Consider the following 57,671-nt stretch of genomic DNA (forward strand, 5'->3'; position numbering starts at 1 on the left):
AGTTTGCCGTACCCACGGTACCGTTGGCGCGGTGGTACCCCAGAAATCCTTCGCCCTCAAAAGCCGATACATCCGGTCGCTGCCATTCCAGCCGGCGCTCGCCCAATTCGAATGGTTCTGCGGCGTGGTGGATATTCTGGGTGGTCAGGGTTTCGCCCCTGGCCAGTGTGGTATTGGTCTTACCGACCAATACACCATACATGCGCACATCGGCCCCCATGGCAAGAGGCTCAATCGTAAACTTATGTTTCGCCTTGACCCCACTGACCAACGTAAACCGCTCGCCTTGGAAATCAATTTCCGTACCCGGAAGCAGGTCGCGCAAGGCAACCAGCACATTATCATCGGGATGTATCTGTAAAAAGGACCTATTATTATCCATCTGTTTATTCACTGGGGCTAAGTTCGAAAATTTTATCCATTACAACCCATTTTTCATCCGGATTAGATCCGGGTATCGCTTTCTGGAATTTCCAGGTCAATTGTTCCCACGCCTTTACCGCCGGGTTTGCCGCATCCGCGGCTGCCTTTTCGGCGAATGAAAAATCATCGTCCGCCTCGATGATCATAAACATCCGGTCGGCGAATCGATAAATTTCCATTTGGGTAATGCCGGCATATCTGATGGACTGCTGGATTTCCGGCGCCACATTTCGATGCAATCGCTCATATTCGGCGATCAGCTGATCATCATTTTGCAGATCTAGTGCTAATGCGTATCGTTTCATATAGCCTCCTCCTTACTCGTTATGTTCATGGTCACCAAAGGTGTCCGGATGCTTTCGACCCTGCCGTGGTTAGGCTTCATCCACATGGAGTGTCTTTTTAGTTTCACGGAACAATCCGTAGCCCGCAACGGCCGCGAAACACAGCATCGGTACCAAAAAGGAAATGTTGATATTTCCGAAACGGTCCGAAACCAATCCCTGAAAATACGTTAAAACCGCACCGCCCAGAATAGCCATGATCAGTCCGGAACCGCCTATTTTCCGATCTTCAACGAGCCCTTCGCTCGCCAAGCCATAAATAGTGGGAAACATCAGACTCATACACGCCGAAATCGCGACCAACGCAAAAACACCGGTTTGGCCGCCGGCAAAAGATACGATCAAACACAGCCCTAATGCCACGATTGACAAGGCCATCAATAGCGTCGTCGGCCTGATAAACTTCATCAGACCCGTGGTGATAAAGCGGAATAGCATAAAAAGCACCAATGATAAGATGTAGTAGTTGGATGCCGCCTCTTCATTCACCTGCAGCTCCTGCATGACATAACGGATGGTGTATGACCACACACCGATCTGCGCTCCCACATAGAAAAACTGGGCGACGACACCGAATACATAGTTCCTGTTTCTGCTTAATCGACCAAATGCGGCCCATACGTCGCCGCGGTCGGTATCCGTATCATGTGGCATCCGGACCATTTTAATCAATATCCAAACCACGAGCAGCACCACCGCAAGTCCAACGTAAGCTTGCATGACTGCCGACAGTTCCGCCTGTTGGATTTGTTCTAATGATGAATGGTCCATCTGGAGGCGTTCTTCATCGCCTGCTTGATGAAGCGCCGAGAGGATGACGTATTTGCTCAATATGACACCCGTTATCGAACCGATCGGATTGAACGACTGGGCTAGGTTTAATCGCCGTGTGGCTGTTTCGGCTGGGCCGAGACTTAAAATAAATGGATTGGCCGACGTTTCCAAAATAGAGAGCCCCCCCGCCAGCACAAATAATGCGCCTAAGAAATGGCCATACACCATCGTTTGGCTTGCCGGGTAAAACAATAGCGCGCCGAGGGTGAATAGACCTAGCCCCAGCAATATTCCCGATTTGTAAGAAAACCGCCGGATGTAGAGGGCGGCCGGCAATGCCAATACGAAATACGCACCATAGAAGGCCATTTGTATCAACGACGTCTGCGCGTCCGTCATAGACATGATCTTCTTGAAGGCGGCCAACAACGTATCCGTCATATTATTGGCTAGCCCCCAAAGGAAAAATAAAGAGGTGATCAAAATCACCGAAATCGATGTATACCGCTTTGCCATATGGTGTTCTTTAATCGGTCAGCATATTCTTAAACAACACAAAGTAAACAAACACCCCACAGAATAGCTACTACCATTTTAACGATATATTAAGTTATATTACCGTGTTTTTGTTATTATTGTTAATTATTGTGTTTTTTTGACTGACTTAGCGGCATGAAACCTCAATTATTAAAAGTAAGCACCGGCCCTGCACGGTCTTTCAGCGTCCGGCGAGATACGGTACCCTATGCCAACAACCAGTGGCATTACCACCGGGAGGTGGAGCTCATCCATTTCGAGAAGGGCAGTGGAACGCAATTTATCGGCGACAGCATCCACCATTTCTCTTCGGGCGACGTCATATTGATCGGTTCCAATCTTCCGCATTATTGGAGTTTCGATAGCAACTATTTAGACACAGCTTTAGATACAGGCACCGCCATTCCCGCGGACGTTCGTGTAGCCCATTTCAATGCCGATTTTTGGGGGGCGGATTTTCTCGACCTACCCGAGAATACGAGCGTCAAACAATTGCTCCGTGAGGCCAAGCAAGGCATTTCCGTATACGGTACCGCCCGTGCCAAGGTACAAAAACTACTCGCTGAACTACTGGAAACCGACGGTGCCAAGCGAATCATCCTGCTTATCGAAGCACTCACGACCATTGCCCATACCCACGAACGCCAACCCCTTTCGTCCGTTGGATTCACACCACACTTCCAGCGGGGCGAAAACACCCGCATAAACGACATATACGATTTTGCCCTCCAGCATTTCAGGCAACGGATCACACTGGACGAAATCGCCGAGGTGGCGGGGATGAGCAGCAATGCGTTTTGCCGGTATTTTAAGTCGCGTACCGGCAAAACATTCTCGCAATTCCTTATCGAGCTACGGGTGGGCCATGCGTGCAAACTCCTTATCGAAAACAACCTTAGCGTCAAGGAAATATGTTTTGAAACCGGGTTCCATAACTTCGCCGGCTTCCACAAATATTTCAAGCTTATAACCGGAAAAAGCCCACTGAACTATCGGCGGGCTTACCTAAAATAAGTGGCTAGCCGGTTATTATTCTTCCAGGCTCAACGAAAATGGAAAATCTTCCGCATCGGTTCCCCGGCGCTTGTTGGGTGTATCGGCCATGTCGAAGTCCAATACCGCCCCATCCACGAGATCGCCATGCTTGAGGTAGTTTCTACCATAATCCTTGCCATCGAGCGTCACGGATTGGATATAACGGTTTTCCTTGCTGTTGTCGGGCGCATGGATTTCGATCGTTTTACCGTTGGGTAGTTGCACCGTTACCTCTTTGAAGAGCGGCGCGCCTATCACATACTCGTCGGTAGCCGGCGTAACCGGATAGAAACCCAACGCCGAAAACACATACCAGGCCGAGGTTTGTCCGTTGTCTTCATCACCACAGTAACCATCGGGCGTGGGTAGGTACATCCGATCCATCGTCTCGCGCACCCAGTACTGCGTTTTCCAGGGTGCGCCCGCATAGTTATAGAGGTAGGTCATGTGCTGTATAGGCTGGTTGCCGTGGGCGTATTGCCCCATATTGGCAATCTGCATCTCGCGGATTTCGTGGATCGTGAAACCGTAGTAGCTGTGGTCGAACACCGGCGGCAGGGAGAACACCGAGTCGAGCTTGGTCACGAAGGCGTCGTGCCCACCCATCAGTTGCGCCAGCCCCTCCACATCCTGGAATACCGACCACGAATAGTGCCAACTGTTGCCCTCGGTGAATGCATCGCCCCATTTGAATGGATTGAAGGGTGTTTGGAAGCTTCCATCCTTATTTTTTCCACGCATCAAGCCGGTCTCCTTGTCGAACAGCTTCTTATAATTGAAGCTCCGCTCGCGGTATAGCGCAACCTCATCGGCGGGCCGATCCAGAGCCTTGGCCAATTGGTAAATGGCAAAGTCGTCATAGGCATATTCCAGTGTACGTGCGGCGTTCTCATTGATACCCACATCGTAAGGCACGTACCCGAGGGTGGTGTAATATTCGGCCCCTGCCCGACCCACGGCCGTTAGCGGCCCCGGGTTATTGGCGCCTTTCAGCAGCCCTTCGTATAGTTTTTCGATATCATAGCCGCGCAGCCCCTTGATGTAGGCATCGGCAACCACGGAGGCCGAATTATTACCCACCATCACGCTGCGGTAGCCCGGGCTGGCCCATTCGGGCAACCAGCCGCCTTCCTTGTAGGTGTTGGCCAACCCTTCCTGCATCTGCTGGTTTACCTCGGGGTAGACCAGGTTGAGGAACGGGAACAATGCGCGGAAGGTATCCCAGAACCCCGTGTCGGTGAACATATAACCCGGAAGCACCTGGCCGTTATAGGGGCTGTAGTGGATCACGTTGCCCTCGGCGTCATACTCGTAAAACATCCGTGGGAAGAGGATGGTGCGGTACAGGCACGAATAGAATGTACGTACCTGATCAATGGTACCACCACCCACACGTACCTTGCCCAACTCGGCATTCCATTGGTCGGCCCCCTCCTGCTTGATGGTTTCGAAATCCTTGTTTCCGATTTCACGAAGGTTCAGTTTGGCCTGTTCGTGGCTGATGAAGGACGAAGCCACCTTGGCCTGCACTTGGTCGCCACGATGGGCTATGCGGAAGCCCACGATAGCGCCCACGTGGTCCGCATGTATTTCCAGGCGACCATCTACCAATGCCGAATCAGCGAAGGTGCCTACCTGTGCAAACGGCTGGTCGAACACGATTACAAAGTAATTTTTGAAATTGTCTGGCACACCGCCACTGTTACGCGTGGTATAGCCGATGATGGCGTTCTCTTCGGGGATGACCTTGACATAGGACCCTTTATCGAACGCATCGATGACCACGAAGGCACTATCGGTCGCTGGAAACGTAAAACGGAACCGCGCTGCCCGTTCGGTAGGGGTAATTTCGGTAGTCACGTCGTGGTCGGCGAGGTATACGCTATAATAATGCGGCGTGGCGATTTCCGCTTTGTGCGAAAACCAGCTGGCGCGGTCGTCTTGATCGAACGTCCGTTTGCCGGTGGTTGGCATGATGGAAAACTGGCCGTAGTCATTCATCCATGGCGAGGGCTGATGTGTCTGTTTGAACCCACGGATCTTGTCGGCGGTATACGTATACATCCATCCATCGCCCATTTTCCCGGTTTGGGGCGACCAGAAATTCATTCCCCAGGGCCGTGCGATGGCCGGATAGGTATTGCCGTTCGAAAGCAAGTGCACGGATTGGGTACCCATTAGGGTATTTACATAATCGAGGGGGTTTTCAACGCGGCTCACTTCCTGCGCCGTGGCCACCAGTGTGAACAGGGAGAGTAATAAGGTCAATGGTTTCATTGAAGTACGTGTTTGTTTTTAGGATTTATATCTTTACAACCATGTTATCGTCCGCTAATATGGTAAAAATATCGGGAAACGAAAACGCTAAAAGTGTTTAGCAACCATAAATCATCACCAGGACGATACCAAGCCCCACGGGAAAACGCTGCCGATCTTTGTTGACGGCGTGTTCGCGAATACGGTGCATTTTAGCTAAGTTTGCATCTTAAATCCGAAAGCATAGAAACAGCGTACAATGATGAAACTACTTGAAGGAAAGACCGCACTCGTCACCGGGGCCTCGAAAGGCATCGGCCGCACCATAGCCGAGAAGTTTGCCGAGCAAGGCGCAAACGTGGCATTCACCTACCTCTCTTCCGTAGAAAAGGGCCAGGCACTGGAGCAGGAATTGCAGGCCCATGGTACCAAGGTAAAGGGTTACCGGTCTGATGCTTCCAAATTCGAAGCCGCTGAGCAGCTGGTCAATGATATCGTATCGGAATTCGGGACGCTTGACATCGTGGTGAACAACGCGGGCATCACCAAAGACGGCTTGCTGCTTCGCATGACGGAAGACCAGTGGGACGATGTGCTCGAAGTAAACCTCAAATCGGTATTTAACGTTACCAAAGCTGCATCGCGCATCATGATGAAAAACCGCAAAGGGGTATTCATCAATATGAGTTCGGTGGTTGGCGTACAGGGCAATGCCGGTCAGGCGAACTATGCCGCGTCCAAGGCGGGCATCATCGGCTTCTCCAAGTCGGTAGCCAAGGAACTGGGTTCGCGGAATATCCGTACCAATGTCATCGCACCGGGCTTTATCCGCACGGAGATGACCGATGTGCTGGATCCGAAAGTGGTGGAAGGTTGGGAACAGGGCATCCCGCTGAAACGGGCCGGCGAAACGGAAGACGTAGCCAATGCGTGCCTATTTCTCGCATCGGACCTATCCGCCTACATCAATGGGCAGGTGCTTTCGGTGTGCGGAGGTATGCTTTAAAAGGCGGCGTAATAGCGGACCGCGACATAAGTCACCAGAAGCACCAACAATACCAGCATATATCGCCATAGCGCTTTATGACCGAAGTTCAATGTCCAACCCAAGCCATTGAGTTTCGGCACGACCAGTAACGGGTCTTTGGGGTTTACGTAAAAGAACCCCATTTTCCAATGTTCGGGATTATACCTATTGTCCATAACGACACGGCTTCTACCCAAAGGTATAAAGTTTAAAGCAATGTAACAACGTAATATGCATCAAAAAAACCTCTTTCAGTTTTACAAAATCACGACAACTTGAATTGTCCCCCAATTACCGACATGAATTTAAAAGTCTTCCGATGATTTTTCAGGAAACCTGGAAAACATGGTCTTGCCAATCCCGTCCTTTCTGTATACCCTTAAAACACTACCTTTGCGGGGATGAATAAGGAAATCTTCTCCATAAAGACACGCCAAGCATTTGACGACGTATGCATGGGGATATTTCGTCACCAGGCCATACATTGCGCGGTTTACCGGAAGTACTTGTCGCTCATCCAGGTAGACCCCGAAACCATACAGCGGCCCGAAGCCATCCCCTGCCTACCCATCGACTTCTTCAAAAACCATCGGATCATCACCGGTGCCGAGCCTCCGCAGCAGGTGTTTACCAGTTCGGGTACCACCGGCACCGCGCAGAGCAAGCATTACGTAGTAGACGCCGCGGTTTATGAGTATAGCTTCCGTACCGCGTTCAACCAATTTTACGGAAACCCGGCCGATATGGCTATTTTGGCGCTGCTGCCCTCCTATTCCGAGCGTGAAGGGTCTTCGCTTATTTATATGGTAGACGATCTCATCCGCCAGAGCCAGTACCCGCAGAGTGGATACTTCCTATACAATCACGACGAGTTATACGATTCCCTGCGGGAGCTGAAGGCCACCGCCACGCCCACGCTGCTCATCGGTGTCACCTATGCGTTACTTGATTTTGTCGAAAACCATGTGATTGATTTCCCGGCGCTGCAGGTGATGGAAACCGGCGGCATGAAAGGCAGACGACGGGAAATGATCCGCGAGGAAGTGCACGAGCGACTATGCCAGGGATTCCATGTGGCGGAAATCCATTCGGAATATGGGATGACCGAGCTGTTATCCCAAGCGTATTCCACAGGCGGCGGACGCTTTCGCTGCCCACCATGGATGCAAATTCATATACGGGATACCAATGACCCATTCGATAGGCTACCCATCAACCGCACCGGTGCCATCAATGTGGTCGACTTGGCCAATATCCACTCGTGTACATTCATCGCTACGCAGGATCTGGGGAGGAAGCACAGTGATGGAAGCTTCGAAGTATTGGGCCGCTTCGATCAAAGCGACATCAGGGGGTGTAATTTACTGGTGCAATAACCGGTCAACGCAAGCTGGGGTCACTGAACGTATCGCCCTGCCGGATGTCGCCGGTATCGTACCCCTTTTTAAACCAATAAGCACGCTGCTCGGCCGTGCCGTGCGTAAATGCCTCCGGCACCACATGCCCTTGGCTCTGCTGCTGCAACCGGTCGTCACCCACGGCCTCGGCCGCTTTCATGCCTTCGAGGATATCCGGCAGGTCGAGACGCAGCTCCGAAGACCGATTCGCATGGTGTGCCCACACACCGGCATAGAAATCCGCTTGCAGTTCGGTCATTACGCTTACCTTATTGTATTCCCGCTCGCTCAACTGCGACCGCAATTTGGCGGTTTTATCCATCGTACCCAATAGGTTTTGGATATGGTGCCCCACCTCATGAGCCACCACATAGGCCATGGCAAAATCGCCCGTGGCACCAAACTGATTACGTAACTGGTCGTTGAAACTCAAATCGATATACACTTTTTTGTCGGCCGGGCAATAAAAGGGGCCATAGGCCGAAGCGCCCATCCCACAGCCATCCGTGGGCGTCTGGTCGCGGTAAAACACCATGGTGCTTGGCTGGTATGTACTGCCCGCATTCGCGAAAATAGCCCCCCACACATCCTCCGTGCTGGCGAAAACAACCTCCACCATCTCGGTCAATTCCTTTTCCGCTGCACTGATTTCCACCGGTCCATCCGCCTGCTGCATACCCGTGGTCTGCATTTGCTGCAACAACGCTCCCGGATCGCCCCCCATCAAGAGGCCGATGATTAAAACCACAACGCCCCCTACGCCGCCCAGCGCAAGTTTGCCACCGGATGACATCCCTCGTCTGTCTTCCACATTGGTGCTTCTTCTCTTACCTTTCCATTCCATATATGCATGTACAAAAAAAGCCTCACGATGAGCAAGGCTTGGTTTATGATTAACACATGGCTATTGTCAACCTAAAACGAATAATCGTCTTTTGATCCCGCGTTATCAGCTACCTCTACCCCATTGCCTTCAAAGCCCGGCTCGTACCGCTTCTCGACCACTTCTTGGTGGGATTTGATATATTCGACCACGTCGCTGAGCCCCTCCGCAAATTTCTCGAAGTCTTCCTTGTACAAGAAAATCTTATGCTTGATGAACACACCGTCTTCAAACCGTTTCTTGCTCTCTGTGATGGTAACGTAATAGTCGTTAGACCGGGTTGCCTTTACATCGAAAAAATAAGTGCGCTTACCAGCCCTTACCTTTTTTGAAAAAACCTCTTCACGCTCTTTGTTGTCAAAATCTCCCATTGTTAAGCTTATTTATTTTTTGCATTCTCAGAATCGGGATAAATATAAAGTAATTTAGTCGATTAATACAAGTAATTCACTCGAATAATTTATTCATAACGGCCTCATGGAGCCTGCATTTCATCGCCTTTGCGCCGAGGCGCTGACAGGGCAGGCTTCATCCATACGCTACCGGTCCCTATTTTACCGGAATAAAACGGCCGTTTACCGAGAAAACAGCTGGTGTGGCCTAATGACTATTGCAGAACGTATTTATTCCCTATACCTTTGGTTCCATCAACATCGTAGTTGATAAGGATTTTAAGGAAATAACTTTACAAACAACAAGATAATGAACGAACAACGCCAACCAGCAAAACAGCATCCCAGCACAGGTCGTGTGTGGGCAGGCATCATCATTATCAGTATCGGTGCGATACTGCTCGCTGGACGACTGGGACTCGATTGGCTTTTCCCCGATTGGATATTCAATTGGGATAATATGTGGCCCATGGTATTGGTTGCTATTGGCCTGATCATTGGAGGCAACTCGAACTTCCGTAACCCGGCATCGTATATCTTAATGGGATTGGGAGCGTTCTTTTTGTTGAGGAACATCACCGATTTCGACATCGGCGCGTTTATATGGCCGGCGGTCATCATCGGCATCGGCCTATGGCTGCTCACGGGCAAGCGCAGGGGCGGACCGTATGGGCCGCGACCGGGTAGGCGCCAGCGCTACCGTGCACGGTATGGCGACTATGAATGGGACAAGCGTGTAAAAGATCAACCGGATAGCCCTGCAAATAGCGGGGCTACCGCTTTTGACGAAACCGGAAACTTCGATGAAAACCGCCCATTTGGCGAAACGGATGCCGGTGACGAGCCAAGCGGCCTCACCAACGAAGATTACCTGAAATCGACCGCTGTATTCAGCGATGTCAAAAAGATCGTTATTTCCAAACGATTCCAGGGTGGCGAGATCGTCAATGTGTGCGGGGGCACCGATGTGAACCTCATCCAAGCGGATATCCAACAGCCCATCGTTATCGATGTGTTCCAACTGTTTGCCGGCACCAAGATCATTGTTCCGGCTCATTGGAAAATCCAATCCGAGGTCGTATCGGTATTCGGCGAAGTAGACGATCGGCGTTTCTCGCAAGGAACGCCCCACGACGACCAGAAAGTGGTCTATATCAAAGGAACCTCCCTGTTTGGGGGAATTACCATAAAAAACATCTAACCGGGTGAGTGCCGCAACATACACTTCATCTAAGCAACGTCTCATCAACATCAGCTGCTTCGTCATCTGGATGGCCTATGCGCTTATCCAAACCGCTTTGCTGTGGTGGTTTGATGTCGATTTCAACCTGGCATTGAACGACAGCCTGGTTAGCGCGACGGTCATCACGCTATGCTGTTATGTCATCGCGAGCGCACTAACCCATTACCTCCCGCAGCGAAAGGGCTACTTCTATATCGTGATCTGGGGATTGGTGCTGGCCGCGATCAGTGTATCCGTGGATCGATGGATCCTCCAGTATATCATCCAGAATGAAGGCTACCGCGACCGCATCGACGTCTCCCTGCCCCTGCGCTTTTTCATCAATGCGTTGCTTATCGCCTGGATGGCCATCATCAACATCCTCTGGAACATCCAACAGGAGTATAAGGAAAACGAACAACGGAAGGCCGATGCCGAGCGGTTGGCCCGCGAGGCGGAACTGTATAATCTCCGGCAACAGTTGCAACCCCACTTTCTCTTCAACAGCCTCAATTCCATCATCGCCCTTATCGGGCGGAAACCGGATGAGGCCCGGAACATGACCTTCCAACTGTCCGACTTCCTCCGGGGCACCCTCCGTAAGGACGACCAGCAACTCATCGCCCTCAAAGACGAGTTGGAACACCTCCAGTTGTACCTCGAAATCGAAAAAGTCCGATTTGGCCACCGGCTGGAAACGCAGGTCAATTTCGACGAAGAGTGCCTGGGCATGACGCTCCCTGCCATGATCATGCAGCCCTTGGTCGAAAACGCCATCAAATACGGCCTTTATGACACGACGGAAAAAGTAACCATCAGCGTGGCCTGTACCTGTACCGACCACTTACTGGAAATACAGATAGAAAACCCCTACGACAGCCAAAGCAATAAGCCCCGCCGGGGCACAGGATTCGGGCTCCGTGGCATACAGCGTCGTCTTTTTTTACTGTTCGGGCGCACGGATCTGTTGGAAACTAAAGCAACATCACATATCTTTACCAGCATAATCAAGATTCCACAACGATGATTAAGGCGGTATTGATAGACGACGAACCTTTGGCGCGGAGCATGGTTGCTGAGTACCTTGAGGGGTACCCCCAAGTAACCGTGGTTGCCGAGTGTGGCGACGGATTTGAAGGTGCGAAGGCCATTATGCAGCATCAGCCAGACCTCATCTTCCTCGACATCCAGATGCCTAAAATCAATGGCTTCGAGATGCTGGAAATCATCGACAACCAGCCTGCCGTGATTTTCACCACCGCTTTCGATGAATATGCGATCCAAGCCTTCGAGCGCCACGCAGTCGACTACCTACTCAAACCCATAGCCAAAACGCGGTTCGACCGTGCCATGGCCAAATTCCTCGATACCCCATACTTGGAAGATGGGAAGAAAAACACCCGTAACCTGCTGGATAAAATGCACCAAATGGAGGGTAAGCTGGAGCGAATTGTAGTCAAAACCGGAACAAAAATCAAAATCATCCCTATCGGCTCCATCATTTTCCTTGAGGCCGACGACGATTACGTGAAAATCCATACCGATGAAGGCATTTTCATGAAAAACAAAACGATGGCATCGTTTGAAGAGCAGCTCGACCCAGCGCAGTTTGTGCGTGTACACCGCTCGTTCATCGTCAAAATAGACCATATCGCCCGCTTGGAACCCCACGAGAAAGACAGCTATGTCGCCATATTGGCCAACGGGAATCAAGTAAGCGTCAGCAAAAGTGGTTACACACGCCTCAAACAAAGATTAGGAATGTAAATAGGTTTCACGTAATTTTGCGTCATGTTTGAAACCATAAACAGGATCATCTGCATCATGTTGCTGCTGCCTGTATTCCCTGCCTTTACGCAAGAGAAAAGCCGCGCCGAGCAAATCAACCAGGCGGTTTTCAATAAAATCGAATACCATTTCAACTTGCAGGAGACCGATTCCATTTATGCGCTTGCCGGCCCACGGTTCAAGCAGTCGCTTTCTTTACAGGCGTTTCAGACAGTAATGGCCCAACAATTATACCCTTTGGGCCAGATACAATCGGCCGAATTGGAGCGCTACGAAAAGGGAACAGGCACCTACAAACTTAACTTCCTAAGCACACCGTTGCAGGTGGTGTTGGCATTGGACAGCCTGAACCGGATCGAAACGTTCCTCTTCCAACCCTATGCCGGCAGTCCGGTGCCGGAAAAGACGGAAGTGCCCGCCGCCCGTGGTTCCGCCACGTCTAAACTCGACTTTTATATCGATTCCATTGCCTTGGCCTACAGCCGAAAGGGGCATACCCACGCACTGGCTATCGGCGTGGCCTACGACGGCAAAACCAGCAGCTACTATTACGGCGAAACCGAAAGTGGCAACAAACAATTGCCGGATGAAAACACCTTATTTGAAATCGGCTCGATCAGCAAGACCTTTACGGCCACGTTGCTCGCTTACTTGGCGCAGACCCAACAGCTCAACGTAGAGGATCCGATTACCAATTACCTTCCCGATTCAGTTGCTGCAAACCCCGATCTGCAGCGCATCACGCTGAAACAGCTCGCCAACCATACATCGGGATTACCGCGCATGCCGGCAAATATCGATGCAACCGCTGCGGCCCATCCGCTCGATCCCTATAAAGATTACACCCAAGCGGATTTGTACGGTTTCTTGACATCGTACAAAGCAAGCACGCCGCCCGACTCCATCTATATATACAGTAACCTGGGTTATGGCCTGTTGGGCGACATTCTTTCTACCGTGTATGGCAAGCCGTACAATGAGATGGTACAGGAAATCATCTGCCAACCGCTCGATTTGAAAAACACCACGGAGTTCCCCGATCCGGATTCGCAATATGTGGCCAAAGTATATAACAAAGATGGCCAGGAAACCCCTTTGTGGACATTCGACGCCTTTACGGCCCATGGGTCACTGAAATCATCCGTAAAAGATCTGCTCACCTACGCAAAGGCCCATTTCAAAATGCCCGAAAGCGATCTGGAACATTCCCTGGCCCGTACCCGCCAATTCACGTACTTCAATCCGCCCGATACCGACATTGGCCTGGCATGGCATATGAACCTGATGGGCGACGAACTCATTTATTGGCATAATGGAGGCACATTCGGAAGCAGTAGCTATATGGCCTTTTCGCCAGACAGGAAGATAGCGATCGTGGTCTTATCGAATACCGCCGAACCCGTTGATAGCGTGGGGGTCTCCATTTTGAACGCCATCTTGGCGGCTAAGCCATAGGCGGCAACGGCCTATTGACCGTAGAAAAAAGTTGGCAACCTATGCTTTCCGTAGAATCTCCAACGGCGGCCTTTGGGTGATCCCCCGGCTGTTGGCCAGTCCAATCAGCACGGTCAATAACGCAACGACCAATACCAACAGAAGCATGGCGGCGATATCGGGCGTAAACGGTATCTCGAAACTGAATACGGCCAATGCCCAACTGCCACCGAGTGCCAGCAACACGCCGGTTAATGAGGCTATGGCGCCAAGGAAAAAGTACTCCAGTGTGGTAATGGTCAAAATCTGGTTCCGCGTCGCCCCCATCGTACGCAACAACACACTCTCCTTTATCCGCTGGTATTTACTGATCATTACAGAGGCAATCAATACAACAAAACCGGTCAGGATACCGAAACCGGCCATGAACCGGATCACGAATCCGATCTTATCGAGGATGGCATCCAACACCGACAAGATCAGTCCCAGATCGATGATCGATACATTCGGGAATTGTGTAACGACCGCCTGCTGCATACGGGCGGAGGTCGCTTCGTCCGGCACGCGGGTCATCAGTACATGGAACTGCGGCGCATCATCGATCACTCCCTTCGGGAATATCAGCCGGAAATTGGTCTGCACCCGGTTCCAATCCACCTCCCTTAGGCTACCGATGATGGTGGGTATACGGACACCCTGGACGTTGAACAACAGGGTATCGCCAATGTCTACCCGGATACGGCGGGCATACCCCTCCTCAAGCGATACCCGGGCAGTGTCGCCCGCGGCGGTTTCGCCAACCCATTCGCCATCGGCAATCTTTTCCGAATCGCTGAGTTCCGACCGGTAGGTAGACCGCAGCTCGCCGCCCAGCGCCCGGCGGGATACTTCGATGGTACTGTCGCGCCGGGCATCTTCGGCAGTAATGCCATTGATCGCTTCCAACTGCACCGTCACGATGGGTACTTCATCCAATACAGGCAGCCCTTGCGCAGCGACCAAATCGGCCACTGCCGCTTTCTGCGAGGGCTGGATGTCAAACAGCACCATATTCGGTTGGTTCTCGCTCGATGACAGGGATACACGGGTCATCAACATTCCTTGGACGGCGAACAGGGTGGCAATAAATGCGGTACCCAGCCCGATGGCGATGATCAAGATGACCGTTTGGTTGTTTGGGCGGAACAGGTTGGACAGGCCCTGTCGCCAAAGATATCCCCATGACGACGGAAAAAAACGCCTAACCAGCCACACCAGTAGGCGTGCGGCGGCATATAGCACCAGAAACGATACGACAACCCCCATGGTAAATGCCAGGGTCTGCCAAACGCCATCCAATTGTAAATAAGCATAGCCGAATACAAATAGCCCGATAAGGCCGTATATCAACCAACTCCAGCGGTCCCGCACCGGCCCCGGTGCATCCAGCGACAGCCTCAGCGTGTTCAACGGAGCGATATTGCGGATACCGATAAGCGGCAACAATGCAAATAATGCCGATATGCACACGCCCAACCCGATCCCTTGGGCAATGGCCCACCACGAGATATCGCTGCTGATGGCTACCGGAACGAGGTCGCGGAGTACCCAGGGTAACAGCTGTTGTACCAACGTACCCAACAATGCACCGATGACCGAACCGAGCAAGCCCACGCCCAACACCTGTATGAGGAATATCAAAAAGGCCTGACGCGAACTCGCCCCCAAGCAGCGCAGTATCGCAATGCTGTTGAGCTTTTCTTTGATATAGATATGTATGGCGCTCGATACCCCGATGCATCCCAGCAGCAGCGCCACGAAGCCTACCAACGATAGGAATTTATTCAAATCGGCGAATGATCTTCCGGTGTCCCGCTTGCGCGAGGCAATGGTATCGTACCCCATCCGCTGTATTTCCAGCAGCGAATCAAGCCCTTCGGCGAGCGCATCGGCATCGGTCCCTTCCTCCAGCCGGAAATAGTAGTTGTAATTGATACGGCTGCCCTTCTGGTTCAACCCCGTGGCCGCCAGGTACTCCATGGGAATAAAGACTGCCGGTGCTACGGTAGTGGAGAGTCCGCTCTGCCCCGGTGCCTGCTCCAGGCGGCCGGCAATTTCAAACATCACGGCCCCCACTTTTATGGAGTCGCCCACCTCGGCGCCGAACTGGAGCATCAATGTTTTATCAACCAGCGCCTGCCGATGTGCCCTGAACGAGGTCCCGGCCTCTTCGGGTACGGTCTCCAGTTTCCCATAATACGGAAACGCACCATCCAGTGCGCGTACTTCGACGAGGCGGGTACCGCCATTATGGGCAAATAGTACCATCGACGCGAAACGCTGTTCCGCTGAAAAATCGGTGCTCACCTGCCGTACCGTATCCACGATCGCTTGCCCCCCGTCAGACAGCTCGCGGTTGCTGTGGATGACCAAGTCGGCCCCTACCAGACTGGCTGCCTGCCTGTCGATATCCTTGGCGAGGTTATCCCCAAACGAAAAGATGGCCACCAAAGCGGCGATGCCGATGATGATGGATGATATAAAAAGAAACAGCCGCGACCGGTTCCGCCGGCTGTCGCGCCACGCCATTCGGAGAATCCAGCCGAAGGCAATCTTTTGGCGATGGGGAGTCCTCATAGGGTATGGTCTACTGCTGCATCCGATATCACCCGCCCCCCTTTCATGCGGATAATCCGCTGGGTCTTTGACGCCAGTTCCAAATCGTGGGTGACCAATACCAGCGTTGTACCCGCATCATGGTTGAGGTCGAACAATAGCTTCTCAACGTTTTCGCTCGTTTCGGCATCGAGGTTACCGGTCGGCTCGTCGGCAAAAAGGATCCGCGGTGCATTCGAAAAAGCACGCGCGATAGAAACCCGTTGTTGTTCGCCGCCCGATAGCTGCAGCGGATAATGGTGGCCGCGGTCGGCCAGTCCCACCTTGTCCAATAATTCGAGTGCCACCCGCCGACTGTTGGGCGCTCCGCGGAGTTCGAGGGGCACCATTACATTCTCCAATGCCGTCAAGGTAGGCAGCAATTGGAAATTCTGGAATACGAAGCCGACATACTGGTTGCGCACCCTGGCCCGTTCGTCTTCACTAAGCATATCCAACAGCACACCGTTCAACACGATACTTCCTGTACTAGCACGGTCTAGCCCGGCACAAAGGCCCAGCAGGGTGGTTTTACCGCTGCCGGACGGCCCCACAATGGCCACGGTGGATGCCGTTTCCACTTCAAAATCGATCTGTTGCAGCACGGCGAGCGGCTTACCCGCACTGGGATAGGTCTTACCGACGCCTTCCACGCTTAATATCGTAGCCATTTATCCTTTTCTCCAATCCATATTTCCGTAAACTTAGCTAAAGTTGCCCCCGTATACAAGAAGCCATGTGCCAAATAGACCAAAAATGCGTAGTTTTGACGGTTGCCCGGCCCCGTTGTTACACTGCAGACCCGTTTTACGCATGAAAATGCGGGACCGGTTACTGTAAAAAAAATATGACAGCCCCGGCCGATCACCATTTTTATTCCAATATTGCATCCGTTATATTGCACCATGAAGTTCCATACGATAATCACCACGCCACAACTTTTCGCGTTTCTGTTACTTGTTTGCGTAAAGACCACTTGGGCACAGAAGAAGCCGTTAAACCACGACGTGTACGATGGTTGGGAAGCCATCAGTTCGTCTGTCATCTCCGATGACGGGCGCTTTATCTATTATATCGTCAACCCCCAGGCGGGCGACGGCCGGCTAGTGGTCACGAGTCCGCACAGCCAGCCTGTCGGCCGTATTGAGCGGGCCGCCGACGCGCGTTTCTCTGCCGATGGCAAATACATCATAGCCCATATCAAACCGCTTTATGAAGAGACGAGGCAGGCCAAGATAAAAAAGAAAAAAGCAGAGGAAATGCCCAAAGACTCGTTGGCCATATTTACCCTGGAAACTGCCGCATTGCAAAAGATACCTTTTGTAAAGTCGTATAAAATGCCCGAGCAACCGGGCGAATACATCGCCTACCTCACCGAGCGCCTCCTGGCACCGAAAGACAGCACAGCGGCCGACAGTGCGGTGGCAAAGAAGGCAAGCAGCAAGAAATCCCAACCGGCATTGCACATCAGGCACCTGCCCAGTGGTGCGGATACAACCATCGACCGCGTGGAAGACTACGCATTCAGTTTCGATGGGAAGGTACTCACCTATGTCGTAAAAGCCGAGGAAAAGGACAGCATCGGTGCCGATGCGGGTTTATATTATTACGATTTCGCCACACGCCAACCCCGGCACATCAGTAGCGGAAAAGGCACCTATAAAAACATCACCTTTGATGACGCCTCCGTACAACTGGCCTTTACGGCGGATAAAAGCCCCGAAAAGTCACTTCAGAAAGCGTTTGACCTTTATTACTATGCACCCGGCCAAGACAGCGCCATCATGATCGCCACCCGTAACACCAACGGTATGCCGCAAGGATGGTATGTGAGCGGAGAAGGAGACGTCCGGTTCAGTAAAAACGGTGAGAAGCTTTTCTTTGGCATTGCCCCCATCCCCCGCGTAAAAGACACCACGCTGGTCGAATTCGAACACGCCAACGTGGATATCTGGCACTGGAAAGATGATTACCTGCAGACACAGCAGTTGGTAAACCTCCGCCGGGAACAGGACCGGAGCTATCTGGCCGTCACATACCCCAAACAGGGGCGCAAAGTGATTCCTTTGGCCGACGAACAGCTTCCATACACGCGGCTTACCGATGGCGCCGACAACACCTATGTATTGGCCACCACCGATGTGGGCCGCCGCATAGAGACGCAGTGGCGAACGGGCGCATTCCTGGACATTTATGTGGTCTCTACCATAGACGGTAGCCGGAAGAAAGTCGCCGGGGAAATCCGCGGCCATATCGCCATGTCGCCCGGAGGGAATTATGTCGTTTGGTTCGACCGGACCGATGGCAATTGGTACAGCCATGACATCCTCGCTGATCAGACCGTACAACTAAACGCAGACCTACCCGTAAGCTTTGCGGATGAAGACAATGACGTACCCGATGACCCGGACGATTACGGCATCGCCGGCTGGAGCGAAGGCGAGGGGGAAATCTTCATCAACGACAAATACGATATCTGGGCCTTCCATCCGGATGGATCCGAACGGCGCATCGTAACGAACGGCGCAGGACGGAGCAGCGAAATCACCTTCCGGTATAAAGCTGTGGAAGAAGACCGCATGGCCAGGTATCGGCAACGGCGCGCCACGGACGTAATCGATACCAAACGACCGCTCATTTTATCGGCCTTCAACCACATCACCAAAGAAACCGGCTGGTTCCGGACCAACGGCGACAAAAGCCGGGACCCCAAGGAAATGGTCGTTGGCCCTTACCGTTATCGACAGGTAGCGCGTGCAGCGGATGCCGACACCTATATCTATACCAAAGAGAATTACGCTTCATCGCCAGATGTCTACGTATCCACAGATTTCGTGACGGAGACCAAACTGAGCAGCATCAACCCCCAACAGCAGCAGTACAATTGGGGTACCGCCGAGCTGGTACGGTGGACGACGCCCAATGGCCACGACGCCGAAGGGATCCTTTACAAACCTGAAGATTTCAATCCGGCAAAAAAATATCCCGTCATCGCCTATTTCTACGAGGAATTATCCGACGGGCTATACAGCTATGTGCCGCCCACGCCTACGCCATCGCGACTAAACATCAGCTTTTTCGTAAGCAATGGCTATGTCGTGTTTGCGCCCGACATCCATTATGAAATCGGACATCCCGGCCGGTCCGCCGAAGAATATGTAAACTCCGGCATGGAAGCGTTGAAAGAACAACCATGGGTAGACGGCAGCAAGATGGGTATCCAAGGCCAAAGTTGGGGTGGGTACCAAGTGGCGCACCTGATTACACGGACCGATATGTATGCCGCAGCCTGGGCGGGCGCTCCCGTGGTAAACATGACCTCCGCCTACGGCGGCATCCGCTGGCAAAGTGGGATGAACCGGCAATTCCAGTATGAGCGGACCCAAAGCCGCATCGGGGCCACACTCTGGGAGAAACCCGAATTATATATCGAAAACTCCCCCTTGTTCCACCTACCCAATGTGACGACGCCGGTTGTCATCATGCATAACGACGAGGATGGCGCCGTGCCCTGGTACCAAGGCATCGAAATGTTCACAGCGCTCCGCCGGCTGCAAAAGCCCGTTTGGCTGTTGAACTACAACGGCGAAGCGCACAATCTCGTCCACCGCCAGAACCGGAAAGACATCCAACGGCGAGAACTGGAGTTTTTTGACCATTTCTTGAAAGGCAAACCCGCCGCACCATGGATTGACCATGGGGTACCGGCCACGCTCAAAGGTATTGACTGGGGGTTTGGCACAGAACCCTAGGATCGGCACGCTCCGTCTAGCCTTCTGGCTTGCCGCATTACACCAACTTTTCGAAAAACACAGACGAAACACCGCAAACAAGTATTAATTTTCATTTATTTTCCATTTTAATTGAAGATTAATCAAAAAAATCAATGAAATATCATTTTTTTTATCGAATATTGAGCCGAAAATAAAGAAACAACGCAACATACAGGTAAAACTAATAGAAATTAAATGTCAGGCTTAAGATTCAAAGCGGTGGAGACCGCAGTATCGCGATTAAACAGGGTTGATACCCACGAAACGACCAAACCTTCCCTGTTTTTCGGAAAAAACGTGTTCACAACGGCAAAAATGAAGGAATACCTTCCCAAGAATGCCTACGAAGAACTGGTAGATACCGTTGACACGGGAAAACCCATTACCCTCGACCTTGCTGAGCACATCTCGCAAGCCATGAAAAGCTGGGCAATCAGTAACGGCGTAACCCACTACACCCACTGGTTCCAGCCTCTCACGGGTGCCACCGCCGAGAAACACGATGCATTCTTCGAGCCGCTGCCGGATGGTTCGGCCATCGACAAGTTCACCGCTAGCGCATTGGTACAACAAGAACCCGATGCGTCCAGCTTCCCTAGCGGCGGTATTCGAAACACGTTTGAAGCACGGGGCTACACCGGGTGGGACCCCTCATCCCCGGCCTTTATTTATGAAACCGGCGGCAGCAAAACGCTTTGCATCCCCACTATCTTTGTTTCGTACACAGGCGAGGCATTGGACTACAAGGCGCCCTTACTGAAGGCCATCAACGCCCTCGACAAAGCAGCCGTAGACGTCGCCAATTTCTTCGATAAATCCATCACCAAGGTAACCGCTTCCCTGGGTATCGAGCAGGAATATTTCCTGGTGGACCTGGCTTTGTTCAATGCCAGGCCCGACCTGCAGCTTACCGGCCGCACCTTATTCGGCCACATGTCGGCTAAGGGCCAACAATTGGAAGATCATTATTTCGGCGCCATCCCCGAACGGGTACTGGCCTTCATGGTCGACATCGAACAGGAGGCCCTCAAACTGGGCATCCCATTGAAGACACGCCATAACGAAGTGGCACCCTCCCAATTTGAGTGTGCACCGATGTTTGAGGAAATCAACTTGGCCATAGACCACAACCAACTATTGCTAAACCTAATGGAGCAGGTTGCGCTACGCCACAAGTTCAAGGTGCTCATCCACGAGAAGCCCTATGCAGACATCAACGGCTCTGGCAAGCACAACAACTGGTCGATGATCACCAACACCGGTGTGAATTTACTTTCTCCGGGAAAAACGCCGAAGAACAATTTGATGTTCCTGACATTTTTCACCAATGTTATCAAAGCGGTGCACGACCATGCCGACCTGATGCGCGCATCGATTGCCAGTGCCGGCAATGACCACCGCTTGGGCGCCAATGAAGCTCCGCCAGCCATCATTTCCATTTTCCTGGGGAGCCAGCTCAACGCCGTACTTGACGAGGTGGAGACGGCAAGGGTAGCCAAAAAGGTAAAAAACGAAGCATTGCTATGGCACGGCATTCCGAAAATACCGCAACTGACGCTCGACAACACGGACCGTAACCGGACGTCACCGTTTGCATTCACCGGCAACAAATTCGAATTCCGGGCTGTGGGATCGGCGTCGAACAGCGCCAGTCCGATGACCGTACTCAGCGCCATTGTGGCCAACCAACTCATCGATTTCAAGGCCGAGGTAGACAAGCAGATCAAAAAAGGCACGAAAAAAGACCTCGCGCTGCTCAATGTGGTCCGCAAATACATCAAAGAATCGAAAGCCATTCGATTTGAAGGCAACGGCTATAGCCAAGAATGGGAAGAGGAAGCCCACAAGCGTGGACTCTCGAACATTAAAACTACGCCGAAAGCGCTGGACGTGTACATCAACGAAAAGTCCATAGCGATGTTCGAAAAGCTGGCTATATTCAGTCACCGCGAAAGTGAAGCCCGCCATGATATCCTGCTGGAAAATTACTTCAAGAAGATCCAGATCGAGGCCCGGGTCATCGGCGAAATAGTAACCAGCATCATCGCACCGGCGGCATTCACCTACCAAAACACCCTCATAACAAATATAAAGGGCCTAAAGGACCTAGGATTGGCGGGCGATGCCTACGGATCCCAGGCCAACTTGGTGGAACGCATCTCGAACCACATCAACACCATTTTGGTCGATGCCGAAGCGATGCGGCAGGAACGTAAAAAGGCAAACGTACTCGAAGACACCCGCGAGAAAGCGATTGCATACGACGAAAAGGTGAAACCATATTTCGATAAAATCCGTTACCACCTCAACAAGCTGGAGCAGATCGTGGATGACCGCCAGTGGCCGTTACCCAAACTGCGTGAACTCCTGTTCGTTAGGTAAGTCCGCGCCCTACCGACGGTCCTTAAACGCAAACCGCACCAAGCACAATCTCCCTGCCGGGGGTGCGCTTGGTGCTTTTTCATTTACAAGCGGGCGCAGGGAGCTTTTTATCAAAAAATTTGCACAAACCGACCGCTCGGCCTATATTTGCATCCGTTGCGTGTAAACACGCACAAATCAACCCCTCTTCAAACAGGGTCTTGGTTTATAAAGAAGTGGCGAGAGACTGGCTCGATGACCCACTGGCAACCATCCGCAATCGGTGGATAAGGTGCCAATTCCTGTCCCGATCGATATGGATCGGGAGCATATAAATGATAAGACGATGAATACGCATCCAGAAACCAATATCCTTATCCGACAGACCGGCATACCCGTTGAAGGTATCACCCGGCATGCGGTTGCCATGCTGTCCCGAATGCGTCGCGGGACAACGCGGTGCACTGGCCGTTGTTGATCCCGATACCCGCACTGCCGTCGGTTGTGGTCTGTGGCAATACGGACAAGCAGCCGGGCAGGGCATAGCCGATTGCGCATAACACGTTGATCTATCATAAAAATTAAGTATATTAAATAATCGAATCATGGCTAATGAAAATCTGAAATTTGAAACACTGCAAGTCCACGCCGGGCAAGAAGCCGACCCCACCACAGGCTCGCGCGCAGTACCGATCTATCAAACCACCTCGTTCGTTTTCAACAGTGCGGAACACGGTGCAAACCTTTTTGCGCTCAAGGAATTCGGCAACATCTATACCCGGATCATGAACCCTACAACGGATGTCTTCGAGAAGCGGATGGCGGCGCTTGAGGGTGGTGTAGCCGGGCTGGCGGTCGCTTCGGGGCAGTCTGCGCAATTCATCGCATTGACCAACATCTTGGAAAGTGGCGACAATTTCGTTACCGGATCGAGTCTGTATGGCGGTACGTACAACCAGTTCAAGGTATCGTTCAAGCGGCTCGGCATTGAGGCGAGGTTCGCGAAAAACGAAACCCCCGAAAATATCGAAGCAGCTATCGACGACAAGACGAAGGCCATCTATGTGGAAACCATCGGTAACCCTAGCTTCAGCATCCCCGATTTCGACCGCATCGCAGCGATCGCCAAAAAATACGACCTCCCCCTCATCGTCGACAACACCTTCGGATGCGGCGGCTACCTGTTCAAGCCATTGGAACACGGAGCACACGTCGTGGTCGCTGCCGCGACCAAATGGATTGGCGGCCATGGTAACAGCATCGCCGGCATCATCATAGACGGTGGCAATTACAATTGGGGCAATGGTAAATTCAAGCAGTTCAGTGAACCGTCGGAAGGTTACCACGGACTCGTATTCAGCGATGTTTTCGGCGTGAATAGCCCGCTGGGCAATATCCAGTTTGCCATCAGGGCGCGGGTAGAAGGGCTGCGCGATTTCGGACCGGCCCTCTCGCCATTCAATTCGTTCCTGTTACTGCAAGGGCTGGAAACGCTTTCGCTCCGCGTGCAGCGCCACGTAGACAACACACTGGAGGTGGCCAAGTGGCTTGAGCAGCACCCGCAGGTGGAAAAGGTGAAATACCCCGGGTTGAAAAGTGACCCCAACCATGCCAGCGCACAGAAATACCTCAAAAATGGTTTCGGTGCCGTGCTGTCTTTTACGATCAAGGGGGGTGCCGAGAAAGCGGACGCATTCATCGATAATTTGAAACTGATCAGCCACTTGGCAAACGTGGGCGACACCAAAACCCTCGTTATACACCCGGCGGCAACCACACACCAGCAACTGTCCGCACAAGAGCAGAAAGAAGCCGGTGTTTTCCCGGGCGAACTACGGTTAGCCGTCGGCATCGAACATATCGACGACATCAAGGGCGATCTGCAACAAGCATTTGAGCAAGTGAAATAAAGGTTGTTTCGCCGGACGATCCGTCCGGCGAATTTTTTCCAACCCAACATTAACAAAACCATATCAACAGCAACAGCAAGCATGGATAACAAACTGACCTTGGGCATTTTCGGATTCGGCGTGGTAGGCCAAGGACTCTATGACATCATCCGCACCAAGCACCTCAACCTGGCCGTAAAGAAATTCGTCATCAAACACCCCGAAAAGGAGCGCAGCCTGCCGGCTGAACTTTTCACCACCGATGCGAACGCGGTATTGGACGATCCGGACATCAATACGGTCGTCGAACTGATAGACGATGCCGATGCGGCCTTTGATATCGTGGCCCGTGCGCTACGCGCAGGCAAGAACGTGGTATCGGCCAATAAAAAAATGATTGCTACCCATCTCAAGGAGCTGGTAGACATCCAACACCAGCATGGCACGAGCCTGCTGTATGAAGGTGCCGTATGCGGAAGCATCCCCATTATCCGGAACCTGGAGGAGTATTACGACAACGAACTGCTGCACGCTGTTTCGGGTATTTTCAATGGCTCCTCAAACTACATCCTTTCCAAGATATTCAATGAAAACCTTGCGTACGACACCGCCCTGCGGCAAGCGCAGGATCTCGGGTTCGCCGAAACGGACCCTACACTGGATGTGGGCGGGTTCGACCCGAAGTTCAAGCTGGCTATCGTCGCGTCGCACGCCTATGGGCTCTATATCTCGCCAGATGCCATCCTCAATATCGGTATCGACAAGCTCCGTGCCCCCGACATCCGCTTCGCGAACGAGAAGAACCGCCGGTTGAAACTCGTCCCGACCGCGCGGGAAATCAACGATAAGGCGGTTATCATGTACGTGCTACCCAAATTGGTCACGCCCGACAATATCCTGTACAATGTAGAAAACGAATACAACGGCGTATTGGTTAAAGCGGCCTTTGCCGACGAGCAATTTTTCTATGGGAAAGGTGCCGGTGGCCACCCCACCGGGTCGGCCGTGCTTTCAGACATCGCCGCCTTGCGCTATGGGTATCGGTATGAATACAAAAAGCACATCGATGCCGGCGGGTTACGGTATAGCACCGATTGGGAAATTCAGGTGTATCTCCGTTATACCGACGAGCAGGTGGTGGAAAAACTGGGGTTCACTTCCATCAGCGAGCGTTATTATGCCGAAGATTTCAAATACGTCATCGGCAAGGTAAACTTACGCCATATCCTCGAAAACAAGGCGGAGGTAGACCGCGATGGCGTATTCATCGCAGAAATCGGATAATGCAAGATCATATGCCGGGGATTCATCATCCGTTTGTAACAAAACAGGCGGGGGCCAAACATCTGGTGCCTTTTGCGCATTATAATGAGTATATTGTACAAATTGTAGTACGTTAAAACTATATTGCATGATGCATAGTACCCATGCCTTGTTTATCGTATGGTTTGGCGTTCCGGCTGTTGTGCAGCAGAGCGACACAACCGCTGTGGAGAGTCCTTGGGAGGCATATGGTTATATTGCCCTGGCGGCTGTTGTTTTGGCCGTTATCGTCATCGTTCTCATCAGGAAACAGTACCGTAAGTTCAACGAATAAGCTTACGGTTCCCTTTTCAATCCGAATTTCTCGATTTTGCTATACAGGTGACTCCGCTGGATGTCGATTTCATCGGCCGTCTTGGACACATTCCACCCATTCTTCTCCAGCTTATACTTGATGAATTCCATTTCCGTATGGTCCTTGAAATCCTGGAACGACGGAAAATCGTCATAATTGGCAACGGGACCTACCGTACTGGGGTGCTCCCGATCCACCCGGGTGGGTTCACTGTTTTCCATGACCGTCGTTGCTGCGCTTGGGTTGGCAAATGCACGTACATCTTTATCGGTAATCGCTTTGTCGCTTAAGATGATCAACCGCTCCACCATGTTGCGCAGCTCACGGATATTGCCTGTCCATGGCAACCCCTTCAGTGCCTCCATCGCCTCGTCGGTGATTTTCTTTACGGGCATATTATACTCCCCGCAGACTTCATCGCAAAACTGTTTCGCGAGCACAGGGATATCCGCTTTCCGTTCTACCAATGGCGGCACATGGATAATGATCACACTCAGGCGGTGGTAGAGGTCCATCCGGAAATTACCAGCGTCGATTTCTTTGAGCAAATCTTTATTCGTGGCCGCAATAACACGCACATTCACACTGATTTCCTTTTCACCGCCTACGCGCGTCACCTTGTTTTCCTGCAGTGCCCGAAGCACCTTCGCTTGGGCCGACAGGCTCATATCACCGATTTCGTCCAGAAACAGTGTGCCGTTATCGGCCTGCTCGAATTTACCGATGCGTTGCTTGATGGCCGATGTAAACGACCCCTTTTCGTGTCCGAACAGCTCGCTCTCGATCAGTTCGGAAGGTATGGCCGCGCAGTTCACTTCAATCAGGGGGGCTTCGGCACGGGCCGACTTCTCGTGGAGCCATCTGGCCACCAGTTCTTTGCCACTCCCATTGGCGCCGGTAATCAGCACACGGGCGTCGGTAGGTGCCACCCGTTCAATGGTTTCCTTGATGCGTAGGATAGCTTCAGAGTCACCCAATATATCGCGTGTTTTGCTGACTTTCCGCTTCAGCACCTTGGTCTCCGTAACCAATGTACCGCGTTCGAGCGCATTGCGTACCGTAATCAGCAACCGGTTCAGGTCGGGCGGTTTGGAAATGAAATCGTAAGCGCCTTTTTTACTCGCTTCGACGGCTGTTTCGATGGTGCCATGCCCCGATATCATGATAAATGGCAAATCCGGCTTGATAACCAGCGCTTCGGTAAGTACCTCCATCCCATCCATCTTGCTCATTTTGATGTCGCAGAGCACCAGATCGATGTCTTCTTTCTTGATTATCGCCAGTCCATCGGTACCATTATCGGTATCAATGACCTTATAGTCTTCGTATTCAAGGATTTCGCGCAACGTGCTACGGATGGCCCGTTCGTCGTCGATGATTAATATTTTGGTCATTTATTAAGATTTGAGAAGTCAGATATGAGACACCACCCCTATCTTTTACGACTCGTACATTATTGTTCACAAAAAAAGCAAACCCTATAAGCCGGATTCTGTATCCCTCGCCGGAGGCAAGGGTTTCTATCATTTATCTGGGCCCACCATCGCTGACGGGCTCAAGCAGTCTACCCGTTGCGGTTCTCCGGCGCTCGCCTCTCGGCGCGACGGATTTGGAGACGAGCAGCCCCCTGGTGTCCGCAACCTATTTGACCTTTCAACCCCCGGGGTTTACCGCGATGCATGTCACCATGCAAAGCCGTGGGCTCTTACCCCACGTTTTCACCCTTATCACGCCGTTGGCGTGACGGTATATTTTCTGTGGCACTTTCCGTATCACGCCCCACCTCGGGCGGGGCGCAACCCTTCCCGTTAGGAAGCGGGGTGCCCTGCGTTGTCCGGACTTTCCTCTCTTCCACCGTGGCGGAAGAGCGATAGAACAGGTTTGCCACGTGCAAAGGTACGTAATAAAACCGTATCTTTGTCTACCATGACGACATCGCAAACAGTAAAGCCTTACAAAGATACCGACGCCGATAAGAAGCAACAGGTTGCCGACATGTTCAACAACATTTCGGGCACCTACGACTTCCTCAACCATTTCATGTCGTTGGGCATCGACATTGTCTGGCGGAAGAAAGCCATCCGGGCGCTGAAGGCAAGCAAACCGCAACGCCTGCTCGACGTGGCTACCGGTACGGGCGATTTTGCGTTGGAAGCCATCAAGATCCTGCAACCCCGGAAAGTCATCGGTGTCGACATTTCATCGGGGATGCTGGACATTGCCCGCGAAAAAATCACCAAGAAAGGCCTCGAGGACCGTTTTGAGGTTGCCCTGGCCGATTCGGAGCACCTACCCTTCGCGGATGGCTCGTTCGATGCCGTAACGGTGGCCTTCGGCGTACGAAATTTCGAAAACCTCGAGCAGGGCCTCGCCAACATCCATCGGGTACTCAAGCCTGGCGGAAAGGCCGCTGTCCTCGAATTTTCCAAGCCAAAGGGGTTTCCGGTGAAACAGCTTTATCATTTTTATTTCAACCACGTCACCCCCTTGATTGGCAAAGCATTTTCCAAAGATTATCGGGCATATAGCTACCTCCCCGAGTCCGTCGCCCAATTTCCTGATGGAAAGCAGTTTACCGATATCCTCCGACACGTAGGCTTCAGCGAAGCACAATCGCGGCCCCAGACATTCGGTATTTGCACCATTTACATCGCGACTAAATGAAGCGGTGGCAACCATACCTCACTTGCTGTCTAATAGCCCTTTTGGCGGCAGTCGCCTCAGTACATGCACAGCAAAGGTACCAACGGTGGGGCGGCGGCGTGGATGACGAAACCCTCCATTTCGGCTTCAGTTTCCATTATATCAATGCCGATTATAAATTTGACTTGAAGGAAAATTGGCAAGATTTGGGGTATACCCATGTTACATCGCCCTTCTCCCATAATGTTGGGCTGGGATTGCTGGCTGACGCGAAACTAACGGAGAACATCAATCTGCGGCTCCAACCGAATTTGCGGTTCATGAACATCTACTTGAACATCAACGACGAAGCACACAAAGTGCAACGGTCCGACATCGGTATCCCGTTGCTATTGAAATTCAAATCGGACCGGAAAGGGAATATGCGGGGTTACCTCATCGGTGGCGGTGAACTGGCGTTCAACGTCTCTTCCGCAAAACGTTACGATCGCAACGTAGATATCATGACCAACCGCAGTTATCTTGCTTATACCGCTGGCATCGGCTTCGATATCTATTTCGACTATTTCAAAATGTCACCTGAAATCCGGTGGGTCCAGAGCGTAGGCAATATGCTGGATGATGGCGACGGCAACACGTTCAACCACAACTCCCCGATACAACGCCTATATATGCGGAGCTTCCAGGTGAGTTTGTATTTTGAGTGAGGTTGTGAAAGGTGTCTATTGTCTAGCGTCTAATATCTTAACAGCTAATGTCTAAAAAAATAGTATTCATCACAGGGGCAAGCGCGGGTATCGGCGAAGCTTGCGCGCGGGTATTCGCCCGCGAAGGGTACGATTTGTTATTGGCGGCACGCCGCATCGATCGCCTGGAAGTGTTATCAGCCCAGCTTGTCGCCGAGTTTGGCGTGCGTACGCATTTGCTGGCGCTCGATGTACGGGACGCCGGCGAGGTATTTGGCATGTTCAACAACCTACCCGCCAACTGGCAGCAGGTGGATGTACTGGTAAATAACGCTGGCCTGAGCCAGGGTCTCGACCCAATACAGGCGGGCGATATTGGCGATTGGGACCGCATGATCGATACCAACATCAAGGGGTTGTTATATGTTACCCGCGCGGTGGCCCCCGGTATGGTAGCACGGAAACAAGGGCATATCATCAATATCGGCTCCATTGCCGCCAAGGAGGTCTATCCCAACGGCAATGTCTATTGTGCCACGAAACACGCGGTCGACGCACTTACCAAGGGGATGCGGATCGACCTGCTCGACAAACACATCAAGGTCACGGCCATCCACCCGGGCATGGTGGAAACCGAGTTTTCGGAGGTGCGTTTCAAGGGCGACACGGCACGTGCCGCCGCCGTGTATGACCGTATCGAGCCCCTATCGGCCGAAGACGTCGCCGAGACCGTATGGTTTGCCGCCTCCCGCCCAAAGCATGTCAATGTCAACGACGTGGTCATCATGCCCACTATGCAAGCCAACGCCACCACAGCGATCCGGGAGTAACGATTTTTAATTAACCCGCTTATTTCTTTGTTGGAATGGCAGATACTTGTATTTTCGCATTTTCCTAATTGCACCATCATGAGAAAAATCCGTATTAATTTGCTCGCCCTTATGACCACTGTAACCACAACAGCCATCGCTGCGCCCACCATCCACTTCGAGGTGTCGTTCAAGGAGCCACAAGCTCACTATGCAGAGATAAAAATGGAAATATCCGACCTCCGCAAAGACCATATCGATGTGAAAATGCCGGTTTGGACACCTGGTTCTTACCTGGTGCGCGAATATGCAAGGCACGTAGAAAGCGTGGAAGCATGCGATGCCGATGGCGAATACCTTGCCGTCGAAAAAATCGACAAAAACACCTGGCGCATCCAATCGGACCAGGCAAAGAAAGTGACGTTCAGCTACCGTATCTATGGTTTCGAGGTATCGGTACGCACCAACTTTATTGACGATAGCCACGCCTTCCTATCCCCCGCGGCCACCTTCATGTATGTCGATGGGATGATCGGCCATCCTGCGGATATCACCATTATCCCCCACGCCAACTGGTCTAGGATATCCACTGGCTTGGAAGCCGTTGCGGGCAAACCAAATAGGTTCCACGCGGCCGATTTTGACATTTTGTTCGACTCACCGATTGAAGTAGGCAATCAGGACGTATTTACGTTCGAGGCTGCGGGCGTACACCACGAAATCGCGATGGTGGGTGGCGGCAACTACGATAAAGAGCGGCTAAAGGCCGATTGCGCCACCATTGTTGAAGAGGCAACTGCCATATTCGGCATAAACCCCAACAAACGGTATGTATTCATCGTACACAATTACCAGTCCGGCGGTGGCGGTTTGGAACACCTCAATTCCACGGTGCTGGGTGCGACCAGGAATGGCTACCAAAGCGAGCGTTCGTATGTAGGGTTCCTTGGCCTCGTTGCGCACGAATACTTCCACCTATGGAATGTGAAGCGGCTGCGGCCCCGTGAGTTGGGCCCTTTTGATTACGACAAAGAAAATTACACGTCCGCCCTCTGGATCATGGAAGGTTTTACAGCCTATTACGACAACCTACTGCTCAGGCGGTGCGACTTCTTGGATGAAACCAACTACCTACAGACGCTTGCCAACGACGTAAATGCCGTGGAGAATCGCCCGGGGAACGATGTGCAGTCCGTGGCACTGGCCAGCTTCGACGCATGGATCAAGTATTACCGGCCTGATGAGAACTCGGCCAACACGAGCGTTTCCTACTACAACAAGGGCGCCTTGATGGCCCTGTTGCTCGACCTCAAGATACTGGCCGCCACGCAGGGTGAAAAACGGCTGGATGATATACTGAAAGCAGCCTATGAAAAATTCTATATGAAAGAAAAACGCGGCTTCGAAGAAGGCGAGTTCCAAGCGTTGATCGAACAGCTTGCCGGCACCTCAGTGGCCGATATCTTTGATGCGGCGCGCGCGGTAGGTCCATTGGATTATAACAGCTACCTGAGCGCAGTGGGCTACGAGCTGGTCGATTACAACAAAGGGCTCGCATTGCCGGATATCGGTTTCAGCACCACGGCAGACGAAGGCCGCATGATGGTTACCGGTGTAGCCCGAGGTACCGGCGCCTGGAATGGGGGCATTAATGTACGGGATGAAATCCTCGCCATCAACGGTGAACGGATGGATGCTGGGGGCCGCGAACTGAACCGACTGATGCAAACGGCCGCTGTCGGCGATCAACTCGATGTGCTCATTGCCCGAGACGGTAAGATCAGGGAATTGACCGTTACGCTGACTGAAAGCACCAAAGGGGCCTTCCGTATCGTACCAATGCCCAACGCCTCTCCGGAACAAAAAGAATTGGGACAGATCTGGCTTTCGTTAAATTAAAACACAAACCGTATCGACAAGCCGATACCGTCGAACCTTACACCCGACTCGGGCGTAAGTTCCATGGTCGGCTTCCAGTCTAGTGATAGGTTGATGGGGGCTTCGGGTATCTTGTAATCGGCACCCACTACGCCGTCGAAGCTCCATGCCAATCCGCTCGAATCGGTATCTTTATACCGATAGTGGCCCAGACCGCCACCAAAACCATAATACCAACGCAAGCCTTCCACATCGACGAAATTAATCGGCTGATGGATTTCGTAGAGACCCAGCAGCTTAAAAATGGCAAAACTTCTATTGCCTTGGAAATTCATGATCCCGTCGATGGCATGGCTTTCATTGAGGAAGTGCTTGTACGTGATGCCATTCGCGACACCGAAGCGCCCCCCGATTGCGCGCATGTAGCTATCCGATTCCTGGGCGAACGCCCCATGACTACCGATCCCTAAAAAAATAACCGCTATGAATAAGGCTAATCGTTTTGTTTCCATGCCGCTATCTGCGCAAAACAGATGCCAATGTAACGCCCATGGAAGGGGATGCCGGCTATTTTTTTGAAAACTATGATTTCGTTGAAATTCTTATTAACTTTAGATGCGCCGATACGATATCGCGGCAAGATTAGACACCAGTTAGATAGATGGTTATGGAGACTCCCACCCGTATTTTCGATATATTGGCTTATTACAAAACCCATTATGCCAAACCTGTCATGGTGGCCGGGAAAGCAGGTGGTGCATGGACCAACTATTCGACCGATGAGGTACTGTCGATTGTCGATAGCCTCAGCCGAGGATTGCTGGCCATGGGCATCGGCAAGGGCGACAAAATCGCGCTGATGTCGCACAACCGCCCCGAGTGGAACTTTTGTGACTTTGCCATCAACCAATTGGGGGCAGCGGTGGTCCCTTTATATCCCACCCTTTCCCAACAGGACCTTTCGTTCATCATCAATGATGCCGAGGTGAAGCTCATTTTTCTCAGTGACACCGAGCTCCACGGCAAAATCGCCGCGGCATTGGCCGACAACGACCTCGACATCCCTATTTATACGTTCGACCCGGTGGCGGGCAAACCTTCGTGGCAAACGTTGGTGGACGAGGGCCGGAAGCTGGATACCGATTTGGCGCCGCACCGCGACGCCGTGGGTGAAGATGATCTCCTCACCTTGATTTATACATCCGGCACTACCGGGAAACCGAAGGGTGTTTGCCTTTCACATAAAAACGTGCTGACCAATGTGCATGATTGCTTCGACCTCCTACCGGATTATTTCAGGAAGGCACTCAGCTTCCTGCCGTTGTGCCACATCTTCGAACGTATGGTCGTGTACCTTTACTTCGCCAAGGGCGTAGAAGTGCACTATGCGGAGAGCCTGGACACCATCGTTGCAGACATCAACGAGGTAAAGCCCCATGGGTTCACGACGGTGCCACGGGTACTGGAGAAGGTATATGACAAAATCGTATCGAAGGGCAAAGAACTGAAGGGGATTAAAAAGCATATCTTTTTCTGGGCACTCAACTTGGGGCTGAACAACAAGGAACCCGGCAAAAACAGCGCTTGGTTTGATTTCCAACTGGGCATGGCGCGTAAATTGGTATTCAGGAAATGGCAGGAAGCCCTCGGCGGCGATATCAAACTGATTGTTTCGGGGGGCGCTGCGCTCCAGCCCCGCCTCGCACGGGTATTCTGGGCGGCAGATATGCCGGTAATGGAAGGATATGGCCTCACCGAGACCTCTCCGGTCATCGCAGTGAACACCCTGGAAAAAGGCGGGGTCAAATTCGGCACGGTAGGGAAGGTACTGGAGCACGTAGACGTGAAGATTGCCAGCGACGGAGAGATATTGTGCAAGGGTCCCAGCATATTCAGCAGCTATTATAAAAACGACACCGCCACGGCCGAGGTCATCGATGCCGACGGCTACCTGCATACCGGCGACATCGGTGAGTTGGACGAAGAGGGCTTCCTGCGGGTGACAGACCGCAAAAAGGAGATGTTTAAAACCGCCGGAGGTAAATATGTGGCACCGCAAGTGCTGGAAAACAAGTTCATGGAATCAACGCTGATTGCACAGGTAATGGTTATCGGCGAAAACCGACGGTTCCCGGCAGCCCTCATCGTTCCCGCCTTCGATGTGTTGGAGAAATGGTGCAACATCAAGGGTGTCCCCTTCGGTTCAAAAGAGGAGGCTGTAAAGAACCCCGCCGTGATTGAAAAATACCAGCGGGAAATCGACCGGCTGAACCAAGGTTTCGGCCAATGGGAAAAGGTGAAGAAATTCGTCTTGCTCGCCAACCCTTGGACCATCGATGCCGGCGAGCTCACACCGAAGCTCAGCTTGAAGCGCAAAGCGATACTGCAGCGCCATGAAGAAGCCATTAACGGCATCTACGAAGAAAACTAATTCGCGGTTCAATCGTTTCTTAATCTGGACGTACAGCTGATGATATGAAATTTTTCCGCGCCCAATTCTACAAGGACATCTTCCGCCTCCTTAAAGACACCGCCATTGAATTTTCCAACGACAACGGAATGAAGATGAGCGCATCGCTTGCCTATTACACCATCTTTTCCATCGCACCATTGCTGCTCATCGTCATCTGGACCGTCGGCTTTTTTTACGGTGAATTACTGGCTGGGCCACAGGATGCACAAGCCGAAGTTTTCGACGAGTTCACGAACATCTTCGGTCCGGAAACAGTAGCCCAGATACAACAGATCATCACCAATATCAGCGTCTCGAACAAGTCGGGGCTGGGTATCGCCATCGGCCTCGGTACGCTGGTGGTCGGTTCAACCACCATTTTCGTCGAAATACAGGATTCGTTGAATCGGATTTGGGGCGTACGCCCGAAGCCTAAGAAGGGCTGGTTGAAGATGCTGATCGACCGTGCCCTATCCCTTTCGATGGTCCTAGGGCTCGGTTTCCTGCTGATCGTATCACTGATTGCAAACGGGATCGTGATGGCACTCAGCACACAGATTACCAATTATTTGCCCGATATATCGGTACTCGTCGTCAAATGGGTCAACGTTGGGCTCACGCTTGTCGTGATTACCGCACTTTTTGCCTTTATCTTCCGTTTCCTTCCCGACGCACGGATGCGGTTCAGGGATGTGGCCGGCGGGGCACTCTTTACGGCGGCCCTATTCATGCTGGGGCGGTATCTCATTGCCCTGTATATGCAGTTCAGTGCCCCCGCCTCTATTTACGGTGCCGCAGGCGCGATTATCGTGCTGCTATTATGGGTCTATTATTCCGCAGCCATCCTCTATTTCGGGGCAGAATTCACAAAAGTATATGCCTTGCAATACGGCAAAGGCGTGTGGCCCTCTTCGTATGCGGTAAAGGTAGTTACGACCGAAAAAGAGGTGGAAGACGAGCCCCTCCTCATAACCGATCATCAAAACAAGGAAAGCTGAGCAGATGCCAGTTTCACCCGATCGAAATTGCTTGCGGAGATACCGAGGAGCCGTATGGGCATTGGATCTTCGCTCACGACTGCCTGCAGCAACTGGCTGGCCCGTTTAAACACATCGTCGAACCCATCGGTATAGTAAGTCAGGGAGTGGCTCCGGGTAATGAGCCGGAAATCGGCAAACCTCACTTTCAACGTAATGGTACGCGCTTTCAGGCTGCGGCTTTGCAGGCGCCCCGTGAGTTTTCCGGCGATTTTGCCCAATTCCTCTTCCATGGTATCCAATCGACCGAGGTCGGTGGAAAACGTGTCCTCCACCGCAAGCGATTTCAGCTCGCGGTTGGGTTGCACCGCACGGTCATCGATGCCGCGCACAATGCGGTAATAGAAGTGACCGCTCTTTCCAAACAATCGTACCAGATCCGCTTCGGTCATCCGCTTGAGGTCCGCCCCGGTGAATAGCTGCAATTGCCGCATCTTGGCTGCAGTTACCTTACCCACCCCGAAAAACTTTTCTACAGGTAACTGCTCCATAAACCGCTCCACCCGCGAAGGGCCGATGAACGTCAGGCCATCCGGCTTGTCCATATCGGAGGCGATTTTAGCAACAAACTTATTGATGGACACCCCTGCGGAAGCAGTAAGCTGGAGCTCGTTGCGGATCGCATCTTTGATGCTCCGGGCAATATCCATGGCAAAGCCTATCCCCTGTTTATCGGTGGTCACATCGAGATATGCTTCATCCAGCGATAGCGGTTCAATCAGGTCGGTATGCCGCCTGAATATCTGCCGTATCTGCGCCGAAACAACTTTATACACATCAAAACGGGGGGACACAAACAGGGCATGGGGGCACAATTTAACCGCTCGGCTGCAGGGCATGGCAGAATGTATGCCATAGCTACGTGCTTCGTAACTCGCCGTGGCAACCACACCGCGGCCCGTTGGGGGGCCGCCCACCACCAGGGGCTTACCGCGATAGGCAGGACAATCGCGTTGTTCTACCGAGGCATAAAACGCATCCATATCGATATGGATGATTTTCCGCATCACCTATTCCCTCTCCGCATCAGTTGACACTATAGCGGTATACTGCACGCCCGATATTACCATTCACATCGACGCCTTCCACCACGACGCGGTAATTACCCTTGCCATCAGCGTTGTAATATTCCAGTTGCGCCCGGCCATCTTCTCCCGTCTTGACGTCGGGGTTCCAGTAAACGGTTGTGCGGATGTCGTTCACCGCCCGCCGCTCCGGGGTGTCATACTTGGGTGTATAAAACTTGCGTTCCTCCACGTAACCAAGGGGGGTGAGGTCAATGATGTTGCTCTTCGGCAATAGGCTTTCGATTTGGCTGAGCGACATGCGCGGGGCTTTTTCCACTTTTTTGGTATAGATGGACACCACGCCGTTATTTTGGTACATGCGGCTTACGGTGCCCAGTTCATCGCGGAGGAAAATCTCGATACCCTCCACATCCGTCGGCATGATACCGTTCAGTGCAGGCACGTCCATGGCCATGCCGTTCACAAAAAACTGCACCGGAATACGGCCACCGGCGTTGTAGTCTCGGGTGATGTAAAAGAGCTGGCTCTGTGCATCGTAGGTAATGCCGGTGAGGGCCGTTTGCAGACACATGATCAGGTTGTTACACCCCTTTAGCCGATCGGCGCTAATTTGGTGGTCGGCCATGCCCAGCCCCGAAATGGCCGGATAGTCTTTATGTGAAAAACTCGGCCGCGCGGATGCCGTTACCTCCACTTCTTCCAGCAGGATGGACGTACGGTACTCGTTACGGCTGTTATCGAGGTAGCCTGCAAACTGTTGGTCGATGTTCAGCACATTGTTGGCCCGGTAGGCAGAGGTGTCAATCTCCGGAAATTGGGTAGGATCTACATTGATGACCATGTTGCGGTAATTGTCATTCCCGCGCGCATTGATCGTTACCCGTGAGGAGTCCGTAAATTGTAGATCTTTGAACACGAATCGGCCGCGCTCATCGGTATACACATCTGTTTTGAAACTCCTATCGGGAATGGACAGCAGCAGTCCGCCATTGACTACGGGTTTTCCATTATTGAGCCGCAAAATACCCGATATTTCTATACCCTGTTCGGGGAAAAAGTGGACCGGCGGGTATTTATCAGCCAGCAAATCGGTGTAGGAAAACCGTCGGTACCCCTGTGTGAGCAACAGGGCATCCAGCGCATCCCGCTTTTCCGCATCGGGCTCGGTGAAATAATAGTTGGGGGCCTCTACATATCCTTTGAGGTCGGATGTGAGCAACAGGTTGCTTAAGATCGTTGTTGCACGGCTTTCCTCGAAGGGCACCTTTGTTTCGTCGACCACCGACACCGAATAACTTCCCACGGTGGGCGTGCCGTTATTGCCTACTGCCAACCCCAGGTTAACGAGTTCCTTGGCGGCGTACGCTGTTTTATTGGTATTCACGGCGATATCCAGTGGTTTGATGTTCTCCACAAAGACCAGCCGTTCGCTAAGCGGCTTACCCGCCGAATTGAATAGGGTAAGCTGGGCGATACCTGTGGGGAAGCGGTCTTTCGGCAGATTCACTGTAATGGTCTCATTACGCAGCACCGCTTGTGCCGCATAACAGAGGATACCGTTGGCTTGCGCAATCAGGTAGTAGGCGTTGCCAGTATGGGCGCTATGGTACCGATCGTTGGCTACGATGCCCAGTTGCAATTGCGCGGTGTCCGACTTCAGCACGGTCACGTTGACCCCTTGGTCGATTACCGCCGGCAGCGGATACTCACGGCTTTCCCCGTTTTCAAATGTCATCTTTGCCGTATAATTGTTTCCGGCTTCCGGGGCCATCGTGAAATAACCCATCCCAAAGTGGCTATCGGTTATCACGGCTACCTCCTTGCCGCTCTGGTCAACGATACTTCCGGTTACCGACAAGCCACGTCCGTTGCTTCCAACCGCTTTAAAGGCCACTTTTTTCGCCAGGCCGGCAATGAAATCGCCTCCCTCCGGAAAAAACTGTACATCCGCATCCCACAGCGCGCTACGCAGCGGAATACGGCCCAGCATGGGTTCGCCATTGCCTTCCGCATCCAACGACACATGGAGGTTGCCCGCGCGTAGCAGTTCCCGGTCTTTACCATTGATGTTGATCATCACATTACCCACCGCGTCGGTCTGCCCTTTCCCGTCGTCTATCGGTTCCCAACCGGCTACTGCCGCCCAGGTCAACTTACGGTCTGCCAAGGGCTTCCCCGCCCGATCCTTGAACTGGATAACCGCTTGGGCACGTGCACTTTTCCCCTTGCTCACATCGTTGAACGTAACCGTATAATGCAGGTTGTTGTTCAGCACATCGCCTATGGGAACGATCTTATTGAAGAAATACGCCGGATCAAAATTGACCATCCATTTGGTGTATGCCCTGAAGCGGTAATTCCCTTGGGTATACCATTCCTGGTCGAGTACCAAATGGCCGTCGCCCACACGGTCTCCCAGCGGAATCCGCAGGGTTTGCATCAACGAATCCTTTCCATTCAGTACATCCACATACGCCACTTTGCTCAGTTCGTAGTTATACATATTACTGGTCAGGTAGACCTTGAACCACATCGTATCGCCAACGGCGTAATAGGGCTTATCAAAATGCATATGTACCTTCTCGATGGGATAAGCCTCGAGCAATTTCTGCGTTTTCTCAACCAGGGTATTGACGCTTATGGTATCTTGTTGGGCCTGGAGCTGGATGGATTGGCAACAGATAAAAAATAGGCAGCATAGTAGCTTCGTAGTACGGTTCATTCCCATCATATTTCGAGTCAATGAGCCGCTAAGATATCTTTTTTCGGGCGTTTTTGCCAAATTTTAACATTCTATTGAGTCTATTTAATTATACGAATGGCCTAAAGCAACGGTGCGAGTAGCCGGCATAGGGAATCGATCCCCCGTTTCCATCGGGGACGTTCGAGCCAGTCGGCCAATGTAACAAGCTTGCTAACCCGTTTATCGTGCTCGAACTGCCGGGTCAGGTCACCGCATAGTACGCTGTCATGGATAATGGCACTTACCTCGAAATTGATATAAAAGCTGCGGATATCGAGATTTACCGTACCGACATACGCAAGCTTGCCATCGATGCATGCGGTCTTCGCGTGTAGGAACCCTTTTTCATAAAGGTATACCGATACGCCGCGTGCCAACAACGGCTTTAGGAACGAGGACGACGCATGTTGCACGAAAAACGAATCCGACCGCGCGGGCAGCATCAGTTCCACCTTCACCCCCGAGGCAGCGGCCAGTTGGAGAGCCGTGCTCAGCTCATCGCTGGGAATGAAATACGGGGTACATAGCTGGACGGATTCTTCTGCCTCGGCAATCCCAATGAGCAACGCCTCCATGTTGAATGGTGCGAACGAACCGGGGTCGCAGAATGCAAAGCTCACCGCTGCCGAGCCGATAGGCGCCATCGGTGCTGTATGGAAGTAACCGTCACGCAAGCTGAACGGAGCCCCTTTTGCCAAGTGCCAATTCACCCAGAATTGGGTTTGCAGCATATTCACCGCCTGTCCGCTGATCCGCACCGCGGTATCTCGCCAATACAAGGGCTGTTGGGCGTCGTTGATATACCTATCACTGATGTTGATGCCACCCACAAAAGCGGTATGGCCATCTATGATGGCTATTTTCCGGTGGTTTCGGTAGTTTCCGTTAGCTAGCGATGTAAAGGTAACGGGCAGGAAGGCTACCAATGACAAGCCGGCTTGGGCCAGGCGCTTGCGTTGCCTATTGAGGCCGGGCGACCCGAAGTCGTCTGCAATGACCCGTACCACCACACCGGCCGACGCCTTTTCGGCGAGCAGGTCGATAAGCTGGTTGCCGATGCGATCCGTTTCGAAAATGTAGTATTCGAGGTGGATATGGTGCTGCGCCGACTGGATTGCCGCGATCAGTGCCGGAAATTTCTGCTCCCCGTTGGTCAATAGCTTTACCTCATTATGTAAGGTCGGGGGCGATACCCGCTGGTTTTTCAGAAAGGTGAATACGCGGCTCAGCTGTCCTATCGACTGTTTTAAAATAACCAGGTTATCGTCCATCAGCGGACTGAGCTGATCCCAAAAGCGGACCAGCCTGTTGTGCTTTTCCCGATCCTGGACCTGGAATACCTTGACTTTACGGAACTTTTGGCCGAAAAGGTAATAGATGATGATCCCCACGATGGGAATGAAAACGATCACCAGAATCCACGCGATGGTTTTCGATGGGTTCCGGTTCTCGATCAGGATGGTTGCGATAACCGCCACATAGATCAGCAGGAGTGGAATCCAATACCATTGATACACGAACGCACCGACGCCGTGCAGTATATCGATGGGGGCCCTTGCCAACGCATGCATCCTCAAACTTAGGTATTTTAGCCGATATCGGCTACTTTTTTCTCGACAGCTGTGATGATCTCATCCATGAAATCCACCCCGTGGAACTCGCTGGCGTGTATCAATCCACCGGGGCTAAACACATTGATTTCCATCAATTTGCTACCCACAATATCCAATCCCACAAAAAACATCCCGTCGTCGCGCAGCAACGGACCGACCGTTTCCACGATAGCCCGCATCTCATGGTTCATGGAAGCACGTTTTGCCTTTGCCCCTTGGTGGATGTTGCTCCTGATTTCCCCGGCTTTTTGCACCCGTTGTATCGCCGCCACCTTGTTACCGATCGCAATCGGCTCGCCATCCATCAAAAACAGGCGTGTATCACCTTTTTTTGCAGCCGGCAGGTATTCCTGCGCAATGGCGAATCCATCGCGGCATATGGCTTCGACAATCTGTTTAAGGTTTTTATTATCCTTTTTGTCGACAAGGAATACATTTTTCCCGCCCGATCCTTTGAGGGGTTTTAGGATAATCCGGTGGCGTTGGTCGCGGTAAAATGCTTCAACATCAGCCATGTTACGGGTGATGACCGACAGGGGCCGTACCGATTCGGGAAAATACTGCAGGTACATCTTATTGGATGCTTTGATGAGGCCCGCGGGGTCATTCAGTACCAAGACTCCCTGCTGGCTGGCCATCTGCCCGAACAGCACACCGGCATCCTGTGCCCAGGGACGGTTTTCCATATCGGCCGCCGGGTCATTTCGCAACCAGAGCACGTCCCAGTTTTTGACACTTTTCAGTTTCTTCTCCGCGGCAACCACCGCTTCCAAAAATGTACTCAGCGAACGGAATTCCCGATCAGGTACCTGCCGGCAGTGCGCGCCGATCTTGCCGTTGGCCATGTATACCAGATCCCCGACCCCGGCATAATAAACCGTATGCCCCCGCTTATGGGCCTCGTAAGCCAACGCCGTAGTGGTGTACCCGGCCACTTCTTTGCGCACCTGATTGACAATGAATGTAATGGTCATTTTCTTTTGTTATTTGCTTTTCCGCCTGTTTGCTATTTGCTTGTTTGCTGATTTGCCTCCTGCATACTTATCTGAAGTTCGGTGTAGTGCAAAAGGCAGACAGCAAAGCGCATTAATTTATCATCTTGAACACCGTACCGTCCTTTTTTATTTCATCGATTTTATCGATATACGGCTTCTCCAAAAACTTAGGCCGAAGCGGTGATGGTTTCAGCAATTTCCGATGCATCAGTTCATCGATAATGGGCAGGTAGTCCTGCCTGATTTTCCCAACGAGCAACCGACCGATATCCTTTCCCTGTTTGACGTATTCGATTACATTCAGCAAACCTTTGAGGTATACCGCATCTTTGGTAAGCCCGCCACCGCGATACACCCGCATCGTGATGTGGAAAGCGAGCTCGTGCTTGAATCCATATTTTTCGGTGAGCATGTCAAAGGTGTCGGCAAACGAATTCCCAGCCAGCATATGATGTACGGCAACGACCCTCGCTGCCAGGATACGCATACGCTGGTTGGTGAGGCCACCGGTGATGTACTCACTAAGTACCGCCAGGCCCTCCTGTAGCTGTTCATAACCGGGCACGCCGACATAAAAAAGCCGGAATGGCTGTGCTTTGCCGTTATAATAGGTGGCCACATGCGTGCCCACCTCATGCTGGAGCAGGGAGAACGCACGCATCTTCGATATGCGGTAACGGCTGCTGATGTTGAGTGTACCGCGCGACACCATGACGCCTTCCACATCATCGCGCACCCGAACCGCCGTGGATACCGGATCGTACTGCTGCTTCAGGTAACTGAGTTCAACCTTGGCCAAATCCGCAAATGCCTGTGCATCGATCATCTCGCGTTCCTCCACCGGCTGTTGCGACTGTTCAGAAGCCACCAGGATAGCCCGCGCGGTTTCTAACAGCTCTTCCTCAATATTGCCAAAAAGCTGCTGGCTGCTGTAGACGAAATCGGGCTTATCCCGGTCGCTCAACATGTTGAGCATACGGTCTACCTCCTTCCGCTTATCGCGGAAAAGATAGGCGATGGTGGGATCGGCGATATCTTCTATCGGAAGGTTATACAGCTTCCGCTTAATCAATTCGGGATCGATGGGCATCGGCCGGTAGTGGAACACCGGGTTGCTATGGTATTTACTTTTGGCGAAGCCCTGCCAAGCGTCCTGTGTATTGATGGGCGTTACCAATAGCAGGAAGTCAAACAGGTTACTGTATTCGGCCAAGCGTTCATCAATATCCCATATGCCTTCATGCAATTCAGTGGTGCCCAGCATTTCGAAGTGCGCAGCGCTGTACGAGGTCTTCATACGCACAAACTCAAAGAAGCTCTTCCGCAACGCCCTCCCGAAGCTTTCGCGTAGCGCACGGAGAAATAACGGGTACGGCGCACCGGTCTGTTCATTGATATATACCGGGGTAATAGCCAGTCCGATAACGATGATTTCACGTTTACGCGCCTCTTCTGCCTCGAAAAGTTGGCCGTAGTATGGCGGTGCCGGCAGCTTTTTGCCTTTTGCCAGCTCAACGTCTACGCGCGGCAACTGCGGGAGGCGCATCTCCCCTAACTCCGACTGGAGCTTTTCGGCCACCGCCAGGGCACTCTTTTGGCCCAGGTGGATGGTGAATGTGGGCGAATCGTTCCGCTCGGAGAGCCACACTTCCAGTAGCATGAACCCACCGAACTGGTCTGCCATCATACCGGCTATTTCACGTACAATCGGGCGGATGCGGCATTCGGCCGTATCGGGCGCTACCAGGTACGCCGACTCGGTTTTCCCCAATGTAGATGTAAATGCATCCTCGCCGTGGGGCGGCACACGGTATACCAACAGGTAGGGCAACGGCCGGTCCATGCGAAGTTCGCCCCCACAGGGCAGCGCCATATGTAAGGGTCTGTTTTTTTTTAGCTTGGCGCGGATACGGCCGAGTTGTTTGTTGGTGTCAGTGGCCATGCGGGTAAATGGGTTTAACGATGTCATCGAGTTTATCCAGGAGGAAGGGCACACATCCGGCAACCATGGACCTCAACTGGCGGAGGTGCCCGATATCCACCCGGCCCGTCCATTCGTCCATGAATGTTTTCTTGAATTCCAGCGACAGTACACAACCATACTCACCGTAGTTGCGGTTGATCCATTCGGAGAAACCGCCGCCCTTGAACTTCACATTCTCCCGGACGTCGGCAAATAGCTTATCGATTTGGTGATGGGCCAAAAACCGGGTGAACTGCCGTCCCAACCACTGCCACCGTTCATGGTTATGTGCCGTTCCGACATTCACTTCCGGATTCTCGCCGATGGCCGCTTCGGAGGATGGGTCGTGGCGCCGGTGATTATAGCTGTGAATATCCAGCACCACAAACTGGCCGAAGCGGTCGATGGTTCGTTGGATCAACTGTGCCACATCAGCGTAAAACCGATCATACCCCACCAACAGTTGGTTTACCATCATTTCCGGCAATTCCGGCTTCCATACGGTAAGCCCCCAAGCGTCATCCGGCTCCCGATATACCGCCTCTTCGCGCCTTCGGTTCAAATCGGTCTGGAACCGCGACGTTTGCACGAGAATGCGATTGGCAGGCACGTTGGCTAAGTACGCTGTATACGGGTCTTCCTCGCGGAAACGTTCATGCTCCTGCAAATGCATGTAGTCGAGCAACGGCGCGGCGACAAGATGTCCATCGTGGATAGCGGCCGCGATGATCGGGGTCCGTGCTTTATGTACCTGATATACCAATTCCATGTCGAAAGCAATAACAGCAGGATATGTGGAAATGTTTGCTACGGCAGCTCACCTCGCTTTTGGCATGCATTCTGAAATTCGTTGCATAGGCGGCTCCTGCAACGGAAATGAGATGGGCAGTCGCTCCATAAGCGATAAGCACGTACTAGGACAACAAAAATAATCGAACATGAACACATCCATCAGATTAAACGTCAAAACACTAATAGCCATCGTTTTAATGGTATGGTTACTTTTTGCAATTTTCAGCTGTTCCACGGGATCGTCTAAGACAACAGACCGTGAGAACGATGCAATCGCCCTCCCCGTGCAACGCATGGATACCACAACCGCGGTGACGGTAAAAGATTACCTGGGCACCATCGAAGGTAAGGTCAATGTAGAAATACGTCCACAGGTTGAGGGCATTCTGGAAGAAATATATGTCGACGAGGGCGCTTTCGTAACCGAGGGCCAAAAACTTTTCAAAATCAATGCGCAACCCTACCAAGAGGAACTGAACAATGCCTTGGCCAACGAGAACGTGGAGAAGGCCAAGCTCGAAAATGCCGAACTGGAGGTTGAACGGTTAAAACCGCTGGTCGAGAACGATGTGATATCCGAAGTCCGGTTGCGTACGGCAAAGTCAGACTATGATGTGGCCAAGGCTTCGCTCGACCAAGCGTCTGCTGCCGTGGCCAGTGCCCGCATCAACCTTGAGTTCACGACCATCAAAGCACCCGTGAGCGGGTATATCGGCCGTATCCCCAAACGGGTGGGCAACCTGGTGAGTAAGAGCGACCCGCTAACCGAGTTATCGGACATCAGCGAAGTGTATGTCTATTTCGCGATGAGCGAGTCTGACTTCCTTTATTTCCGCAAGAAATACGGCAAACAGGACTCCATCCAAACGCCGACCGACACCCCCCAACTCATCCCGAACGTTTCGTTGGTGATGGCCGATGGGTCGGTGTACTCCGAACAAGGTGTGGTCGATGCCATCAACGGGCAGGTGAACCGCACAACGGGATCTATCAGCTTGCGGGCCACTTTCCCGAACCCAAACGATGTGCTCCGCTCGGGCAACACGGGTACCCTTAAGATGGAAGAGCGCCAACCCGGCGTGCTCACGGTACCGCAGGTGGCAACCACCGACCTGCAGGATAAAGTATTTGTATATACACTTTCGCCCGATAACACCGTGAAACGGCAGGCTATTGAGGTGGCTGGCAAAAGCGGGAACAATTACATCGTGAAGAGCGGGATCAGTGCCGATGACCGCATCATCCTCTCGGGGGTCGACAAACTGTCGGACGGCATGGCCATCGAACCGCTGAACGTACCCGCCGCGGCGGCTGAATAGATCCGTTATCATTATTTATTGACTTTATAGTACCGTCTCGCGGGCGCATTTCGCGCTTGCTTGCCACGTACTATCCATAGAACGACGTATGCTCAAGACATTCATCAATAGGCCGGTATTGGCTACCGTAATCTCCACCCTGCTTGTTATCCTGGGGTTGGTATCCATGTGGCAGCTGCCCATCACCCGGTTTCCCGAAATCGCACCACCGAGCGTGACGGTTTCGACCTCCTATCCCGGGGCTAATGCCGAGACCGTGGCCGGGGCTGTACTTCTTCCCATTGAGGAAGCCATCAATGGGGTGGCCAATATGACGTATCTCCGGTCTTCGGCCACCAACTCCGGGTCCGGTAAAATCACCGTGTTTTTCAAAACGGGGACGAATCCCGACCAAGCATCGGTCAATGTGCAGACGCGGGTATCCAAAGCCAGCTCACGCATCCCCGCCGAGGTAATCGAGTCGGGCATTACCGTGGAACCCCGCCAAAGCGGCATCATCATGACGATCAACATCTTCAGCGACCACCCCGATACGCTCTATGATGAGACCTTCTTGCAGGCCTATGCACAGATCAACCTCATGCGCGAGCTTGCCCGTGTAGACGGTGTGGGCGAAGTACGGAGGGTGGGTGCGCGCGATTACTCCATCCGTACGTGGCTCAACCCCGAAAAAATGGCCGCCTACGGCCTTGTGCCACAAGATGTGCGCGATGCCATACGTGACCAAAATTTTGAAATCGCCCCCGGTAAATTTGGCGAAACCTCCAACGAGGCCTTTGAAACCATCCTCCGGCACGAAGGCCGGTTCACGCTACCCGAAGAGTTCGAACAGATTGTCATCAAGACCAATCCCGACGGCTCGGTGCTTTACCTGAAGGATATTGCCCGTACCGAGCTCGGGGCCACCAACCTGGGCAGTGACAACAACGTAAACGGGTATCCCGGGCTAACCCTCAATATCCTACAGACCAGCGGCTCCAACGCCCGCGAAATCGATATCCACATCCGCGAAGTATTGGAACGGCTCTCCAAAGACTTCCCCGACCATATTCGGCACGAGATTTCCTACAGCGTGCGCGATCAGATCGATGAATCCATCGACCAAGTGAAACACACCATCTTCGAGGCGGTTATCCTGGTATTCATCATCGTATTCATTTTCCTGCAGAACTTCCGTTCCACACTCATTCCGGCCATCGCCATCCCGGTATCGCTCATCGGCACCTTTTTCTTTCTGCAGCTGTTCGGGTTTTCGATCAACGTATTGACCATGTTCGCGCTGGTGCTGGCCATCGGTATCGTGGTAGATGATGCCATCGTGGTGGTCGAGGCAGTGCACCAGAAGATGCACGCCACGAAATTAAGTCCGCGCAAAGCGACCCATGCCGCCATGGGCGAAATCACGGGAGCCATCATCTCCATCACTCTGGTGATGTCGGCGGTATTCTTTCCCGTGGGTTTCATGCAGGGACCATCGGGCGTATTCTTCCAGCAATTTGCCTACACCCTGGCAACGGCCATCTTGATTTCGGCATTGAATGCGCTGACGCTCACGCCGGCACTGTGCGCCCTGTTGCTGAAAAAGCCGGAGAACGATGCGTTGGAAGCCACGGTCGACAATCACGGCAACGCGTCGGGAAAAAAGGGCCGCAACTTCATCTCACGGCTGTTCGGTGCCTTCAATACAGCGTTCGACACGATGACTAACAAGTACATCGGCGCCATCCGTTTCCTGATGGGCCGTAAAGCACTCGCTTTCGTGGGGCTGGCGCTGGTCACCGCCATCGGTGTGTGGCTGATGAACCGGACGCCCACGAGCTTCATCCCCACCGAAGACGATAGCTTCGTTACCTATTCACTGTCCATGCCCCCTGGAGCATCACTGGCCCGAACCACCGACGCACTGGCAAAGGCCGACAGCATCTTGGAAAAGCGGGAAGCGATTGCCGGCATGACTACCGTTTCGGGATATAACGCCATAGACGCCAGCGCAAGCTCGGCATTCGCCGTGGGCTACATCCAGCTCAAGCCTGCCGGCGAGCGCGGTGAAATCCGGAACATCAACGCCGTCATGGATACCATCCGCAGCGACCTCTCCCAGATTACCGATGCGAAGTTCAGTGTTTTCCCGCGTCCAACGATCCAAGGGTTCGGCGACTTCTCAGGCCTTGAGTTTGTACTGCAAGACCGCATGGGTGGCTCCATGTGGGATTTCGGGGCCGTGGCCGACACGTTTATCGCGGAACTTGGAAAAAGACCCGAAATCGCATCGGCATATACCACTTTCAACGCCAACTTCCCACAGTATGTGCTGGAGGTCGACCCCGTAAAGGCCAAAGCGTTAGGGGTAAGCATCAACGACATGATGCGTACCATCCAAGGGTACTACGGCCGCGTGCGCGTAAGCGACTTCAACCGCTTCGGGCGGCAATATCGTTTGTACATGCAGGCCGACTTCGACTACCGAACGGACCCCGAGTCGTTCAAATCCATCTTCGTGCGCAACAACAACGGTGAGATGGTGCCCGCCAACACCATCATCACCCTGCGGAAGGCGATGGGTCCCGAAGTGGTGAACCGCTACAACCTCTATAATGCCATTGCGGTAAATGCCACCCCCGCCGAGGGCTATAGTACGGGCGAAGCTATGCAGGCCATGGAAGCGACGGCCGCTGAGTACCTGCCCGGTAACTACAGTTACGAATGGACCGGCATGAGCCTGGAAGAGCGGAAATCGGGCAATGAGACATTCCTCATTTTTGCCTTGAGCATTATCTTCGTCTACTTCCTCCTGGCGGCACAGTATGAAAGCTACATCCTACCATTGGCCGTGATGCTGTCCGTGCCGGTGGGGCTTATCGGCGTATACAGTATCGTAAACCTGGTTGGGTTGGAAAACAACATCTACGTGCAGGTCGGATTGATCATGCTGATCGGCCTACTGGCAAAAAATGCTATCCTCATTGTGGAGTTTGCCGTGCAGCAACGCCATGCGGGACTGAGCCTTATCGAGTCGGGCCTGGAGGGGTCGCGCATGCGGCTCCGCCCCATCTTGATGACCTCGCTGGCGTTCATTGCCGGCTTGGTGCCGCTCATGTGGACCGTGGGCCCATCCGCCCAGGGCAATCATTCCATCAGCTTCGGTGCTGCCGGGGGCATGCTCTTCGGCGTCACACTGGGGATTTTCATCATTCCCGTGCTATACGTCGTTTTCAAGCACCTCGACGAAGTTGTTAAAAACAAATTGACCACGAAAGAAGAAGAATGAACCTGACATCTGATCATGAAAAAAGTAAAAAATAAACAGATGAACCAAATAACCCGGCAAACCGCTCTTGTGGCTGTGATTTGTTCCCTGCTGATTGCATCTTGCAAAGTGGGGCGCGACTATGTGCGCCCCGAAACGGGCCTTACCGATACCTTCCGTGGTACGGTCGTCGACGAAAGCGCCCTTGATGATTCGGTGAACATCGCCGACATCCCATGGTCCGACTTTTTTACCGATAGTATACTTACCATGCTCATCGATAGTGCCATTGCAAACAACTTCGATATGCAGGTGGCCTTGAAAAACATCGAGATTGCCAACCAATCGGTACGGCAGTCGCGCGCGGCATTCTTCCCACAGGTCGGTGCCGAACTGGCGGGCACGACCCACCAATGGCGGTCGCGCGATTATTACTCCTCCCCTTCCTCCGGCTGGTATGAGCGCGGAAACAAGGGTACGCCGCCAGAGAACCTCTATGTGTTACAGTCGCAATATTTCTCATCCATCGATATGAGCTGGGAACTGGATATCTGGGGGAAGTTGCGCCGGCAGAAAGAGGGTGCGTATGCGGAATATCTACAAACGTTCGAAGCCCGGAAAGCCATCCAAACCGGCTTGGTGGCCGCCATTGCCGAAGGGTACTACAACCTACTCACGCTGGACGCCCAGTTGGAAGTAGCCCAGCGCAACCTGCGGCTCAACGACAGCACGTTGCAGATCGTGAAACTGCAGCGCGATGCCGGCGAGGTCAGTTCGTTGGCCATCCAGCAGACGGAGTCGCAAAAGCTGGTGGCCGCCTCGCTCATACCTGAACTGGAACAGCAGATCGCCATCGAAGAAAATGCATTGATGGCTTTGACCGGCCGCATGCCCGATGGCGTATACCGGTCGTCTGCCTTGACCGACTGGCACATGCAGGAGACCTACGATAGCGGAGTGCCGTTGCAGCTGCTGGCCAACCGGCCCGACGTACGCGAGGCAGAGCTCGCACTGCGTGCCGCCAATGCCGAGGTGGGCGTGGCCCAGGCCTACCGCTATCCTACGCTGACTATCGAGGCATCGGGAGGGCTTAACGCGATGTTGCCACAAAACTGGTTCAACATACCGGGAGCGCTATTCGGCGGGTTGATCAGTGGTATTACGCAGCCGATTTTCAATGGCCGGAAACTCAAGACCCAGCATGAGGTCGCTAAACTGGAGCGCGACAAGGCTGAAATCGGCTTCCAGCGCACGGTAATGGGTGCCGTGCACGAAGTGACCAATGCGTTGGTGATGATCGACAAACTCAACGAGCAGCTGGCCATCGCCCAACAGCGCGTCGCCACGGCACAGCTCGGTGTCAAAAATGCCAATCTCTTATTCAAAAGCGGTGAGGCCACCTACCTTGAGGTCATCACGGCCCAAGGCAACGCCCTTAACAGTGAGTTGGACTTGGTCAGCGTGAAACAAGAACAGCTTACCGCGAAGGTGACATTGTATAAGGCATTGGGTGGGGGTTGGAAATAAGAACCTAATATCGGCTAGTCGCCCGAGGACATGTTCAGGCGAACCGTTGCGACCTGCCGTTTATCCAAGCGATTAACCGTTTCCGCGACAACCAACCTATCGCGGTAAAAGCGCCCCTGCATTACCTGCGTACCTTTATATCGTACGGTAATCGGTTGGTCGAGGTCAATCAACTCGTCATTGAGGTATATGTAAAACGCTTTGTAGTCGTTTTCCAGGATGGAAACGGTTTGCCCCGCTATGGTTGCCACTATTTTTTTCCCTTTACCATGCTCCGCTTCAGCGGGCGGTACACCCAACCAGTAAAAACGCTCATGGGGACGATCATCCTGAACCCACACTACTTTATGGGGATTGGATTGCCTCGTATAGCTGGCCATCCAATCGAGCGCCACCGTATCGGCCCGCTCCATCCAGTGCCCATACTGCGGGTAGATATGGGATATGTGCATATAACCGCCTTGGTCCACACGCTCGAGGCTATCCAATGTATGTGTCCACTCTTTAGCCATGCGATTTCTTCGGTATGCCGAATCCAAGCCTCCCATGAAAACAGCAAACGGCAGGTTTCGTAGGTTTTCAGGGCGAGCGTCATTCGGATGGCCGGCCATCATGGCAGCGGCAGCCCACCGATCGGCCATCCGGGTTGCCAGTTGGAAAACGCCATCTCCACCCGCGGAATAACCCATTAGATAAACTTTATTGGGATCAACCTCTTCCATAATGACAGCTGTTTTTATCAATTCATCAAACAGGTCGTCGATGAAATCTTCATGCCACAGCATCCAGGTGTTTGTCGGTGCTCTGGGAGCCACATATACCCCCTCCTTAGGTGCATATAAGTCAATTTGATTGGCCCATTGCTTATCGTTTACCTCGGCAGTAGCGTTTCCGCCGCCATGCAGTGAAATATATAGGCTACGCCCACCCATAGGTTTCTCGCCGAACACCTTAAATTTGAACTTCATGACCGCCCCACTTGGATGGACAATCTGCTTTTGCGCCCATTGCTGTTCAGCCTGTTCGCGATATCGCAACTTTTCCGCCGCGATCAAACTGTCGGCCAGCACGCCAGCCGCTTCCTCCGAAAGCTCCTGTGCATTCAGTCCAATGCATGGAAGCATCAAAAACACGAGTTGTACCAATTGCTTCACCATCGTTCAACAAACTTAATGAAAGTTGCACAAAAAACAGCATCGTTTAGGGCGCGCGATCCGTCAATACCATCAACTGGAAATCACCACTGATTACCTTATCGTCGTCGGATATGCGGTCACGGTTGGCATCGGCTAGGGCCGACAGTTGTGTGTAGCTGCCCGTTATCCGGTAATAGGCGTAATATTTGTCCGATTTTACATAAGTAACCGACTTGAGTGTGGCATAACTTTCTTCGTTCGTCTCCGGCACGGGCATCCACCGGTTGGTGGCGCCTTTTGACTGGGGTACGACCACCATGAAGGAAATGGCATCCTGCATGGCTTCACTGTCGTCGCAGGCATTGAACCGAAGGGGAAATCGTTGGTCAGCAACCAGTTCAGCAACTGCCGAACTGTCTACTGGATAGGAAATCTGGAAACTCATTTTGGTGGATGCGGAAGTGGCCGTGACATAATAGACCGAATTATTCGGCGGGGGGCTGCAGCTGTTGGGCTGGAAACTCAAATGGCTGCAATCTATTTTTTCACTCCAACCGGGTGTTTTGAAACTGATGAACAGCCCTTTCGCAGCGCCGGATGGGCCTCCGTCTGGGCCATCATCAGGACCATTGGTTTTCTTTTCGCAGCCATAGAGGAAAAGGCCGGCAACCAACAGCAGGGCTTTTACCATGTTCATAGCCGCTGCCGTCCAATCGTTTACTTTCATCGGGTAGGTGTTTAATGTAACCATGACGCAAATTTATGGGCCGGTCGTAAACAGAAAAATACCCAATGGTGGGTATTTTTGGCCAATGAAGGACTTATCCGCAAATAATCGCCCCTTTTGGATAAATCAAGGGGCTCAGGTAAGGAATGTCGAGATTTGCCCCCCGCAATAGGAACCAACTCCCCATCATGATGGAAATAATGGGCAACCAAAACGCAAAGTTAAACTTGATACGGGTTTTAGCGAAGTGGCCCATCAACGCGACAGCCAACATGGCGGGCCAGGTACCCAGGCCGAACGACAGCATAAACAAACCGCTCCCCGGCATGGAATCGGCACTCAGCGCGGCTGCCAGCACCATATAGACCATCCCGCAGGGCAATAGGCCGTTGAGCATACCTACAATGAGGTGCCCCCCCGGCCGGTAAAGCCAATAGCCCACCCAACGCGTCAACGGCGTGACGAAACGTTGCTGCAAGCGAACCCATCGGCTGGAGTGCCGGCCGAAAAGTGAAAATAACCCCACGCCGACCAGCAGCCCCCCTGTAATGAGCGTGATGCCCTGTTGCCAACCTTTGATTTCAAACAAATGGCCCACGGCGCCCATGGCCAGTCCGAACAATCCATACATTCCTACACGCCCCACTTGGTAAAGTACCGTATCGGCAAGCGTCCGCCAGGGCCGTTTGCCATGACCGGTGGCGAAAGCCAATACCAGTGGTCCGCACATGGCCACACAATGAAGGCTGCCGAAAAGACCCATGAAAAATGCAAGTGTGAGATAACTCATGTTCACCTATGGTTTGCAAGACTAATAACACTAATGGAATCGACAGCCTGTTGCAACGAATCGACGTTACGCAAGCGATCGTAATTCAATCCCCGCTCATAGTAGTCTTCGTGCACCAGCGAATCGGTGTCGGTGCTCACCATATAAATCCCAAAAGATATGATCAACGCCATAAAAAGCGCTAATGCAATAACTATTTTTACTCCCCAGTTCATGTTTTTGCTTTTTTGCCGTTTGCTTTTTGCGATTTGCTTCTTGCTTTTTGCTGGTTAAAATACGTGCATCGACAAATCTTCAAATCAATAAACCTTCAATCGTCTCATTAATTCGGTGGCGCAACAAATGTCGTCTTCAGTGTCTCCACAGCCTTCCCCTCTGCCATCACGCCGATTTTCACGTTCGTTTTATACGTCTTGACAGACTGTTGCGGACTGACAAGAAACAAAGTCATTTGTGCTGTTGTGCCTGCTTTCAATACCGTGAGTGGATTAACCATCCGTATGGTCATGTTTTCGCCGAGTACTTCCAATGAAAACGGGATATCGCTACTCGTCTTGTTGATCAGCTCCAAGCTGTAGAGGTTGCTCACGGTGCCATCATCTAGGAGTTGATACGTGCTACCCTTGGCGCGCAGCAATGTTCCGTCTACTTGCGAACGGCTGAAAACGAGCCAGCCGAATACGGCAACCAGTGCGATAAGTACCATCGTATAGGCAACGGCGCGCGTGTTGCCGTTGGATTTCGTGTTGCTGCCACTCGATTTCATATCGCCTTCGATTTCGCTAACTGAATAGAAACCGATCAACTGCTTGGGCCGGTCGAGTTTTTCCATTACGGCGTCGCAAGCATCAATGCATGCCGTACAACTGACACATTCCATCTGCAATCCATTGCGGATGTCAATGCCCGTGGGGCACACCTGCACACACAGGTTACAGTCAACACAATCGCCCACGGATTGCTCCGCACCTTTCTTCCGGTGGCCACGAGGTTCACCCCGGCGATGGTCGTATGCGATAGTGACGCTCTTATCGTCCATCAATACGCTCTGCAGCCGTCCATAAGGGCATATCGTCGTACAGACGATTTCGCGTAGGTAGGCAAACACGCCGTAAAACGCAAGTGTAAACAACACAATGGCAACAAAACCACCGAGGTGCTGGCTGATGGGATCGATCATGATCTTCCAAAGGCCTTCGACACCAATGATATACGCCAGGAAAAGGTTTGATATGCCGAAGGAAATCAGCAGGAAAATGGTATGTTTCACCCCCTTCTTCGCATATTTGGCCATCGTATTGGGTGCCTTATCCAGCTTCTTCTGCTGCAGCCAATCGCCTTCGATCAGAAATTCGATCCGGCGGAATACCAGCTCCATGAAGATGGTCTGCGGACAAGCCCATCCGCACCACACGCGTCCGTATACGGCGGTGAAGAGTACGATGCACACCATAGCAATGAGCATCCCAAACACGAAAATGTGCAGATCCTGCGGCCAAAACACGCTTCCGAACAGGACAAATTTCCGTTCGATGACATTGAACAGCAAGAGGGGTTCTCCTGCAATCTTGACGAACGGGGCAGCGATGAAAAACGCCAGCAGCGCATAGCCCACCCCCTGCCGGCGGTTGAACCATTTCCCTCCAGGCTTCTTTGCGTACACCCACGCACGTTTCGTTTGCTTTTCTGCCATTTGCCTTTTTTCCGTTTGCTATTTGCTTTTCCCGATTTTCGCTATGCTTATTGAGACGTCACCATCCCCCGTTTGCCTTTTGCCCTTGAATCGTTCATCTTTTAATCCTTAATCTTTAATCCTTGCTGCTTACTCACCAACCGGTGCTGTTTCCGGTTCGGGCGCATCCACATCCCCCTGCGGCTCTACCTTTTCACCTTGTGGTTCCTTGGCATTCGGCGGGTTACTACGCCGTATCGACATGATGTAGTTGGCCACTTCGGCAATCTGCGCCGGTGTTAGGCTCTGTTCCCAGGGCACCATCCCTTTATCAAGCACGCCGTACTTGATTACCCGGAATACGTCTTTCACCCCGCCGCCATGGAGCCAGTAGTCGTCCGTAAGGTTCGGGCCGATACCACCCTCGCCCATGCCGCCGTGGCAGGCTGCACAATTCTGGGTAAAGATGGCCATCCCAGCGGCCACTGTCTCGGCACTGGCATCCAGCGTTACGGTGTTCTCATCGATGTTATTGGCCGCCTGCGACAACCATTCCTGCCGGGCCTGTTCGGCACGTGCCATCTCCCGCGTATATTCTTCGTCTTGCGTGGCGCCCCAGCCGAACACGTGATATACGCATAGGTACACCACGGCAAAAGCGAGGCTGGCATAAAACATACCGTTGAACCAAGCCGGCACCGGGTTGTCCAGTTCTGTAATGCCATCATACTCATGGTCGATCACCAAATCCTTTTCCTCGGCCATCGGCCGAAGGCCCATCAGCTTGTTCCACCACTGCCGACGACTGGCGCGGCGGGCCTGCTTCGCTCCCGCTTTGGAGGTCGCTTCCGCGGCAAGCAACTGCGGCATGGTAACCCGTACCATTACCCGCACGGCACGCAGCACCATCAGTGCCGCGAGCAGAATGACGACCATGACCACTACGAGTGCAATGGTGAGTATATCGCTGTTGATGTTTCCAATTGTATTCATCGTTCGCTGTGTCTAGTTCGTTGAATCTTGGTCTGGCAACTCCCCGTCGTCCATCGGGATGCCCTTCATGTAGTCTGCGTCGTCCTTCCGCATGCGGAACAGGCGAATGCCTACGGTAATAAAAAAGAGGAGGAATATCCATAGCGACGCAATGAGGTACCATTCATTGCCGCTCAAATCTGTTATTTGCTTAAACATCGTTGCTTCATTTAATCGTGTCAGTCGTTCGTTGCTGTGGCTGCCGGGCTATTGATATCCGTGCCCAGCCGTTGCAGGTAGGCAATGAGCGCCACGATTTCGCGGTCGGGCTGTACGCTCACCCCCTGCGCATTGAGATCGGCCGCAATCACTTCGGCTTGCTGCGCGAGATTGGCATCGGCATTATTGATATCCGCATCCGTATACGGCACGCCCAATAGCCGCATGGCATTCAGCTTGGCCTTGGTTGTGCTCGCGTCGAGTGTCTGCTCGATGAGCCACGGGTAGGGCGGCATGATGCTGCCCGGCGAGGTAATGGTGGGGTCGAGCATGTGGTCGAAATGCCATTTGTTCGGATACTTTTTTCCGATGCGGTGCAGATCGGGGCCTGTACGCTTCGATCCCCAAAGGAATGGGTGGTCGTAGACGAATTCGCCCGCCTTGCTATACTCGCCATAACGTACCGTTTCTGACCGGAAAGGGCGTACCGTCTGCGTGTGGCAGTTCACGCACCCTTCGCGGATATATAGATCGCGCCCCTGGATTTCCAATGCTGTATACGGCTGCACGCTGGCAATGGTAGGTACGTTGGAAGAGATCATGAAGGTGGGCATCATCTGCACCATGCCGCCAATGAGGATAGTAATGAGGGCAATCACCAGAAACAGGATGGGTTTGCGCTCCAGTCGGCGGTGGGGTGCGCGCTCGTTAACCACCACGGGTGTCAGTTCGGGCGCCTCGGCCGGCTCGTTGGCCAGTAACCTTCCTTTTTTCATCGTCTTCACCAAGTTATAGGTCATCATGAGGGCACCCGATAGGTAGAGGGCACCTCCGATGGCCCGCAGCATGTGCATGGGGATGATCTGGAGGGTGGTTGCCAAAAAGTTGGGGTATTTCAACACCCCTTCAGGCGTGAACTCCTTCCACATTAGCCCCTGCACCACGGCCGCCCAATACATCGGGATGGCATAGAACAGGATACCCAGGGTGCCGACCCAGAAGTGCGTCGATGCCAGTTTTTTTGAGTACAGTTCGGTTTTATAGATGCGCGGTATCAGCCAGTAGAGGATGGCGAAAGTCATGAAGCCGTTCCATCCCAGTGCGCCCACGTGCACGTGGGCCACGATCCAATCGGTGAAGTGCGCGATGGCATTTACCTTTTTCAGGGACAGCATGGGCCCTTCGAACGTCGCCATACCATAGGCGGTGAGGGCCACCACCATAAACTTCAGTGTCGGTTCGGTGCGCACCTTATCCCATGCGCCACGCAAGGTGAGCAGTCCGTTGATCATACCGCCCCAGCTGGGAGCGATGAGCATGATCGAAAAGGCTACGCCGAGCGACTGCACCCACTCGGGAAGGGAGGTGTAGAGCAGGTGGTGTGGCCCTGCCCAGATATAAATGAAAATCAGCGACCAGAAGTGGAGGATACTGAGTTTATACGAATAGATGGGCCTATTAGCCATTTTGGGGAGAAAGTAGTACATCAACCCCAGGTAGGGCGTGGTGAGGAAAAACGCCACGGCGTTATGCCCATACCACCACTGCACGAGGGCATCCTGCACACCGGCATAGAGGTAATAGCTCTTCCACATGGAAACAGGCAGCTGAACGGAATTGACGATGTGCAAGACGG

47 protein-coding genes, 1 other RNA gene and 1 riboswitch (1 of these 49 running past the window's edge) are annotated in these 57,671 nt (G+C 52.6%); of the genes, 21 read left to right on the forward strand and 27 right to left on the reverse strand.

From position 1 onward, the window contains the following. The 3 genes from ACO1NT_RS00555 to fucP all read right to left on the reverse strand — a co-directional run. Positions 1-382, reverse strand: a 382-nt coding sequence (locus tag ACO1NT_RS00555) for an SAF domain-containing protein (protein ID WP_449046364.1), incomplete at its 3' end; no start/stop codon positions are given. 4 nt (positions 383-386) lie between these two features. Beyond that, positions 387-728 carry an L-rhamnose mutarotase gene (locus tag ACO1NT_RS00560; protein ID WP_449046365.1) on the reverse strand — a complete coding sequence of 114 codons (342 nt, stop codon included), beginning with the start codon at positions 726-728 and terminating at the stop codon, positions 387-389. Positions 729-797: 69 nt separating this feature from the next. Next, entirely contained in the window at positions 798-2,057 is a 1,260-nt protein-coding gene (fucP, locus tag ACO1NT_RS00565) for an L-fucose:H+ symporter permease (RefSeq protein ID WP_449046367.1), read from the reverse strand. Positions 2,058-2,213: 156 nt separating this feature from the next. Here fucP and ACO1NT_RS00570 point away from each other — a divergent pair, with 156 nt between their 5' ends. Then, complete coding sequence (locus ACO1NT_RS00570; RefSeq protein ID WP_449046368.1) at positions 2,214-3,092, forward strand: AraC family transcriptional regulator; 879 nt, start codon at positions 2,214-2,216, stop codon at positions 3,090-3,092. A gap of 15 nt (positions 3,093-3,107) precedes the next feature. Here the strand turns inward: ACO1NT_RS00570 and ACO1NT_RS00575 are convergent, their stop codons facing one another. Further along, the gene (locus tag ACO1NT_RS00575; protein WP_449046370.1) at positions 3,108-5,390 is read right to left on the reverse strand and encodes a GH92 family glycosyl hydrolase; all 2,283 of its coding nucleotides are present in this window, start codon (positions 5,388-5,390) and stop codon (positions 3,108-3,110) included. Positions 5,391-5,631: 241 nt separating this feature from the next. Between ACO1NT_RS00575 and fabG the strand changes: the two genes are divergently transcribed. Continuing rightward, positions 5,632-6,375 (forward strand): 3-oxoacyl-[acyl-carrier-protein] reductase, encoded by a 744-nt coding sequence (gene fabG / locus ACO1NT_RS00580; RefSeq protein ID WP_449046424.1) that lies wholly within the window; start codon positions 5,632-5,634, stop codon positions 6,373-6,375. Here fabG and ACO1NT_RS00585 read toward each other — a convergent pair. Next, on the reverse strand, positions 6,372-6,572 hold the full coding sequence (locus ACO1NT_RS00585) for a DUF5808 domain-containing protein (RefSeq protein WP_449046371.1): 201 nt from the start codon (positions 6,570-6,572) through the stop codon (positions 6,372-6,374). The genes fabG and ACO1NT_RS00585 overlap by 4 nt on opposite strands. A gap of 225 nt (positions 6,573-6,797) precedes the next feature. Between ACO1NT_RS00585 and ACO1NT_RS00590 the strand changes: the two genes are divergently transcribed. Beyond that, a complete protein-coding gene (locus ACO1NT_RS00590) occupies positions 6,798-7,772 on the forward strand; it encodes an acyl transferase (protein ID WP_449046372.1) in 975 nt (324 codons plus the stop codon). A 4-nt stretch (positions 7,773-7,776) separates the two neighbouring features. Here ACO1NT_RS00590 and ypfJ read toward each other — a convergent pair whose 3' ends face one another. Both ypfJ and ACO1NT_RS00600 read right to left on the reverse strand, forming a co-directional pair. Beyond that, positions 7,777-8,637, reverse strand: a complete 861-nt coding sequence (gene ypfJ / locus ACO1NT_RS00595; RefSeq protein ID WP_449046373.1) for a KPN_02809 family neutral zinc metallopeptidase — start codon at positions 8,635-8,637, stop codon at positions 7,777-7,779. 71 nt (positions 8,638-8,708) lie between these two features. After that, complete coding sequence (locus ACO1NT_RS00600; RefSeq protein ID WP_449046374.1) at positions 8,709-9,047, reverse strand: DUF3276 family protein; 339 nt, start codon at positions 9,045-9,047, stop codon at positions 8,709-8,711. Positions 9,048-9,378: 331 nt separating this feature from the next. On the opposite strand from ACO1NT_RS00600, the gene ACO1NT_RS00605 reads away from it, so the two are divergent. The 4 genes from ACO1NT_RS00605 to ACO1NT_RS00620 are packed head-to-tail and all read left to right on the forward strand — an operon-like array spanning position 9,379 to position 13,533. Continuing rightward, complete coding sequence (locus ACO1NT_RS00605; RefSeq protein ID WP_449046375.1) at positions 9,379-10,269, forward strand: LiaF transmembrane domain-containing protein; 891 nt, start codon at positions 9,379-9,381, stop codon at positions 10,267-10,269. 4 nt (positions 10,270-10,273) lie between these two features. After that, positions 10,274-11,317, forward strand: coding sequence for a sensor histidine kinase (locus ACO1NT_RS00610; protein ID WP_449046376.1), 1,044 nt, complete (start codon positions 10,274-10,276; stop codon positions 11,315-11,317). Further along, on the forward strand, positions 11,314-12,057 hold the full coding sequence (locus ACO1NT_RS00615; RefSeq protein WP_449046378.1) for a LytR/AlgR family response regulator transcription factor: 744 nt from the start codon (positions 11,314-11,316) through the stop codon (positions 12,055-12,057). Before ACO1NT_RS00610 ends, ACO1NT_RS00615 begins: the two co-directional genes overlap by 4 nt. 24 nt (positions 12,058-12,081) lie before the next feature. After that, positions 12,082-13,533 carry a serine hydrolase domain-containing protein gene (locus ACO1NT_RS00620; RefSeq protein ID WP_449046380.1) on the forward strand — a complete coding sequence of 484 codons (1,452 nt, stop codon included), beginning with the start codon at positions 12,082-12,084 and terminating at the stop codon, positions 13,531-13,533. A gap of 39 nt (positions 13,534-13,572) precedes the next feature. On the opposite strand, the gene ACO1NT_RS00625 is transcribed toward ACO1NT_RS00620, so the two are convergent. Then, positions 13,573-16,128: an ABC transporter permease gene (locus ACO1NT_RS00625; protein ID WP_449046381.1), complete on the reverse strand. Its 2,556-nt coding sequence runs from the start codon at positions 16,126-16,128 to the stop codon at positions 13,573-13,575. After that, the gene (locus tag ACO1NT_RS00630; protein WP_449046383.1) at positions 16,125-16,817 is read right to left on the reverse strand and encodes an ABC transporter ATP-binding protein; all 693 of its coding nucleotides are present in this window, start codon (positions 16,815-16,817) and stop codon (positions 16,125-16,127) included. Before ACO1NT_RS00630 ends, ACO1NT_RS00625 begins: the two co-directional genes overlap by 4 nt. A 234-nt stretch (positions 16,818-17,051) precedes the next feature. Here ACO1NT_RS00630 and ACO1NT_RS00635 point away from each other — a divergent pair, with 234 nt between their 5' ends. Both ACO1NT_RS00635 and ACO1NT_RS00640 read left to right on the forward strand, forming a co-directional pair. Continuing rightward, positions 17,052-19,898, forward strand: coding sequence for an alpha/beta hydrolase family protein (locus ACO1NT_RS00635; RefSeq protein ID WP_449046384.1), 2,847 nt, complete (start codon positions 17,052-17,054; stop codon positions 19,896-19,898). A 216-nt stretch (positions 19,899-20,114) separates the two neighbouring features. Then, complete coding sequence (locus tag ACO1NT_RS00640; RefSeq protein ID WP_449046385.1) at positions 20,115-22,301, forward strand: glutamine synthetase III family protein; 2,187 nt, start codon at positions 20,115-20,117, stop codon at positions 22,299-22,301. A 202-nt stretch (positions 22,302-22,503) separates the two neighbouring features. Then, positions 22,504-22,618, forward strand: a riboswitch (SAM riboswitch). Between the two features lie 69 nt (positions 22,619-22,687). Here the strand turns inward: ACO1NT_RS00640 and ACO1NT_RS00645 are convergent. Next, positions 22,688-22,843 carry a hypothetical protein gene (locus ACO1NT_RS00645; protein WP_449046386.1) on the reverse strand — a complete coding sequence of 52 codons (156 nt, stop codon included), beginning with the start codon at positions 22,841-22,843 and terminating at the stop codon, positions 22,688-22,690. A gap of 42 nt (positions 22,844-22,885) precedes the next feature. Here ACO1NT_RS00645 and ACO1NT_RS00650 point away from each other — a divergent pair, with 42 nt between their 5' ends. The 3 genes from ACO1NT_RS00650 to ACO1NT_RS00660 all read left to right on the forward strand — a co-directional run bounded on the left by ACO1NT_RS00650 (position 22,886) and on the right by ACO1NT_RS00660 (position 25,766). Continuing rightward, on the forward strand, positions 22,886-24,190 hold the full coding sequence (locus ACO1NT_RS00650) for an O-acetylhomoserine aminocarboxypropyltransferase/cysteine synthase family protein (RefSeq protein WP_449046388.1): 1,305 nt from the start codon (positions 22,886-22,888) through the stop codon (positions 24,188-24,190). Between the two features lie 81 nt (positions 24,191-24,271). Next, entirely contained in the window at positions 24,272-25,453 is a 1,182-nt protein-coding gene (locus ACO1NT_RS00655; protein WP_449046389.1) for a homoserine dehydrogenase, read from the forward strand. Positions 25,454-25,580: 127 nt separating this feature from the next. Next, positions 25,581-25,766: a hypothetical protein gene (locus ACO1NT_RS00660; RefSeq protein ID WP_449046391.1), complete on the forward strand. Its 186-nt coding sequence runs from the start codon at positions 25,581-25,583 to the stop codon at positions 25,764-25,766. 2 nt (positions 25,767-25,768) lie between these two features. Here ACO1NT_RS00660 and ACO1NT_RS00665 read toward each other — a convergent pair whose 3' ends face one another. Together ACO1NT_RS00665 and rnpB are read right to left on the reverse strand one after the other, a co-directional pair. Then, a complete protein-coding gene (locus ACO1NT_RS00665) occupies positions 25,769-27,181 on the reverse strand; it encodes a sigma-54-dependent transcriptional regulator (RefSeq protein ID WP_449046392.1) in 1,413 nt (470 codons plus the stop codon). A 71-nt stretch (positions 27,182-27,252) separates the two neighbouring features. Beyond that, an RNA gene (gene rnpB / locus ACO1NT_RS00670) (RNase P RNA component class A) lies at positions 27,253-27,674 on the reverse strand. A 39-nt stretch (positions 27,675-27,713) separates the two neighbouring features. Between rnpB and ubiE the strand changes: the two genes are divergently transcribed. The 4 genes from ubiE (at position 27,714) to ACO1NT_RS00690 (ending at position 31,824) form a co-directional block, all read left to right on the forward strand. Continuing rightward, positions 27,714-28,451 (forward strand): bifunctional demethylmenaquinone methyltransferase/2-methoxy-6-polyprenyl-1,4-benzoquinol methylase UbiE, encoded by a 738-nt coding sequence (ubiE, locus tag ACO1NT_RS00675; protein WP_449046394.1) that lies wholly within the window; start codon positions 27,714-27,716, stop codon positions 28,449-28,451. Continuing rightward, positions 28,448-29,137, forward strand: coding sequence for a type IX secretion/gliding motility protein PorT/SprT (gene porT / locus ACO1NT_RS00680; protein WP_449046395.1), 690 nt, complete (start codon positions 28,448-28,450; stop codon positions 29,135-29,137). The genes ubiE and porT overlap by 4 nt, the downstream gene beginning before the upstream one ends. 47 nt (positions 29,138-29,184) lie before the next feature. Next, positions 29,185-29,946 (forward strand): SDR family oxidoreductase, encoded by a 762-nt coding sequence (locus ACO1NT_RS00685; RefSeq protein WP_449046396.1) that lies wholly within the window; start codon positions 29,185-29,187, stop codon positions 29,944-29,946. Positions 29,947-30,024: 78 nt separating this feature from the next. Continuing rightward, positions 30,025-31,824: a M61 family metallopeptidase gene (locus ACO1NT_RS00690; RefSeq protein WP_449046397.1), complete on the forward strand. Its 1,800-nt coding sequence runs from the start codon at positions 30,025-30,027 to the stop codon at positions 31,822-31,824. On the opposite strand, the gene ACO1NT_RS00695 is transcribed toward ACO1NT_RS00690, so the two are convergent. Beyond that, a complete protein-coding gene (locus ACO1NT_RS00695; protein WP_449046399.1) occupies positions 31,821-32,315 on the reverse strand; it encodes a hypothetical protein in 495 nt (164 codons plus the stop codon). The two genes, ACO1NT_RS00690 and ACO1NT_RS00695, sit on opposite strands and share 4 nt — an antisense overlap. 155 nt (positions 32,316-32,470) lie before the next feature. Here ACO1NT_RS00695 and ACO1NT_RS00700 point away from each other — a divergent pair, with 155 nt between their 5' ends. After that, complete coding sequence (locus ACO1NT_RS00700) at positions 32,471-34,234, forward strand: AMP-dependent synthetase/ligase (RefSeq protein ID WP_449046400.1); 1,764 nt, start codon at positions 32,471-32,473, stop codon at positions 34,232-34,234. 44 nt (positions 34,235-34,278) lie between these two features. Then, on the forward strand, positions 34,279-35,253 hold the full coding sequence (locus ACO1NT_RS00705) for a YihY/virulence factor BrkB family protein (protein WP_449046401.1): 975 nt from the start codon (positions 34,279-34,281) through the stop codon (positions 35,251-35,253). On the opposite strand, the gene dinB is transcribed toward ACO1NT_RS00705, so the two are convergent. The 6 genes from dinB to ACO1NT_RS00735 all read right to left on the reverse strand — a co-directional run bounded on the left by dinB (position 35,235) and on the right by ACO1NT_RS00735 (position 44,403). Next, positions 35,235-36,299: a DNA polymerase IV gene (gene dinB / locus ACO1NT_RS00710; protein ID WP_449046402.1), complete on the reverse strand. Its 1,065-nt coding sequence runs from the start codon at positions 36,297-36,299 to the stop codon at positions 35,235-35,237. The two genes, ACO1NT_RS00705 and dinB, sit on opposite strands and share 19 nt — an antisense overlap. Positions 36,300-36,318: 19 nt before the next feature. Continuing rightward, entirely contained in the window at positions 36,319-39,042 is a 2,724-nt protein-coding gene (locus ACO1NT_RS00715) for a carboxypeptidase-like regulatory domain-containing protein (protein WP_449046403.1), read from the reverse strand. 101 nt (positions 39,043-39,143) lie between these two features. Then, complete coding sequence (gene cls / locus ACO1NT_RS00720; RefSeq protein ID WP_449046404.1) at positions 39,144-40,625, reverse strand: cardiolipin synthase; 1,482 nt, start codon at positions 40,623-40,625, stop codon at positions 39,144-39,146. A gap of 26 nt (positions 40,626-40,651) precedes the next feature. Beyond that, entirely contained in the window at positions 40,652-41,650 is a 999-nt protein-coding gene (locus tag ACO1NT_RS00725; protein ID WP_449046405.1) for an ATP-grasp domain-containing protein, read from the reverse strand. Positions 41,651-41,762: 112 nt separating this feature from the next. Further along, entirely contained in the window at positions 41,763-43,640 is a 1,878-nt protein-coding gene (locus tag ACO1NT_RS00730) for a flavohemoglobin expression-modulating QEGLA motif protein (RefSeq protein ID WP_449046406.1), read from the reverse strand. Beyond that, positions 43,603-44,403 (reverse strand): N-formylglutamate amidohydrolase, encoded by an 801-nt coding sequence (locus ACO1NT_RS00735; RefSeq protein ID WP_449046407.1) that lies wholly within the window; start codon positions 44,401-44,403, stop codon positions 43,603-43,605. Before ACO1NT_RS00735 ends, ACO1NT_RS00730 begins: the two co-directional genes overlap by 38 nt. Positions 44,404-44,572: 169 nt before the next feature. Here ACO1NT_RS00735 and ACO1NT_RS00740 point away from each other — a divergent pair, with 169 nt between their 5' ends. From ACO1NT_RS00740 to ACO1NT_RS00750, 3 genes are all read left to right on the forward strand, one after another. Then, positions 44,573-45,745, forward strand: coding sequence for an efflux RND transporter periplasmic adaptor subunit (locus ACO1NT_RS00740; protein ID WP_449046408.1), 1,173 nt, complete (start codon positions 44,573-44,575; stop codon positions 45,743-45,745). Between the two features lie 88 nt (positions 45,746-45,833). Further along, complete coding sequence (locus ACO1NT_RS00745) at positions 45,834-49,013, forward strand: efflux RND transporter permease subunit (protein WP_449046409.1); 3,180 nt, start codon at positions 45,834-45,836, stop codon at positions 49,011-49,013. Positions 49,014-49,052: 39 nt separating this feature from the next. Further along, positions 49,053-50,519, forward strand: coding sequence for an efflux transporter outer membrane subunit (locus ACO1NT_RS00750; protein WP_449046411.1), 1,467 nt, complete (start codon positions 49,053-49,055; stop codon positions 50,517-50,519). Between the two features lie 14 nt (positions 50,520-50,533). Here the strand turns inward: ACO1NT_RS00750 and ACO1NT_RS00755 are convergent, their stop codons facing one another. The 8 genes from ACO1NT_RS00755 to ccoN form a co-directional block, all read right to left on the reverse strand. Further along, the gene (locus ACO1NT_RS00755; RefSeq protein ID WP_449046412.1) at positions 50,534-51,676 is read right to left on the reverse strand and encodes a dienelactone hydrolase family protein; all 1,143 of its coding nucleotides are present in this window, start codon (positions 51,674-51,676) and stop codon (positions 50,534-50,536) included. A gap of 43 nt (positions 51,677-51,719) precedes the next feature. Next, positions 51,720-52,406, reverse strand: a complete 687-nt coding sequence (locus tag ACO1NT_RS00760) for a hypothetical protein (RefSeq protein ID WP_449046413.1) — start codon at positions 52,404-52,406, stop codon at positions 51,720-51,722. Positions 52,407-52,476: 70 nt separating this feature from the next. Further along, positions 52,477-53,172: a sulfite exporter TauE/SafE family protein gene (locus ACO1NT_RS00765; RefSeq protein WP_449046414.1), complete on the reverse strand. Its 696-nt coding sequence runs from the start codon at positions 53,170-53,172 to the stop codon at positions 52,477-52,479. 2 nt (positions 53,173-53,174) lie between these two features. After that, positions 53,175-53,387, reverse strand: coding sequence for a FixH family protein (locus ACO1NT_RS00770; RefSeq protein WP_449046415.1), 213 nt, complete (start codon positions 53,385-53,387; stop codon positions 53,175-53,177). Positions 53,388-53,494: 107 nt separating this feature from the next. Then, entirely contained in the window at positions 53,495-54,865 is a 1,371-nt protein-coding gene (gene ccoG, locus ACO1NT_RS00775) for a cytochrome c oxidase accessory protein CcoG (protein WP_449046416.1), read from the reverse strand. A gap of 129 nt (positions 54,866-54,994) precedes the next feature. Continuing rightward, the gene (locus tag ACO1NT_RS00780; protein WP_449046417.1) at positions 54,995-55,837 is read right to left on the reverse strand and encodes a cbb3-type cytochrome c oxidase N-terminal domain-containing protein; all 843 of its coding nucleotides are present in this window, start codon (positions 55,835-55,837) and stop codon (positions 54,995-54,997) included. Positions 55,838-55,849: 12 nt separating this feature from the next. Beyond that, positions 55,850-56,035, reverse strand: coding sequence for a hypothetical protein (locus ACO1NT_RS00785; RefSeq protein WP_449046419.1), 186 nt, complete (start codon positions 56,033-56,035; stop codon positions 55,850-55,852). A gap of 20 nt (positions 56,036-56,055) precedes the next feature. Next, on the reverse strand, positions 56,056-57,671 hold the 3' portion of the coding sequence (gene ccoN, locus ACO1NT_RS00790) for a cytochrome-c oxidase, cbb3-type subunit I (RefSeq protein WP_449046420.1). It continues 511 nt past the right edge of the window; the window shows 1,616 of its 2,127 coding nt (coding positions 512-2,127); its start codon lies off the right edge, out of view; it ends in the stop codon at positions 56,056-56,058.

The organism is Parapedobacter sp., from assembly GCF_053550995.1.

Coding starts and splice junctions, on each gene's coding strand:
- ACO1NT_RS00590 (WP_449046372.1), top strand. CDS start 6,798: ATGAATAAGGAAATCTTCTCCATAAAGACACGCCAAGCATTTGACGAC.
- ACO1NT_RS00725 (WP_449046405.1), bottom strand. CDS start 41,650: ATGACCATTACATTCATTGTCAATCAGGTGCGCAAAGAAGTGGCCGGG.
- ACO1NT_RS00600 (WP_449046374.1), bottom strand. CDS start 9,047: ATGGGAGATTTTGACAACAAAGAGCGTGAAGAGGTTTTTTCAAAAAAG.
- fucP (WP_449046367.1), bottom strand. CDS start 2,057: ATGGCAAAGCGGTATACATCGATTTCGGTGATTTTGATCACCTCTTTA.
- dinB (WP_449046402.1), bottom strand. CDS start 36,299: ATGCGGAAAATCATCCATATCGATATGGATGCGTTTTATGCCTCGGTA.
- ypfJ (WP_449046373.1), bottom strand. CDS start 8,637: ATGGAATGGAAAGGTAAGAGAAGAAGCACCAATGTGGAAGACAGACGA.
- ACO1NT_RS00735 (WP_449046407.1), bottom strand. CDS start 44,403: ATGGAATTGGTATATCAGGTACATAAAGCACGGACCCCGATCATCGCG.
- ACO1NT_RS00575 (WP_449046370.1), bottom strand. CDS start 5,390: ATGAAACCATTGACCTTATTACTCTCCCTGTTCACACTGGTGGCCACG.
- ACO1NT_RS00640 (WP_449046385.1), top strand. CDS start 20,115: ATGTCAGGCTTAAGATTCAAAGCGGTGGAGACCGCAGTATCGCGATTA.
- ACO1NT_RS00705 (WP_449046401.1), top strand. CDS start 34,279: ATGAAATTTTTCCGCGCCCAATTCTACAAGGACATCTTCCGCCTCCTT.
- ACO1NT_RS00730 (WP_449046406.1), bottom strand. CDS start 43,640: ATGACATCGTTAAACCCATTTACCCGCATGGCCACTGACACCAACAAA.
- ACO1NT_RS00570 (WP_449046368.1), top strand. CDS start 2,214: ATGAAACCTCAATTATTAAAAGTAAGCACCGGCCCTGCACGGTCTTTC.
- fabG (WP_449046424.1), top strand. CDS start 5,632: ATGAAACTACTTGAAGGAAAGACCGCACTCGTCACCGGGGCCTCGAAA.
- ubiE (WP_449046394.1), top strand. CDS start 27,714: ATGACGACATCGCAAACAGTAAAGCCTTACAAAGATACCGACGCCGAT.
- ACO1NT_RS00685 (WP_449046396.1), top strand. CDS start 29,185: ATGTCTAAAAAAATAGTATTCATCACAGGGGCAAGCGCGGGTATCGGC.
- ACO1NT_RS00615 (WP_449046378.1), top strand. CDS start 11,314: ATGATTAAGGCGGTATTGATAGACGACGAACCTTTGGCGCGGAGCATG.
- ACO1NT_RS00780 (WP_449046417.1), bottom strand. CDS start 55,837: ATGAATACAATTGGAAACATCAACAGCGATATACTCACCATTGCACTC.
- ACO1NT_RS00630 (WP_449046383.1), bottom strand. CDS start 16,817: ATGGCTACGATATTAAGCGTGGAAGGCGTCGGTAAGACCTATCCCAGT.
- porT (WP_449046395.1), top strand. CDS start 28,448: ATGAAGCGGTGGCAACCATACCTCACTTGCTGTCTAATAGCCCTTTTG.
- ccoG (WP_449046416.1), bottom strand. CDS start 54,865: ATGGCAGAAAAGCAAACGAAACGTGCGTGGGTGTACGCAAAGAAGCCT.
- ACO1NT_RS00740 (WP_449046408.1), top strand. CDS start 44,573: ATGAACACATCCATCAGATTAAACGTCAAAACACTAATAGCCATCGTT.
- ACO1NT_RS00745 (WP_449046409.1), top strand. CDS start 45,834: ATGCTCAAGACATTCATCAATAGGCCGGTATTGGCTACCGTAATCTCC.
- ACO1NT_RS00625 (WP_449046381.1), bottom strand. CDS start 16,128: ATGAGGACTCCCCATCGCCAAAAGATTGCCTTCGGCTGGATTCTCCGA.
- ACO1NT_RS00560 (WP_449046365.1), bottom strand. CDS start 728: ATGAAACGATACGCATTAGCACTAGATCTGCAAAATGATGATCAGCTG.
- ACO1NT_RS00605 (WP_449046375.1), top strand. CDS start 9,379: ATGAACGAACAACGCCAACCAGCAAAACAGCATCCCAGCACAGGTCGT.
- ACO1NT_RS00585 (WP_449046371.1), bottom strand. CDS start 6,572: ATGGACAATAGGTATAATCCCGAACATTGGAAAATGGGGTTCTTTTAC.
- ACO1NT_RS00635 (WP_449046384.1), top strand. CDS start 17,052: ATGAAGTTCCATACGATAATCACCACGCCACAACTTTTCGCGTTTCTG.
- ACO1NT_RS00620 (WP_449046380.1), top strand. CDS start 12,082: ATGTTTGAAACCATAAACAGGATCATCTGCATCATGTTGCTGCTGCCT.
- ACO1NT_RS00785 (WP_449046419.1), bottom strand. CDS start 56,035: ATGTTTAAGCAAATAACAGATTTGAGCGGCAATGAATGGTACCTCATT.
- ACO1NT_RS00695 (WP_449046399.1), bottom strand. CDS start 32,315: ATGGAAACAAAACGATTAGCCTTATTCATAGCGGTTATTTTTTTAGGG.
- ACO1NT_RS00700 (WP_449046400.1), top strand. CDS start 32,471: ATGGAGACTCCCACCCGTATTTTCGATATATTGGCTTATTACAAAACC.
- ACO1NT_RS00750 (WP_449046411.1), top strand. CDS start 49,053: ATGAACCAAATAACCCGGCAAACCGCTCTTGTGGCTGTGATTTGTTCC.
- ACO1NT_RS00690 (WP_449046397.1), top strand. CDS start 30,025: ATGAGAAAAATCCGTATTAATTTGCTCGCCCTTATGACCACTGTAACC.
- ACO1NT_RS00715 (WP_449046403.1), bottom strand. CDS start 39,042: ATGAACCGTACTACGAAGCTACTATGCTGCCTATTTTTTATCTGTTGC.
- ACO1NT_RS00765 (WP_449046414.1), bottom strand. CDS start 53,172: ATGAGTTATCTCACACTTGCATTTTTCATGGGTCTTTTCGGCAGCCTT.
- ACO1NT_RS00770 (WP_449046415.1), bottom strand. CDS start 53,387: ATGAACTGGGGAGTAAAAATAGTTATTGCATTAGCGCTTTTTATGGCG.
- ACO1NT_RS00755 (WP_449046412.1), bottom strand. CDS start 51,676: ATGGTGAAGCAATTGGTACAACTCGTGTTTTTGATGCTTCCATGCATT.
- ACO1NT_RS00660 (WP_449046391.1), top strand. CDS start 25,581: ATGATGCATAGTACCCATGCCTTGTTTATCGTATGGTTTGGCGTTCCG.
- ACO1NT_RS00760 (WP_449046413.1), bottom strand. CDS start 52,406: ATGGTTACATTAAACACCTACCCGATGAAAGTAAACGATTGGACGGCA.
- ACO1NT_RS00650 (WP_449046388.1), top strand. CDS start 22,886: ATGGCTAATGAAAATCTGAAATTTGAAACACTGCAAGTCCACGCCGGG.
- ACO1NT_RS00655 (WP_449046389.1), top strand. CDS start 24,272: ATGGATAACAAACTGACCTTGGGCATTTTCGGATTCGGCGTGGTAGGC.
- ACO1NT_RS00665 (WP_449046392.1), bottom strand. CDS start 27,181: ATGACCAAAATATTAATCATCGACGACGAACGGGCCATCCGTAGCACG.